This is a genomic window from Actinomadura terrae (assembly GCF_022751215.1).
In the GTDB taxonomy this organism is placed as follows: Bacteria; Actinomycetota; Actinomycetes; order Streptosporangiales; family Streptosporangiaceae; genus Spirillospora; species Spirillospora terrae.
On sequence record NZ_JAICDG010000004.1, the window covers coordinates 114,941 to 172,611 of the forward strand.

47 protein-coding genes, 1 pseudogene and 1 riboswitch (1 of these 49 cut by a window edge) are annotated in these 57,671 nt (G+C 69.2%); of the genes and pseudogenes, 20 read left to right on the forward strand and 28 right to left on the reverse strand.

Annotated elements, in window-relative coordinates; translation table 11 throughout:
* From K2F47_RS41790 to K2F47_RS25270, 15 genes and pseudogenes are all read right to left on the reverse strand, one after another.
* Positions 1 to 67 (reverse strand): annotated as a pseudogene (locus tag K2F47_RS41790) (IS3 family transposase); its annotated part reaches 51 nt to the left of the window's first position; the annotation flags it as partial.
* A 29-nt stretch (positions 68 to 96) separates the two neighbouring features.
* Positions 97 to 810, reverse strand: coding sequence for an aspartate/glutamate racemase family protein (locus tag K2F47_RS25195; protein WP_242907704.1), 714 nt, complete (start codon positions 808 to 810; stop codon positions 97 to 99).
* A 24-nt stretch (positions 811 to 834) separates the two neighbouring features.
* On the reverse strand, positions 835 to 2,328 hold the full coding sequence (locus tag K2F47_RS25200) for an L-lactate permease (protein WP_242907705.1): 1,494 nt from the start codon (positions 2,326 to 2,328) through the stop codon (positions 835 to 837).
* Positions 2,328 to 3,503 carry an iron-containing redox enzyme family protein gene (locus K2F47_RS25205; protein ID WP_242907706.1) on the reverse strand — a complete coding sequence of 392 codons (1,176 nt, stop codon included), beginning with the start codon at positions 3,501 to 3,503 and terminating at the stop codon, positions 2,328 to 2,330. Before K2F47_RS25205 ends, K2F47_RS25200 begins: the two co-directional genes overlap by 1 nt.
* Before the next feature lie 18 nt (positions 3,504 to 3,521).
* On the reverse strand, positions 3,522 to 4,496 hold the full coding sequence (gene sbnB / locus K2F47_RS25210; RefSeq protein ID WP_242907707.1) for a 2,3-diaminopropionate biosynthesis protein SbnB: 975 nt from the start codon (positions 4,494 to 4,496) through the stop codon (positions 3,522 to 3,524).
* A gap of 22 nt (positions 4,497 to 4,518) precedes the next feature.
* A complete protein-coding gene (sbnA, locus tag K2F47_RS25215) occupies positions 4,519 to 5,496 on the reverse strand; it encodes a 2,3-diaminopropionate biosynthesis protein SbnA (RefSeq protein ID WP_242907708.1) in 978 nt (325 codons plus the stop codon).
* Between the two features lie 1,307 nt (positions 5,497 to 6,803).
* Positions 6,804 to 7,781: a terpene synthase family protein gene (locus K2F47_RS25220; protein ID WP_308198454.1), complete on the reverse strand. Its 978-nt coding sequence runs from the start codon at positions 7,779 to 7,781 to the stop codon at positions 6,804 to 6,806.
* A 471-nt stretch (positions 7,782 to 8,252) separates the two neighbouring features.
* Positions 8,253 to 9,080, reverse strand: a complete 828-nt coding sequence (locus tag K2F47_RS25225) for a hypothetical protein (protein ID WP_242907710.1) — start codon at positions 9,078 to 9,080, stop codon at positions 8,253 to 8,255.
* Positions 9,073 to 9,588 carry an RNA polymerase sigma factor gene (locus tag K2F47_RS25230; protein WP_242907711.1) on the reverse strand — a complete coding sequence of 172 codons (516 nt, stop codon included), beginning with the start codon at positions 9,586 to 9,588 and terminating at the stop codon, positions 9,073 to 9,075. The genes K2F47_RS25225 and K2F47_RS25230 overlap by 8 nt, the downstream gene beginning before the upstream one ends.
* A gap of 545 nt (positions 9,589 to 10,133) precedes the next feature.
* Complete coding sequence (locus tag K2F47_RS25235) at positions 10,134 to 10,940, reverse strand: HisA/HisF-related TIM barrel protein (protein WP_242907712.1); 807 nt, start codon at positions 10,938 to 10,940, stop codon at positions 10,134 to 10,136.
* A 129-nt stretch (positions 10,941 to 11,069) separates the two neighbouring features.
* Entirely contained in the window at positions 11,070 to 14,198 is a 3,129-nt protein-coding gene (locus tag K2F47_RS40870) for an amino acid adenylation domain-containing protein (protein ID WP_272497494.1), read from the reverse strand.
* A 170-nt stretch (positions 14,199 to 14,368) separates the two neighbouring features.
* A complete protein-coding gene (locus K2F47_RS25255; protein ID WP_242907713.1) occupies positions 14,369 to 15,028 on the reverse strand; it encodes a hypothetical protein in 660 nt (219 codons plus the stop codon).
* 308 nt (positions 15,029 to 15,336) lie between these two features.
* Positions 15,337 to 16,314, reverse strand: a complete 978-nt coding sequence (locus K2F47_RS25260) for a zinc-dependent alcohol dehydrogenase family protein (RefSeq protein ID WP_308198456.1) — start codon at positions 16,312 to 16,314, stop codon at positions 15,337 to 15,339.
* Positions 16,315 to 16,837: 523 nt separating this feature from the next.
* Complete coding sequence (locus K2F47_RS25265; RefSeq protein WP_242907715.1) at positions 16,838 to 18,160, reverse strand: aminotransferase class V-fold PLP-dependent enzyme; 1,323 nt, start codon at positions 18,158 to 18,160, stop codon at positions 16,838 to 16,840.
* Positions 18,161 to 18,198: 38 nt separating this feature from the next.
* Complete coding sequence (locus K2F47_RS25270) at positions 18,199 to 18,954, reverse strand: AfsR/SARP family transcriptional regulator (RefSeq protein ID WP_242907716.1); 756 nt, start codon at positions 18,952 to 18,954, stop codon at positions 18,199 to 18,201.
* Between the two features lie 308 nt (positions 18,955 to 19,262).
* Between K2F47_RS25270 and K2F47_RS25275 the strand changes: the two genes are divergently transcribed.
* From K2F47_RS25275 to K2F47_RS25290, 4 genes are all read left to right on the forward strand, one after another.
* Positions 19,263 to 19,979, forward strand: a complete 717-nt coding sequence (locus K2F47_RS25275; protein WP_242907717.1) for a hypothetical protein — start codon at positions 19,263 to 19,265, stop codon at positions 19,977 to 19,979.
* On the forward strand, positions 19,976 to 21,256 hold the full coding sequence (locus tag K2F47_RS25280; protein WP_242907718.1) for an FAD-dependent oxidoreductase: 1,281 nt from the start codon (positions 19,976 to 19,978) through the stop codon (positions 21,254 to 21,256). Before K2F47_RS25275 ends, K2F47_RS25280 begins: the two co-directional genes overlap by 4 nt.
* Before the next feature lie 33 nt (positions 21,257 to 21,289).
* Positions 21,290 to 22,066 carry a HisA/HisF-related TIM barrel protein gene (locus K2F47_RS25285; RefSeq protein WP_242907719.1) on the forward strand — a complete coding sequence of 259 codons (777 nt, stop codon included), beginning with the start codon at positions 21,290 to 21,292 and terminating at the stop codon, positions 22,064 to 22,066.
* A gap of 151 nt (positions 22,067 to 22,217) precedes the next feature.
* A complete protein-coding gene (locus K2F47_RS25290) occupies positions 22,218 to 25,340 on the forward strand; it encodes a non-ribosomal peptide synthetase family protein (RefSeq protein ID WP_242907720.1) in 3,123 nt (1,040 codons plus the stop codon).
* A gap of 21 nt (positions 25,341 to 25,361) precedes the next feature.
* On the opposite strand, the gene K2F47_RS25295 is transcribed toward K2F47_RS25290, so the two are convergent.
* Entirely contained in the window at positions 25,362 to 26,048 is a 687-nt protein-coding gene (locus tag K2F47_RS25295; RefSeq protein WP_242907721.1) for a Rossmann-fold NAD(P)-binding domain-containing protein, read from the reverse strand.
* A 520-nt stretch (positions 26,049 to 26,568) separates the two neighbouring features.
* Here K2F47_RS25295 and K2F47_RS25300 point away from each other — a divergent pair.
* Complete coding sequence (locus tag K2F47_RS25300) at positions 26,569 to 29,613, forward strand: AAA domain-containing protein (RefSeq protein ID WP_242907722.1); 3,045 nt, start codon at positions 26,569 to 26,571, stop codon at positions 29,611 to 29,613.
* Between the two features lie 150 nt (positions 29,614 to 29,763).
* Here the strand turns inward: K2F47_RS25300 and K2F47_RS25305 are convergent, their stop codons facing one another.
* Entirely contained in the window at positions 29,764 to 30,540 is a 777-nt protein-coding gene (locus tag K2F47_RS25305) for an AraC family transcriptional regulator (RefSeq protein WP_242907723.1), read from the reverse strand.
* 173 nt (positions 30,541 to 30,713) lie between these two features.
* On the opposite strand from K2F47_RS25305, the gene K2F47_RS25310 reads away from it, so the two are divergent.
* Positions 30,714 to 31,640 (forward strand): NADP-dependent oxidoreductase, encoded by a 927-nt coding sequence (locus K2F47_RS25310; protein ID WP_242907724.1) that lies wholly within the window; start codon positions 30,714 to 30,716, stop codon positions 31,638 to 31,640.
* 41 nt (positions 31,641 to 31,681) lie between these two features.
* Here the strand turns inward: K2F47_RS25310 and K2F47_RS25315 are convergent, their stop codons facing one another.
* On the reverse strand, positions 31,682 to 32,206 hold the full coding sequence (locus K2F47_RS25315; protein WP_242907725.1) for a MarR family winged helix-turn-helix transcriptional regulator: 525 nt from the start codon (positions 32,204 to 32,206) through the stop codon (positions 31,682 to 31,684).
* A 64-nt stretch (positions 32,207 to 32,270) separates the two neighbouring features.
* Here K2F47_RS25315 and K2F47_RS25320 point away from each other — a divergent pair, with 64 nt between their 5' ends.
* Complete coding sequence (locus tag K2F47_RS25320; RefSeq protein ID WP_242907726.1) at positions 32,271 to 33,299, forward strand: alpha/beta hydrolase; 1,029 nt, start codon at positions 32,271 to 32,273, stop codon at positions 33,297 to 33,299.
* Here the strand turns inward: K2F47_RS25320 and K2F47_RS25325 are convergent.
* Positions 33,293 to 33,943 (reverse strand): MerR family transcriptional regulator, encoded by a 651-nt coding sequence (locus tag K2F47_RS25325; protein WP_242907727.1) that lies wholly within the window; start codon positions 33,941 to 33,943, stop codon positions 33,293 to 33,295. The two genes, K2F47_RS25320 and K2F47_RS25325, sit on opposite strands and share 7 nt — an antisense overlap.
* A 130-nt stretch (positions 33,944 to 34,073) precedes the next feature.
* Between K2F47_RS25325 and K2F47_RS25330 the strand changes: the two genes are divergently transcribed.
* Positions 34,074 to 35,381, forward strand: a complete 1,308-nt coding sequence (locus tag K2F47_RS25330) for a flavin-containing monooxygenase (protein WP_242907728.1) — start codon at positions 34,074 to 34,076, stop codon at positions 35,379 to 35,381.
* On the opposite strand, the gene K2F47_RS25335 is transcribed toward K2F47_RS25330, so the two are convergent.
* From K2F47_RS25335 to K2F47_RS25345, 3 genes are all read right to left on the reverse strand, one after another.
* Complete coding sequence (locus K2F47_RS25335; protein WP_242907729.1) at positions 35,341 to 35,829, reverse strand: pyridoxamine 5'-phosphate oxidase family protein; 489 nt, start codon at positions 35,827 to 35,829, stop codon at positions 35,341 to 35,343. The genes K2F47_RS25330 and K2F47_RS25335 overlap by 41 nt on opposite strands.
* A 179-nt stretch (positions 35,830 to 36,008) precedes the next feature.
* Positions 36,009 to 37,667, reverse strand: coding sequence for a carboxylesterase/lipase family protein (locus K2F47_RS25340; RefSeq protein ID WP_242907730.1), 1,659 nt, complete (start codon positions 37,665 to 37,667; stop codon positions 36,009 to 36,011).
* A gap of 203 nt (positions 37,668 to 37,870) precedes the next feature.
* Complete coding sequence (locus tag K2F47_RS25345) at positions 37,871 to 38,260, reverse strand: RidA family protein (RefSeq protein WP_242907731.1); 390 nt, start codon at positions 38,258 to 38,260, stop codon at positions 37,871 to 37,873.
* Between the two features lie 66 nt (positions 38,261 to 38,326).
* Here K2F47_RS25345 and K2F47_RS25350 point away from each other — a divergent pair, with 66 nt between their 5' ends.
* The 3 genes from K2F47_RS25350 (at position 38,327) to K2F47_RS25360 (ending at position 40,688) form a co-directional block, all read left to right on the forward strand.
* Complete coding sequence (locus K2F47_RS25350) at positions 38,327 to 38,932, forward strand: CGNR zinc finger domain-containing protein (protein WP_242907732.1); 606 nt, start codon at positions 38,327 to 38,329, stop codon at positions 38,930 to 38,932.
* Between the two features lie 62 nt (positions 38,933 to 38,994).
* On the forward strand, positions 38,995 to 39,351 hold the full coding sequence (locus tag K2F47_RS25355) for an ArsR/SmtB family transcription factor (protein ID WP_242907733.1): 357 nt from the start codon (positions 38,995 to 38,997) through the stop codon (positions 39,349 to 39,351).
* Complete coding sequence (locus K2F47_RS25360; RefSeq protein ID WP_242907734.1) at positions 39,348 to 40,688, forward strand: alpha/beta fold hydrolase; 1,341 nt, start codon at positions 39,348 to 39,350, stop codon at positions 40,686 to 40,688. The genes K2F47_RS25355 and K2F47_RS25360 overlap by 4 nt, the downstream gene beginning before the upstream one ends.
* 25 nt (positions 40,689 to 40,713) lie before the next feature.
* On the opposite strand, the gene K2F47_RS25365 is transcribed toward K2F47_RS25360, so the two are convergent.
* A complete protein-coding gene (locus K2F47_RS25365; protein ID WP_242907735.1) occupies positions 40,714 to 41,511 on the reverse strand; it encodes a helix-turn-helix domain-containing protein in 798 nt (265 codons plus the stop codon).
* Between the two features lie 413 nt (positions 41,512 to 41,924).
* On the opposite strand from K2F47_RS25365, the gene K2F47_RS25370 reads away from it, so the two are divergent.
* The 3 genes from K2F47_RS25370 to K2F47_RS25380 are packed head-to-tail and all read left to right on the forward strand — an operon-like array spanning position 41,925 to position 45,348.
* Positions 41,925 to 43,184, forward strand: coding sequence for a PP2C family protein-serine/threonine phosphatase (locus K2F47_RS25370; RefSeq protein WP_242907736.1), 1,260 nt, complete (start codon positions 41,925 to 41,927; stop codon positions 43,182 to 43,184).
* A complete protein-coding gene (locus tag K2F47_RS25375) occupies positions 43,181 to 44,905 on the forward strand; it encodes a sensor histidine kinase (RefSeq protein ID WP_242907737.1) in 1,725 nt (574 codons plus the stop codon). Before K2F47_RS25370 ends, K2F47_RS25375 begins: the two co-directional genes overlap by 4 nt.
* A complete protein-coding gene (locus tag K2F47_RS25380; protein WP_242907738.1) occupies positions 44,902 to 45,348 on the forward strand; it encodes a response regulator in 447 nt (148 codons plus the stop codon). Before K2F47_RS25375 ends, K2F47_RS25380 begins: the two co-directional genes overlap by 4 nt.
* Positions 45,349 to 45,387: 39 nt before the next feature.
* On the opposite strand, the gene K2F47_RS25385 is transcribed toward K2F47_RS25380, so the two are convergent.
* Entirely contained in the window at positions 45,388 to 45,729 is a 342-nt protein-coding gene (locus K2F47_RS25385) for an STAS domain-containing protein (RefSeq protein WP_242907739.1), read from the reverse strand.
* 325 nt (positions 45,730 to 46,054) lie between these two features.
* On the opposite strand from K2F47_RS25385, the gene K2F47_RS25390 reads away from it, so the two are divergent.
* Positions 46,055 to 46,840 carry an SRPBCC family protein gene (locus tag K2F47_RS25390; protein ID WP_242907740.1) on the forward strand — a complete coding sequence of 262 codons (786 nt, stop codon included), beginning with the start codon at positions 46,055 to 46,057 and terminating at the stop codon, positions 46,838 to 46,840.
* A gap of 79 nt (positions 46,841 to 46,919) precedes the next feature.
* The gene (locus K2F47_RS25395) at positions 46,920 to 47,954 is read left to right on the forward strand and encodes an SRPBCC family protein (protein ID WP_242907741.1); all 1,035 of its coding nucleotides are present in this window, start codon (positions 46,920 to 46,922) and stop codon (positions 47,952 to 47,954) included.
* A 131-nt stretch (positions 47,955 to 48,085) separates the two neighbouring features.
* Here K2F47_RS25395 and K2F47_RS25400 read toward each other — a convergent pair whose 3' ends face one another.
* From K2F47_RS25400 to K2F47_RS25410, 3 genes are read right to left on the reverse strand one after another with little or no spacing between them, the layout of a single operon-like run.
* A complete protein-coding gene (locus tag K2F47_RS25400; protein ID WP_242907742.1) occupies positions 48,086 to 48,541 on the reverse strand; it encodes a DUF8820 family protein in 456 nt (151 codons plus the stop codon).
* A gap of 10 nt (positions 48,542 to 48,551) precedes the next feature.
* Positions 48,552 to 49,670 carry a DUF6745 domain-containing protein gene (locus tag K2F47_RS25405; RefSeq protein WP_242907743.1) on the reverse strand — a complete coding sequence of 373 codons (1,119 nt, stop codon included), beginning with the start codon at positions 49,668 to 49,670 and terminating at the stop codon, positions 48,552 to 48,554.
* 27 nt (positions 49,671 to 49,697) lie between these two features.
* The gene (locus K2F47_RS25410) at positions 49,698 to 50,765 is read right to left on the reverse strand and encodes a hypothetical protein (RefSeq protein ID WP_242907744.1); all 1,068 of its coding nucleotides are present in this window, start codon (positions 50,763 to 50,765) and stop codon (positions 49,698 to 49,700) included.
* A gap of 298 nt (positions 50,766 to 51,063) precedes the next feature.
* Positions 51,064 to 51,286, forward strand: a riboswitch (cobalamin riboswitch).
* Between the two features lie 101 nt (positions 51,287 to 51,387).
* Here K2F47_RS25410 and K2F47_RS25415 point away from each other — a divergent pair.
* The 3 genes from K2F47_RS25415 (at position 51,388) to K2F47_RS25425 (ending at position 55,972) form a co-directional block, all read left to right on the forward strand.
* Positions 51,388 to 53,556, forward strand: coding sequence for a ribonucleoside-diphosphate reductase subunit alpha (locus K2F47_RS25415; RefSeq protein WP_242907745.1), 2,169 nt, complete (start codon positions 51,388 to 51,390; stop codon positions 53,554 to 53,556).
* Complete coding sequence (locus K2F47_RS25420; RefSeq protein WP_242907746.1) at positions 53,556 to 54,551, forward strand: ribonucleotide-diphosphate reductase subunit beta; 996 nt, start codon at positions 53,556 to 53,558, stop codon at positions 54,549 to 54,551. The genes K2F47_RS25415 and K2F47_RS25420 overlap by 1 nt, the downstream gene beginning before the upstream one ends.
* Before the next feature lie 161 nt (positions 54,552 to 54,712).
* Complete coding sequence (locus K2F47_RS25425; protein ID WP_242907747.1) at positions 54,713 to 55,972, forward strand: MFS transporter; 1,260 nt, start codon at positions 54,713 to 54,715, stop codon at positions 55,970 to 55,972.
* On the opposite strand, the gene K2F47_RS25430 is transcribed toward K2F47_RS25425, so the two are convergent.
* On the reverse strand, positions 55,969 to 57,009 hold the full coding sequence (locus K2F47_RS25430) for a helix-turn-helix transcriptional regulator (protein ID WP_242907748.1): 1,041 nt from the start codon (positions 57,007 to 57,009) through the stop codon (positions 55,969 to 55,971). The two genes, K2F47_RS25425 and K2F47_RS25430, sit on opposite strands and share 4 nt — an antisense overlap.
* Before the next feature lie 107 nt (positions 57,010 to 57,116).
* Here K2F47_RS25430 and K2F47_RS25435 point away from each other — a divergent pair, with 107 nt between their 5' ends.
* On the forward strand, positions 57,117 to 57,569 hold the full coding sequence (locus K2F47_RS25435) for a VOC family protein (RefSeq protein WP_242907749.1): 453 nt from the start codon (positions 57,117 to 57,119) through the stop codon (positions 57,567 to 57,569).
* Positions 57,570 to 57,671: the final 102 nt, after the last annotated feature.

Here is a 57,671-nt window from a genome sequence, read left to right on the forward strand (position 1 = left end):
CCAGATCGGTGGAGTGCGCGGTGATGTCGGCCAGCCACAGCTGGTTCGGTGCGCTGGCGGTAAAGTCCCCTCCACGTGTCACTAGGAGTGTCGGCGTCACGCCTGGCCGAGACTGAACCTGACGGCCTCTTCGACATGCAGGGCCGTCGTGTCATACAACGGCACGCCGGGAACCTGATCCTGGCCGACGAGCATTCCTATCTCGGTGCATGCCAGGACGATGCCCTGGGCCCCCTTGGCGACGAGGCCGTCAATGATGTCCAGGTACTTCTGTCGTGTGCTGTCGTTGAATATCCCTCGGTTGAACTCGTTCAAGATGCTCTCATGGACGTATTTCTGTTCGACGCCTTCCGGCAGCAGGACATCGATACCGCGGCCAGTAAGGGCGTCGACGAAGAATCCATGATTCATGGTGAAATGGGTACCGAGAAGCCCTATCCGCTGGTTTCCGTCGGTCACAATGGCGTCGCCGGTCACGTCGACGATACTGATCAGCGGTACATTGATACGCTCCGCTATCGGAGCAGCCACCACATGCTGTGTGACACAGGCGATCAGCATGCACTCGGCTCCGGCCCTTTCCAGACCTTGAGCGATCCCCCCGAGCCTGTCAGCGACCGAGTCCCAGTCTCCGTCAGCGTTCCACTGGACGATCTCGGCAAAGTCCACGCTGTTCAACAAGATCCGGGCTGAATGCAGACCGCCCAGTTCCTTTGCTATCCTTTCGTTGATCATCCGGTAGTAGACGGCCGAACTTGCCCACGACATTCCCCCCAGCATGCCGATGACACGGGGGAAGTTGTTCTTCATCGCTACTCCTTTCGAGCAGGCGCTTCATCGACTGAGCATCCCCAGCAAGAAACACAGTGGCGAGTAGATGAGCGCCGTCAGTCCGACCACCAGAATGGTCGCGCCGAAGACCTGCCGATCCATGTTGACGGGCGCGGATTGCCGCTGCCGGTCATGCTGCCCTTGGACGACGATCGGAGCACCGGCCGCGACGATCCCCACCGCCAGCGCTATCCTCGGGCCCGAGGCCATGGAGCCCATCGACCCCGTGACGTTGTTGAAACCGACCACCAGCGTCCGGTCAACGCCGAGCGCGTGCGCGGTCTGGCCCTGGTTGCCGGCGAACATCGCGTTCGCTCCCACATTGGAACCGGTCAGCAGGCCTCCCAAGGCGCCGATCAACGGCGCGACGAACAGATAGCCGAGGCCGAGGTGACTGGACGCCGTCGCCACCGTGGCGCTCATCCCGGAGACGGTCATGGTCGATCCCACGAGAAGGAAGCTCGCCGTGGCCATCGCCACAGGCAACCACTTCCTGGCCGCACCGATCAACGATCGACCAGTCAACTCGGCGTCGGGATGGTGTGACCGGACCAAGTATGGAGTCGCAAGGCAGGTGACAAAGAGCCAGATCGCCGGGCTTTCCACGTACCGGGCGGCGATACCGGGAAAGTCGTCGGGCAGGACCGTTTGCCGCACGGTTCTGCCTACGATGACAAGCCCGCACAGCAGCACATACGGGGTCATCGCCGCACGGAACGCCGGCGTAACCTGAATTCGGAACTTTTCGATCGCGCCCGCGAAAAAAAGGAACAGAACCGTACACACTGCCGCGCCGACGGCACCGGCGACCCGGGTGCCGAACACATAGTTGGCCGCCCAGATCGCCACCCAGAGCATCCCCGAAGCAGCGAGGATGTCCGGCAAAGCACGCTTCACCGCGGCGTGACCGCATGCCAGGATTACCGCTGCCGAACTGTAAACCAGGTACGTCGGCAGCGACAGCGCCGCGGACATCACGCCGAGTTCTTGGAATCCAACCCCGCCGATCTGAGCGCCTACCAAGGTTCCCGGAGAGAGAGCTCCCCAGGGAACGGCGACGAATCCCAGGAGACCACAGATCGCTGCGCGCAGCGGGGGCAAACCACCTGCTACCAGGATGGGAATCGCGATCACGGCTCCGATGCCGAACCCCGTCACGGACTCCGCGAAGGGGGTGACTCCGAGGACCACCAGAACCACCAGTCGCCTCTGGGACATGCCGAGACCAGCAAGCCAGCCCGCGACCGTGTCGTTGACTCCCCCCTGCGACAGCAGTGAATTCAGCCATAGCCCGCCCAGGATGATGAGCAGGACCTCCACCGTCACCGGGGCGGCACGCTCGATGGCGTCGCCATATGTACCCGCACCCGCATCGAAGACGACGCCGGCGATCAGCACGGTGACGCCCAGCACCACCGGCGCGGCGACGTGAGTCTTCAGCCTGAGGAGGAGGATGAGTGCGAGCAATGGTGGCAGCAGTGCTGCCGCGGCCTCCATCAATCTGCTCCCAGTGACCCGCGCGATGGACGCTCAGCAAGGCCAGTATCGGATCCACTCGATCCCAGATCGTGCGGATCCGCTGCCTGCTGAAAATACGTCAGCCACTTATCGTATTGTCGCCGGCCTGCCTCCGCCGCCATATGTGCCCCACGGACGATCCCGGCCACCTCGCGGGAGGAAAGCGTCGGCCGCTGGAATCTCAAGCCGTCCGACAGCTCCCGCGAATGTCGTGGGTCCACCGCTACATGGGCGGCAAAGTAGATCCGCACGTCCGGGTCCTCTACGCCGTACCGGTCCATCGCCCGTAGCAGGTGCCGGAAGTGCGGTTCGACCCAGCTTTCGAAGACCAGGAAGCACCCGTAGGCCATCTGTTTCCAGGCCGGGCGGCTCAGCAGCATCGCGTTCATATTCGATGTGATCTTGGCGAACCACGGGTTACGTGCGCGTTGCCGATCGAACCCGGCCCAGCCGCCGTCCGATGCCTCGATAAGGCGACGAAGCCAGAACGTATGGAAGTTCTCCAGCTTGCCCCGGCCGCACTCGTCCCAGAGGTTCGCCGCCACGACCGCCTTCTGGGCCCCCTGCATACCCACGACCAGCATGGCGACCTCGTCGTCGACGACCTCGTTGCGGATCGTCTCGCCGCGCAGGAACATGTCGAGCTGCCAGCGCGGCGCCTCGTCGGCGAGGTAGGCGAAGAGGGGGTGCCCGACTCCGGGGTTCGACTCGGCGAACTCGTCAAGATAGTCGGCCGCAGAACTCTGATCCGGAAAGTCGGGTAAATCCAGGTGACCCAGCCAATGGTTCAGCAGTTCCCGTTCGAGTTCGATCTTCGCCGTCAATAGATCGATTTCGATGTCGTCGTGGCTCTCCTGGGTCGCCGCCCCGTCGCGGTATTTGTACAGGTAGGCATAGATCTCTGCGAGACTTTCGTGAAGGAAGCGCTCGTGCGCCTCGGCACCTCGTAGCCGAGCGAGCATCGTGGCCCGCTCGGGGCGTGGGGTGTTCAGGTATTCGGCCAGTTGATCCGGTAGCCCGGAGAATGCCGGCACCGGAGGCCAGTAGTGCGAGTAGAGATTCACGACCACATCGTCGGACCAGTCCAGCCTGGAACCAAGGAGGCTCTTCGCCTGCTGGTCGGCACCCCGTTCAACATCATCTGTTGTGGCCATTGTCGTCCTCTCAATCGCTTACCAACGTCGGGTTTCACCGAAGAAGTCGGGAATGACTAGCGCCGCGCCTCGCCGCTGCGCCTCCTCCAGGACAAAGGAACCCACCGCGATGTCGAGGACGCCAAGGCCGAACGGAGAGAAGATGACAGGCCGTCGGTCCGCGGTGAACGTCACGCGGTCCTGAAGCACTGCCCCCAGGGTTCCGGTGATGAAGTCGCGACTGCCGGTGAGTTGCTCAGCGAGATGCGGCGAGGTCTGCGCCTTCAGACAGTGCTCGACGTCATCGACGATGTTGTCGGCCCGCAAGAGCACTTCCGGGGGAAGGTCGCGCAAAGAGATGTTGAGCAGCACCTGTCCCGGTCGCAGCTGCACATCTGCCGGCACGTACGGCTGCGGGGCCGTCGTCGCGAAAACGACAAGGTCCCGGGTGAGCGCCTCGCCCAGCGTTCCGAGCGTCTTGCGTGACACGCCCAGTCGTGCCTCCGCATGGCTCGTCAGCATCTCCGCGCTTGCCGGATCCTCGTCGTAGCAGGACACCTCCGACAGCTCGACTCCGGCGACCGGCAGGTGCTCCAAGATCGTCCGTGCGATCACCCCGCCACCGACAAACGCGCAACTCCGCACGCCGGGGCCAACGAGCCTCGCCGCCGCGACGGCGGCGGACGCAGCGGTGCGAGCCGCGCTGATGCCGGCGGCTTCCAGGCACCCGACCGGCCGGCCGGTCTCGTAGTCGTTGAGCAACAGAACCGCGGAGGCACGCGGCATGTTCATGGTCGTGTTGCGCGGAAAACTGGATATCCACTTGATTCCAATCCGGTCGACCTCACCAGCCAGGAAGGCCGGCAGGGCGATCACCCGCGAATCCGGCTTGTCCGGAAATCGCAGAAAGTAGCTGTCCGGATTGATCGTCTGTCCCCGCTCGTGGCGGAGATAGGTATCGGTCACCAGCCTCTGCACTTCCTGGCGGTTGTCCGCCAGGATCTCGTTGGCCACGACACCGGGAACCACACAGAATTCAGACATCGCTTCCCGCAAACTCAGTTTCTAATGCGGCCGGCGAAATATTCTCGGCCACCCAGCTGTCCGAATAGATGGAGTCCAGGTAATTGCCTCCCATGTCCGGCGAGACGACGACGACCCGGGACCCTGGGGACACGCTGCCGCCCACCCGGCAAGCGGCTGCGAGGACCGTTCCGGTGGAACCGCCGACGAGGACGCCGTACTGTCTCGCCATGTGTCGGCACATGGCGACCGTCTCCTCTTCGGAGACGATCACCTTCTCGAAGTCGCCGGAGTCCACGAATATCTCGGGGCGACGGCTCGCGCCAAGACCCGGAATGAGCCGCCTTTGGGGCGGGTGGCCGAACGTCACCGAGCCGGCCGCGTCCACGGCCACGAGGCGGGTGGGCATGCCGGTTCTCCGCCGATACTCGACACAACCCATCAGGGTGCCGGAGGTACCGACCCCCACCACCAGCACATCCACCTGACCGAGCTCGTGGTGGATGCCCGGAGCGGTGCGATCGCGGTGGGCCTGGGGATTTGCCGGGTTGGCATACTGGTTCAGCCAGACCAACTTGGGATCGTCCGCGAGTTCGCGCTCGATGAGACCGATACGACGATGCAGGAACCCGCCTGAGGCGTCGGGCTGCTCAATGACCAGCACCCGTACGCCGAGCGCCTTCATCGCACGTACCGCGGACCGGCTGGCGTTCGCGTCGGTGACAATGGTGAGTTCGTATCCTTTGGCCGCGCAGACCATGCCCAAGGCGATACCGAGATTTCCCGAGGACGATTCGATGACACGGCCACCGGCCTCGAGTAAACCGCGTTCTTCGGCGCTCGCCACCAGACTGACCGCCGCCTTGATTTTGATCGAGCCTGCCGGATTTAGTCCTTCCAGCTTGAGAAAGACGCGCGAATCGGGGATGAGCCGGTCAAGTTCAAGAAAGACATTGTCCCAGACGATGTCATACGCGTTTGCATAGATCATGAATTCTCCACAGCGTCAGCGCTTTCAGAATCCGATCCGGGCAAAGCTGGAAGCGCAACCCGACCCGCGGGCGGCGCCAATAGCCCAAAGGTGAATCTGTTATCCGCTGCGTCCCCCGCAGCTTTTCGACCCCCTGTGAAATGGCCTATCCGCGAGCAGATTATTCGACCGGTTGTTGGCCGTCAAGTGCCGTGGCTAAGTTAGTTGCACCAGCACCTGTGTTGACTCAATCGCTTAGGTTCGCCTTTAACCTGTTGACCTCGGTGTTCTCGTCACACCGCCTGCTTCGTTCTGTCTTGTTTTGCCCTCCGCTCCCGACGCTGGCCCCAGCCCCGCAGAAACTGTGCGAATGATCACGATTGCGCTTCGTGGTCGTTACGGGTGGGGTGAATGAGCCTGGTTGGTTGAAGTATCCGCTGGAAAGTAGTACGGCCCCAAACCACAGAGATCCTCCACTTGGCTGAGAGTTGCGAGGCGGCACGGCCATTTCGCCGACGACACCAGCCGGGCAAAGCGTCCGGACCAAAGATCGCTAGAGCTTCAGGGAGCAATGCATGATGCCGAATGCTCCAGGGTGCGGATGGTGTGCCGCGGCCCGAGGGCGGCCACATCGTCCCCCAGGCGACGCTGGCCTCGCCGCAGGCGGCGAAGATCGCCTTCGTCTCGGTCCTGCTCGCACGGCGGCGGTCCTAATGGTGTTGGGCTTCGCGGTCGGCGCCGCCCGGGATATCGCCCACCGTGCGGAGACGCCGACCGCGACCATGCAGGGCTTCATCGCGCACAGAACAAGGACGCCCTGCCCAGCATCCACAGGGCTTTCGAGTGCCTCACAGGGTGCGGGGTCCAACGGCGAGGGGACGGTCGAGTGCTTTGGGCCACTGGACGCTTGAACGCCCGCCCATGAGCCCGCCAGCCCAAGATCGTTTTCGGTGCCGACGGCTGTCCGCTGGTTCCTCAACCTTGAGGAAGTCCCAGAGTTCTCGTGAATTGAAGGTTCCGCGGACTTGAAATGAGGTCTTCAGGCTTCATGGGGTGAACGGATCCGTGGGTTCGTCGCGACTGGTGGGGACTTGGCCCTCGGCATTGGTGGCGAGGAGGATGCGGGAGTTCTCGGCCTAGCGGACGGCGGTTGTGGGTCGAGGCCGGTCCCGGTGTGCTCGCCCACCCGGGCCGGGACGCTGACGGCCACGTTCTTGCTGTCGGTATAGACGCACAGACCGCGTCCCACCCTGGCCGGTCAGAGCACCCCCGTCACCTTCCCCCTCACACCGTTAGGGCTTGAGTGCCCCGGCTCCTGCTGCCGGAGATCATCCTTGCTTCAAGACGGTTTGAGAAGGGATCGCCGGACGTGCGAGGTCCTGTTCCTGGGTGGCCGGTTTGGTGAGCTGGGCGGCGGAGGCGCCAAGGCCGGTGGGGCCGTGCGGGAGGCGGGTCTGCTGGGGCGGTCGCCGGAAGCGGCCGGTCTGGACGTGCCAGGCGTAGGAACCGGCGGTGGCGGTCTTGAGCGCCTGAAGGTACCCGGCGATCTGCCGGGCCAGCGGAGCTGGCAGTTCCTGGGCTTGCAGGGCGTGGGGCATCTCGGTGTCGGCGGTGTGCCGCAAGGTGTCGACGCGGGCGGTGAGCTGAGCGTTCAGCAAGTCGACCGCCTGCTGCCGATCGCACCTCAGAGCTTTGCGCAGTACCTCGACGCCATTGTTGTCCACGGTGCCCTCGGCGACCTCGCGGTCGTAGGAGACGATGTCGTTGTGGAGGCCGACGATGTCGGCGAAGGCGCGCAGAGCGCCCTGGAAGGGACGCAGGCGGTGAACCTGGTCGGGGATCTCGCCCAGGCCGTGCTCCATCAGCGTGCTGGTCATGGGCAGCCCGCCGAACTCCCGGCGGGCATGGACGTACTCGATCGGGTCCGCGATCCCCCCGCGCGCGGCCGACCCTGGTCGATCTTCCTGCTCGAGGTGGTCGAGTTCCCACAGCACACCGTGCAGGAAGCGGTCGATGTCGCTGCGGAACCGCAGCCGCCAGCCGGGCGTCATCGTCGGCGCGGTCTTGGGCCACAGCTCGGCGAACGCCCGCTCCACCGGATTCGCGGGCACCAGATGCGGTCGCGGCAGGGCATCGACGGGCAGGAACCGCAGCAGTCTTTCCACCTGGCGCCGGGCGGCCTCGTGGTCGTTGTGCTTCTGAACAACGGGAGGAACAGGTCGTCGACGAACCACAGGGCCACGTGCCAGTCGGTGACGAGGTTCAACTCGTCCGCTCCGGCGTCGGGGTGCGTCATCGCCGTCCACAACGGGAAGTCCGCCTTCTCAAATGTGCGCTCGCTCCACCGCTCCGGCCAGGCGGTGGTGTACTCGGGGGCGAGCAGTCCGACCTGGTGGGCCCACTGCTTGACGCGCCTGCGCGTTTGCTCCAGATGGGGGTTGGCGCGGGCGGTGAACGGCATGTGGAAAACAGGCTGCCGTACGGAGGTGTCCATACCGGTTTCCTGCTCGGCGATTACGATCGGTACACACGCCGAAGGCGTCGGCCAAGAAGAACGACAAGCTGAAAGGCAAGCAGCTCAGACTGCCCGCGTCCGGACGGGACGATCGTTTAGCAACGCTCTACAAGTAGTCCTCGGCCAAAGGCCGCCCTCGCACCATCCAGCCGCTGCCGCAAGCCGGCGACGGCTCCGTCGAACGGATGGACTGACCGGCCCCGCGAGGCGGTCCCGCCGTCAACGGATGCGGCGGCGGGCCCCGCTTCCCTGTGCCCATGGGTTACACGCTGGCCGACTCGCGGGGATCGCGTTCGGTGCCGTCGCGTACCCGGTACAGGCCAGGCTCGATCTGTTCGGAACGAGCCTCGATCCACTCCCGGACTTCGGGCGGCCAGCGGGTGGCCTCATCCCACACCACTCCGGTCAGCGCCTCGCCCCGGTCGAACTGCGTCAGGTTCACATCGGTCAAGTCGACGCCCGAGACATTGACCTCCATCCCTCCCAGGACCTCGTCGAGAACGGCCCAAGCGCGGTCGAGGGCGCGGGCGAGGACGCGGACGCGGACGCGGACGCGGACGAGGTCGTGGGCACGGTCGAGGGCGAGGTCGAGGTCGTGGGCACGGTCGAGAACGAGGGCAAGGGCGCGGTCGAGGGCGTCGGCGAGGACGAAGTCGTGGACGCGGTCGAGGGCACCGGCGAGGGCGAGGTCGCGGGCGAGGGCGCGAGCGAGAACGAGGGCGAGGTCGCGGTCGCGGGCACGGTCGCGGGCACGGTCGAGGGCGAGGTCGAGGGCGAGGTCGAGGTCTCGGACGCGGTCACGGTCGAGGTCGAGGGCGCGAGCAAGCGTCCAGGTCTGGATACGGTTCAGGAGTTGTTGTTTTGATCCCGTGGGTGGGGTCGGTGGATGGGCGGGGGCGGGTTGGGGCCGGGGGGTGTGAGGAAGGTCCAGCAGCGCGGTCAGGATCTGGCTCGGGTCGGTGTTGGCGCGCACGTGGTCGAGCAGGTCGGCGGCGCCGGAGGCGAGCAGGGCGTCCAGGGCCTGCTCTGCGAGTTTGTCGACGGGGTCGTCGATGGGGTTGTCGGGCCCGTGCGGAGGTGTGTCAGCCACTGGTGGTCCTCCTCTCTCGGCCGATGATGGAGGTGATGCAGGGATGTTGTTTGAGGTGCTTGCGGGCCTTGGCCCGCAGGTCCAGGACCTTGCGCTGCGGGATGCCCAGCGCGTCGGCGATGTCGGCGCCGGAGAAGCCGTCGAGGTCGAAGGCGATCACCGCGCGGCAGTCGGCGTCCAGAGATCGTAAGAGGGTGACCATGTCGTGGGCCTGGCCGGTCAACTCGGCGTGACCGGGGCCGGATGCGGGAGGATCGATGCCCTCGCCGAGCGGGACCTGCGAGCGGTTGCGATGCTGGGCGCGATGGTGGTTGAGCGCCACCGCCCGCGCCCATGCGGCCGGGTCGGCGACCTGATCCCAGCACTCCTCCAGCACCTTGCGCCACCCTTGCAGGGCCATCTGCTGGGCGGCGTCGCGGGCGTCCTCCAGGCTCGCGCCGGTGTACATCACGAACCGGACCAGGCGGGCGTACTCGGAGTCGAAGAAGTCCAGGAAGTCCTGCCGCATCGCCGCCATCCTGGCGCCGGGGCCGGCCGGAGCCGGTCGGCGGATCGGGTCGGGCTCTGGAGGGCCATGGCTACTCATCGCCGGCGGACCCGCCGCGGCCGCGGCGGGCCCTGAGCCGGGTGTCGGCCACCAGGATCACCGCGGCCAGCACCGGGGCCACCGCCCCCACCACCGCTACCAGATGCATCGCACACGCCCTCCCGTTCATGGCCCGCCTCGGCCGCCGGATACACCAAACCGTAGGGACGAACCGTCACCTGTAAGAGGGCAAAATCAAGATCGATGAGAAGGCCGGACCCAACTTTTTTCACCGCGTCCAGTTCCCGTCGCCTCGCGATCGTCAGCAACGCCCAAAGCGCAACCGGCGACCTCGCCGACCGCGGTCCTCCTCGCCCTGCGAGGCTTCGCGACAGCCGCGCGCTCAGGACAAGCCGAACTCACCGGAGCCGCCGCGCCGGCCTCGTCCGGTCACCCCCAGATGCCCGTCGCGGGACTCGCGAGGGTCGTCCGACGGGTCGCCGCTTCTCACCCGAAAGGAACCTGTGTTAGCGGGCACGGCTGCTCGTCCGGTGAAAATCGTCGTCGTTCGGTTCAATCGCCTGCCGGACGTAGGAATTCGCGTCGGCTACCGAGTAACTGCCGTCATGAAGCATCTTCTGCATCAGCACGTAGGCGGCGCCGCTTCGTAGTCCGTCACGCAGGTGCTCGAGAGTGCCGCATCCGCCCGATGCGATCACCGGTACGGAGACGGCATCGGCCATCGCGCGTACCAGTTCCAGGTCGTATCCTCGCCCGGTGCCCTCCTGGTCGAGGCTGTTGGGCAGGATGTGACTCGCCCCGAAATCGGCGAGCATCCGCGCCCAGGTGATCGCGTCCAACGGTGTCTCTGTCTCGTCTCCCTGGATCACGACGTTCCATCGTCCGTCGCCCACCCGCTGGACGTTCATGACCCCCACGACGCGTGACGAGCCGTATCGCTGCACGGCGGTGTGAAGCATGGAGGGCCTTTCCACCGAAGTCGTGCTGAGACCTACGGCGTCCGCGCCAAGTTCGAGGAGCGACTCCAGATGCGCGAGCGAGGGCACGAAGCCATCGGCGACCGTGATCCATACGGAAACATCGATCTCGTCGGCCCGGCGGATCACGTCAGCACTGGCCGCCCACTCGTCCCAGGAATCCTGGACGTCGAGAAAGACCCGTTGCGCTCCCTGCCGACCATAGTGCGAAATGATCTCGATCGGGTCCGTCGGGTCGGCGAGCCCCTGAATCCCGGATGGTTCGACCGTGCGCCCGTGGACGATATCGATCGTGGGAATTACCGGGGACGGTCGCCGGGCTTTGCTGGTTTCCACCTCATTCTCCTACCTGGTCGTCGAATCGGCGGCCTTTCTGGTGCGATCCCGTCAGGCCGCGTTATGCCAATCCTCACCTATCCATCCGCCTGACGGGAGGCTGACTTCTGGCTGATAGGTCGCTGATACTCAGTGATCTTCTTGAATCGGAGGACGCTGGTCGTCGAGGTGATCGATGCGGCGCGGCGGTTGCAGGAAGCCGGTGCGGCGGAGGAAGTGGAGCTGCCTGTCGAGCAGGTCGCCGTCCACCGGTGGAATCACCAGGCCGCTGCCACGCATTGCCCGGTCGAAGTTCTCCCGTCCCGGTACGGGGAGATGGGGAGCGAGATGGGCCTCGAAGACCGACATCCCGGTACGGGACGACTTTTCGGTGAACAACGGCAGGTAGTCGCCGATCGGCATATCGGGTGTCGCGGTGGCGCGCTTCCCGATGGCGGCCGTCCACTCGGTGTAGGGGACGGAGTCGACGGCGTACCCCAAGGCTCGCGCACGTTCCAGCAGGAGCGACAACGGCGCCGGAGCGGAATTCACCAGATGGTAGGTGTGTCCGTTGGGGGGCTCGGCGGTGACCAGTCGCACCAGTGCGGCGGCCGCGGTGTCGACGGGCACCAGATCCAGGCGCAGCGGCACCCGCGGCGCCAAGCCGTCCTCCAGCATGGTCTTGATCAGGGCGCACATCATGGTGGCGGTGTTCTGCACGCCTCGGTCGGTGGTTCCGGTGATCTCCGATGGACGGTAGACGCTGACGGGCAGGCCCCGCTCGGCGGCCCCGCGCAGCATGGCCTCGGCCACCCACTTGGTCTCGGCGTAGCCCTGGTCGAGCAGGTGCGGCTCACCGAGGGGGGCGTCCTCGGGCACGCGGTCGACGCCCTCGGCGCCGAGTCCGGCCGTCACGTCGATTGACGAGACGAAATGGAGTGCCTTGACGTCGCCCGTGACGGCCAGGCGGAGGAGCGTGCGGACACTGTCCACGTTGGCCTGGCGCAGCCGGGAGTAGGGATAGCGGAAGTTGACGTGGGCGCCGTTGTGGACGATGGTGTCGACCTCCCTGGCCAGTCGCGCGGTGGCGGCCTCGTCGAGTCCCAGCCCGGGTGCGCTCAGGTCGGCGGGCAACGCGGTGACCCGCTCGGTCAGCTCCCCCGGCGGCAGCCCGTAGCGGCGCAGTGCGGCGGCGATGCGCCGCAAGCCCTCCGCTGGGTCCTCGGCACGGACCGGACAGATCAGGCGAACGTCGGTGACGTCCAGGAACCGCCGGGTCAGGAACGCTCCGACGAAACCCGTGGCACCGGTGAGCAGGACGGAGCGGGGCGCGGAAACGGGAGGGGACGAGGCGGGGACGCGCAGGTCCGGGTCGAGCACGGCTTCGGCGTGGAGGTCCGGGGTCTCCGGAGGCAGGTCGGCTCGGCCGGATCGCAGATCGTCCAGGCGGGCGGCCAGGTCGTGCAGGACCGGGGTGTCCAGCACCAGGCGGACCAGGGACCGGTCGTTGGCCCGGTCGAGGCCGAGCGCGTCGCGCAGCGCCGGGACGAGCCGCACCACCTGGAGGGACTGGCCGCCCAGGGCGAAGAAGTCGTCCTCGCGGCGGACACCGTGTACCCCCAGGGCCCGCGCCCACAGTCGGGCCAGGACCAGCTCGGTGTCCCCGCGCGGAGAGCCGCTGGTCGCGCCTCCGCCGGGCGTCTCGCGGACGGCCAGTGCCTTCACCGCCTCCGCGTCGACCTTGCCGGTCCGCCCGAGCGGCAGGCGGGGAGTCACCGCGAGCCGGGCCGGGAGCATGAACCGGGGAAGCCGGTCCGCCAGGAAGGACCGCAGGACTCGCGCGAACCGGCGCCGCTCCTCCTCGTCGCGGGCGGGGTGCCGTGGCGCCGCCCACAACACCAGTGCCCTGTCCTCGGCGTCCGCTTCGTCCACCACCGCCTTGGCGTCGTGCACCTGGGGGTGGGCGGCCGCGACCGTCTCGACCTCGCCGAGTTCGACCCGGTACCCGCGGATCTTCACCTGCCGGTCCATGCGTCCGGTGAACTCCAGGACGCCGTCCGAGCGCCACAGCCCGCGGTCCCCGGTCCTGTACATGAGGGCGCCACGCCGGCGGAGAAAGGGGTCGGGCACGAAACGCTCCGCGGTGCGTTCCTGGTCGCCGAGATAGCCGAGGGCGACTCCGTCCCCGCCCACGTACAGTTCGCCCTCCTCCTCCGGTTCGCACGGGGAGCGGTCCTCGCGGAGCACATAGCAGGTGGAGTTCGCGATCGGCCGGCCGATCGGCACCGTCTGGGCGATCGGGGGCAGAGCGGTGATCAAGCGGGTGGTGGAGAAGGTGGCGTTCTCGCACGGTCCGTAGCCGCTCATCAGGTGGCCGGGCGGCCCGGCGTCCAGGATCGCGCGCATGCATTCCGGGTTGAGGGTGTCGCCGCCGGCGATGACGTACCGCAGGGGGGCGAACATGTCGGGGCAGGCGAATCCCATCCGGTGGAACAGCCCGGCGGTCAGCCACATGACGGTGGCGCCGCTCCGCCTGATCTCCTGGCGCAGTGCCGCCGGCGACAGCAGCGCCTCCGGTTCGGGCAGCACCAGGTGCGCGCCGGTGAGGTGGGCCCCGAAGATCTCGAAGCAGGACACGTCGAAGGCGGGGGCGGTGGTGGCGAGGAACACGTCGTCGGCGCGCAGGTCGACGTAGTCGGCCCCCGCCACCAGCCGCACCGTGCCGCGGTGCGGCACCGCGACCGCCTTGGGCGGACCGGTCGAGCCGGAGGTGAACATCACATAGGCCGGGTCGGTGGCCCTGACCGACGTCCTTCTCGTGGCGGGTGCCGGCGACGGCGTTTCGTCCATGAGGAGCACGGAGGGGCCCGTCAGCCGGTCCCGCCACCGGTCCAGGGTGGCGACGTGGCCGATACCGATCCTGTCGACCATCTCCTGGAGCCGGGCGTCGGGCTGGTCGGGATCCAGCGGGACATAGACGCCGCCGGCGTGGAGGACGGCCCAGAGCGCCACCACCGATGCCACCGACCGCTCCAGCAGGAGCCCGACCAGGTCACCGTCGCTCACGCCGTGGTCCCGGCGGAGTAGGTGGGCGAAGCCCGTGGCCCGGTCCGCCAGCTCGCGGTAGCTGAGCGTCGTGCCGCCCGCGGTGAGCGCCGGTGCGGCGGGGAAGCGGTCCACCTGACGGGCGAACAACTGCGGGAGCGTCGCGTGCCGCGGGTAGGGGCGCGCGGTGTCGTTCCAGCGTTTCACGTGCTCGGGTACAGAGCGGGGCATCATCGCTTCTCTCACGGTGAGGAGGCGGGGGCGCGGGCGGGGGCGCGTCGGCCCTGGCGGCCCGGCCGTCAGTCAGAGCAGGCCGCGGCGTCCTGGAAGATCGCGCCGTGCTCACCGGTCATAGAGCGCGAACGCCGCCACTCCAAGTTTGCCGCGTGGGCCATTTTCACTTTCTACCCGGTTTCCCCTCGCGGGGCGAGCACCGATTTCCAATAAAGGACGACGCACTCGTCCATGAGGCGGCCGACACTGAGAGCCCGGTCGGGGTCATCGCCCTTGTCCAGCCCTTCCTGGACGAATTCCAGGGTTTGCTCGCACAGGCCCTCGGGCGCTTCATCGGAGTAGTAGTCGATGATGTCGCCGGGGATGGCTTCCGGTGCGTCGCCGAAGGCTTCGGCCAGCCGGGCGGCGGTGTGGTAGTACCGGTGAAGGTCGGCGTAGATGGCCATGCCGAAGTCCGCCTGGCTGCCGTGCAACGAGGTCCAGCACAGCAGGCCCAGGTAGGCGGTGGACTCCTGGGTCCAGGGCGGGGTGAGCAGCGCGATGCTGCTCAGCCCTACCGAGGACTCCATCGCGGGCAGCTTGCGCTGCGCGCTGTAGGCCATGGCACTCAGCTGCTGAAATATCGCGTGGGGATAGCGCAGAGCGCCGATGGCATAGGCGGAGACCTCGGTGCCGGCCGCACTCGACTCCAATCTCACCAGATCGCGAAGTCTCTTCTCGGCGGCCCCGCCGGAGCGGATGTATTCGTACACGCAGTCCAGTCGCCGAGCGGACTCCCGGTTTCCGGTCAGGTCGTCGGCGAGGGCCCGCGCGTCAGTGCCGGTGGACATGGAACATCAGCGCCTTCGGATATTGTCTGCTGCCTGCTCGGGCAACTTTACCCCCGGACTTCGACATAAACCCGGCGCCCGACGCGACAGGAGTTCGCGTCAGGAGCTTGTCAGTGCGATGTCACTGAAATATCAAGGCCATAGGAAGCGGCGGGAGAGATGACAATGGTCGGCCACGGTGGGGAGGTCGCCGATGAAATGTCGGCGTGATCATCCGGTGCCTGGAAATCGGCGATGACCGGACCGCCGGGGAGTCGGAGCGTCGTCGGCGGCCGGGGGCCCAGGGCGGCGCTCGGCGCGGCCGCGTTTCAGGACACCAGCAGCACCTTGCCCGTCCGGCCCGGCCGCGCCGCCTGCTGGACGGCGTCCCGCACGTCCGACAGGGGGAACCGCGCCGCCACGTCCGTCGCGACGGCACCGGACCGGACCGCGGCGATGACCTCGTCACCGAGTTCGGCCCGCTGCGCGGCGGTGAGTTTCCGCAGGTGCTCGGGAAGCCAGAAGCCGCTCACCTGGACGGATCGGAACACCAGGTCCTCGACCGGTACGACAGCGGGGTCCTCGGCCAGCATGCCGTAGCAGATCAGCCGACCGCCATCGGACAGGCAGCGGGCGAGGCGCGTGGTGGCCGCGCCTCCCACCGCGTCGAGAGCGACCGCGGCGCCGCTCCCGGGAAGCCGTTCGGCGCTCTCCGGCACCGCCGCCGGTGAGTCGTCGATGACCACGGCTCCCAACGACTCCAGCAACGCGGTGTGGCGCCGGTCGCGGACGAGGGCCAGGCACCGGACGCCCTCCCGGGCGGCGAGGCTGATCACCCCCCGGCCGACCGCCGACGCGGCCGCGTTGAGCGCCAGCCACTGACCGGGCCGCAACCGCGCCAGCCGGAGCAGCAGGAGTGCGGTCGCGGGGTTGATCATCAATTGGCACGCGGTCTCGTCCGAGATGTCGTCCGGCACGACGGTCAGGCCGCCGGGCTCGGTGACGACCTGGTCCTGCCAGGTACCGAAGGCGTCCACCGCCACCCGCGTCCCCGGGGGCGGGCCGCCGCCCTCGCCCGCCGTCTCCACGACTCCGACCGCCTCGAAGCCCACCGGTGAGGGCAGGGCGGGCCGGCGGCCATAGCGGCCCCGGACGAAGAGCAGGTCCGAGGGGTTCACCGGCCGGGCCGTGATCCGGACACGGACCTGGCCGGGTGCGGGATCAGGAACGGGGGCATCGACACACGCCAACACCTCACCCGGGTCACCGACGCGGTCGAATCGCACCATCCGCATGGTCCGCTCCATCCCTCACTGTTGTCCGGCCGTCAGCTCGCCCAAGGACCTGTACCCCTGGTCGCGCCGGGGCACCTGGACCGAACGACACAGGACGAGGCGCCCACCGTCGCGTCAGAACAACAGCGGCGGCATGTCAGCCTGTCGTCTCAACCTCGGGCAAGCCACCAGGCCGATGCTCGGCGGGCGGTAAGGGTGCGGCACTGCCATCGTGGCGCCGTGCCTGCGAAAGGCGAATCGACGAGAAAGGCTGCCCGGCGTAACCGCCAGCAGGAGATATCGAATCTAGAGGTCGTGATCGGACAGGTGCAGACCGTCCTGCACCAGCAACGGGCGCTTCTGAAAGAACTGCGTTCGTTGCCGGCCGGCGTCATCGAACCATGTCGAATATCTAAATCCTCGAACGTTGACCAGGACTACGCGAGGGACTCATTTCGGCACCGGCGTCCGAATCACCGGAGTGATGGCCGCCAGCCCTTTGAAGGTCCAGGTCAGGTGCCGGAGGGACTGCCTACAGCACACCGGCGAGCCGGTATCACGACGAATCGTGGGCGGACCGGCTCGTCGAATGGCGGCCTGCCGCCATGTCGTGCAGCGCCGCGACCAGCGCGGCGACCTCCTCCTCGACGGTGTAGATGCCGTACGAAGCACGTACCAGCTCGGGCGCCCGGAACCTTTCGCAGAGTGGGCTCGCACTCATGTCGCCGGTACGCACGGCGATGCCGGCTCGGTCCAGATTCGCCCCGACGTCCGCCGCCGGGCGACCGCGCATGGTGAAGCTGACGACGGGGCCGCGCAGTTCGGCCGTACGGGGGCCGATGACCCGGATGCCGGGGACGTCCCGCAGCTCGCGGAGGGTGAACTCGGTGAGCCGGGACTCGTGCGCCATCAGCGCGTCACGGTCGAGGCGCTGAAGGTAGCGGCACGCGGCGGCGAGCGCGAGCGCCTGGGCGACCATCGGCGTGCCCGCCTCGAAGCGCGCCGGAGGCGGCGCGTACGTGGTCGTCCGCGGTGTGACGGCGTCCTCCATGTGCGCCCCGCCGAGGTACGGCGGAAGGTCCGCCAGCAGCCCACGCCGGCCCCAAAGGGCGCCGATGCCCGTCGGCCCGTACATCTTGTGGCCGCTGAACACGGCGAGGTCGACGTCGAGGGACGGCAGGTGGACGGGCATGTGGGCGATCGACTGGCAGGCGTCCAGGACCGTCAGCGCGCCCACGGCCCGGGCCCTCGCCACCAGCGGGGCCGGGGAGGTGATGGTGCCGCACACGTTCGACTCGTGGCACAGCGCGACGATCCTCGTCCTGGGGGTGATCGCCTCGTCGAGACCGGTCAGGTCCAAACGGCCATGGTCGGACGCCCGGACACTGACGGGGATGCGGCGCAGCACCGCGCCCGTCCGCTCCGCGAGCATCTGCCACGGGATGATGTTGGCGTGGTGCTCCAGCTCGGTGATCACGATCTCGTCGTCCGGGCCCGTCACCCGGCCGGCGTCCTGGACGACCCGGGCCACGAGGTTGAGCGCCTCGGTCGCGCTCTTGGTGAAGACGATCTCATCCGGCGCGGCGCCGACGAATTCCGCCACGGCGCGGCGGCTGTCCCGCAGGATCTCCGTTGCCTCCCGAGCGAGCCGATGGCCGCCCGCATGCGCGTTCGCGTTATGGAACACGTTGAAATCATGCTCGGCATCGAGTACCAGCGACGGCTTGTGCGTGGTCGCCGCGTTGTCGAGGTAGATGAGCGGGCGCCGGTCGATGAGCGGAAAGTCACGGCGAATTGCCCAGGGGCCGGGCCGGTCTTCGACCGTGCCGTCGGAGAACACGTCATGGACGCGGCATCTACACTTTTCTGCGGTCGTCATAATCATCTCCGAAGTCACGGATCGGCCGGGCTCGGCGGTCACTTGTCATTCGCCCTCTCCAGAATCGAATGCATACGCCGATCGAGCGCCAGCGATGGTGGAAGGCCGAGTTCATGGGCCATTCGCCGACGTAGTTCCTGATATATTTCGAGCGCCTCCTCGGGGTGGCCGGCGCGGTCGAGGGCGACCATGAGCTGACCGTAGAGGCGTTCATGCAGCGGATTGCGGGAGATCAGGTCCTCGATCACGGGAATGATCTCTTCCGGGCGGTACCCCTCGTTCAGGTTGACCTCGATGACCCGGGTCGCGACCAGGGTCCTCATACGGTCGAGGCGGGCCGCCTCGGCGTCGCGAATCGGCCCGGAAGGAACGTCCTGCAACGCGGGGCCGCGCCACAGGCCGAGCGCCTCCCGGTAGAGGGCGAGCGCCGGCGACGCGGTCCCCGAGCCGTGCCGGCGGGCTTCATTGCACAGTTCCTGGAACCGCGCGGCGTCGACGCGGTCCGGGGGGACGTCGAGCTGGTAGCCGGGATCCCGGGTGAGAAGCGAGGAGTGCGGGCCGACCCGGTCGTGCAGCATCCGGCGCAGCCGCGAGACATGCGCCTGTACAGCGTTCTCCGCGCCTTTCGGCGGCTCCTCGGGCCACAGTTCATCGCCGATTTCGGCGATGGAGACGATCTGCCCATGCCGGATCAGCAAAGTGGCGAGTAGTTGCCGCTGCTTGCGACCGGGAACCCGCTCCGCCCTTCCAGGTCCCTGAATTTCCAGCGGTCCGAGGTAGGCGAACGAGATCATCGGGTGTGCTCCAACGGATGGATCGGGCTTCGGATGCTAGCCGAAGAAAAGAAGATCCTCCCAGTGGCATACCCGATTCGAGGCCCGGGAACCACTCATTGATTCACTCGGTTCACAATGGCAACTCTCGCAATACTGGAATGTCAGGTCCATGTCAGCTCGACGTCAGAGGTTTGTCGGTACACCGGGAAGGACGAGGTGGGACCGCAGGGGGAGGGCCCGGAACACGCCCAAGGGTCCGCACCGCGCCCGGTGCGGCGACGCCGCCCCATTGGACGAATTCGAAATCCTTAGATGGGAGTAGGAAAATGGCTGCGAATGCTCGTGATCTCGTCGGCATCCTGGGAGACCTCCGTTCGAGGAGCCCTGTACGCAACGCGCTTCTGGAGGGCCTGCGCGGCGGCGAGGTGACGACCGAGCAGCTCCGCCGCCTCGTGGCGGTGGAGTACCGGTGCCACCAGGGCGAGCTGGTCGCCTACGGAACCTTGATGTCGCGGTTCCCGCACGCCCCGGCGGGCGGATTCCTCATCGAGCTGTCCGGGCTCGTGTACAAGGCGCACCCCAAGCTGAGAGCCACGGCCCGCGCGCTCGGAGTCGGTGACCAGGACCTCGGCCATTGGCCGCCGGGGACCGACGCCGCCGCGTTCAACGGCTTCATCTCCTATCTCGCTCTGCACGGCACCCAGGCCGACGTGGCATTGGCCATGCACACCGACATGGTCGTCTACTTCGGCGCCTGCGCGGAGCTCGCCGACGGGCTGCGCGCGGGCACGATGGACGTGCCGGAAGAATTCTTCGCCTACTACGAGGGCGGACCCCCCGAAGAACTCCGCGACCAAGCGCTGGAGACCGTCCAGGACGGCCTGGACCGGGGAGACGACCCGGACGCGGCGGTCCGCAACGCGCGGCTGCTGGAAGAGCACATCGGGCTCTTCTGGAAGGCCGCGGCCGACGCCGCAAACGGTGCGCCGACCGACGCCGCGGACGGTGCCCCGACCGACGCCGCGAAGCCGGTGACGCCATGAGGATCGGTGTCGTGGGCGCCGGTATCGCGGGCCTGACCGCCGCGTGGCTCCTGGACGAGGAACACGATGTGACGATCTTCGAGGCGCGGTCGCGCATCGGAGGGAACGCCCGATCCACGACCGTCCGCCTGAAGGACGCGACGGTCTCCCTGGACATCGGCGCGCAGGATTTCACCTCCGCAGACTTCCCCCACCACGCGCGCCTGCTCGAACTGCTGGGCCTGGCCCCGTCCGCCCTCGTGGACGTGCCGATGTCGCTGACGGTCTCGTCCCGCGATGGGGCCCGTCCCGTCCTGGTCACGAACCACACTCCAGCGGCTGACCGCGGCCGTTCACCCGTGCTGGGAGACGCCCACGAAGCGCTGAACGTGTTCCTCGCCCAAGCGGCGCGGTGGGAGGCCGACGACGTCTCCTGGGAAGAGCCGCTGGCCGACCTGGTCGAACCGCTCGGCGTAGCCGCCGGCCTGAAGGAGGATCTGCTCTACGCCTGGCCCGCCGCGCTGTTCGGGTGCGGCATCGAGCGGGCACGCGAGTTGTCGGCGCGGGCCGCCGTCTTCTTCCTGCTCCGCGGCCCCGCCCCGGCGCCTGGAGCCGCACCGGTCTGGCAGAACCTCCGCGGGGGGCTGGAGAGCCTCGCGTGGGCCCTCGCGACGGACCTCTCACCCCGGACGAGGATTCGCACCGGCGCGCCCGTGCGGGCGATCCGCCGGTCGGACGGGCCTATCGAAGTGCTCGAAGCCTCCGGCCGGCGGACCGAGGTGGACCACGTGGTCTTCGGCGCGCCGGCCGAAGCGGTGGCGACCATGCTCGCGGAGTCGCCCGGGACGGGGCGGCTCCGTGAGCTGCTCGCCGCCTTCACCTATACCGACGCCGTGTTCGGCCTCCACCTCGATCCCGCGTACCTGCCGTCCGACCGGAGGTTCTGGTCGACCACCAACCTGGAGGTCCGCGCCGGGCGCAGCCACATGACCTCCTGGTACGGGCCGACGTACGGCGTCGACATCTTCAAGAGCGATCTCACCGGCCGGGAGGAACCCGAACGCCTGCTCGCCCGCGCGGAGTTCCGGCACCCGTTCCCGTCCCCCGAGGCGATGCGCGCCCAGTGCCACTTGGCGCGGTTGCAGGGCGATGGCGGGCTTCACTTCGCCGGCAACTACGTCAACGGTGTGGACGGCCAGGAGTCGAGCATCGTCACCGCGCTACGGGCGGCAGACCCGCTCGTCTCCGGCGGCGGCCGGTTCGGCGCGCTCCATTCGGCCACCTCGACGTCGGCGTAGTGCTCTGGCTCGTCAATACGCCCTGGAGGGTACATGCCCAACCCCGTAACCGTCCGGTCGGGTTCCCCGATCATCCCCTGCCTGGAAGTGCGCCATGGCCGGATGACCGAGCCGTCGGGCATGCCCGGGCTCGCGGATCCGCGCGATCCCGTGGAGATCGCCCGGTCCTACCGGCAGGCGGGCATAGAGAAGCTCATCGTCGACATCGTGGACCCCTGGGAGTGGTTCCAAGAGTTCGCACCGCTCGTCGGACGCCTCGCCGATGCCGTGCCCGCGCTCTGGGTCGTGGTCGCCGACGGCTACGTCCCCTCCCTCTCGTCGGCCGACGCGCTGTTCGGCGCGGGAGCCGTCGCGATCGGGCTGAGCACTACGACCGTGCGCAACCCGGACACGATGCGGGAGGTGGCCGCGCGGCACGGTCCCGAGCGCGTCCTCGGCATCATGAACGTCCGCCGCGTCGGCGACGACCGGTGGAACGTGTTCGTCGAGGGCGGCGGCAGGAAGACCGGCCTCGACGCCGTCACCTGGGCCGGCGTGCTGACGGAGGACCTGGGAGCCGGCCTGGTCCACCCGAACAGCCTCGACGGTGAGAAGGCGGGAACGGGATACGACCTTCCGCTCTGCCGCGCCGTCGCCGATATCACCGATGTCCCCGTTGTCATCGGGGGCGGCTGCGCGACGCGCGAGCATCTCTACGAGGGATTGGTGCACGGGCGTGCGACCTACACCGTCGTGAACAAGGCCACGCACAGCGGCGCCATGGCGGTGGGCGCGGCGCATGACTACCTCCGTCGTCGAGGGCTCATGTGAGGGGCGTACTCGATCTGACCGGTCTCCTCGGCCCACTTTGAAGCTCCGCACCGCTGAATCGGCGGTCGGGGCGGACTCGCTCCGCACCAATCGAAATGCCCAAGAGCCGCCTCTCGGGCGGCTGAACTCTGCCAGCAAGGAGAGCCAAAGAATGCGTTCTAGAGAATCAAAGGACGAGGCCCGGCATCACCCATCCGTTCCAGAGGACATTCGCCGCTGGAACGAGACGTCATCGCCCTACCCGAGCGACCGGCTCGTCCACGAGCTGTTCGCCGAAGTGGCCCGCCGATCGCCCGACCGGACGGCCGTCACCGGCAGGCCCGGTGGGGAGCTGACCTACGGCGAACTCCTCCAGCGTGTGGAACGGCTGGCGGGAACGCTCGGCGACCGGGGCATCGGCCCCGGCGACGTGGTGGCCGTCGCCCTGGAGCGCTCGGTCGAGGGCTGCGTGGCGATGTTGGGGATCATGACGTCGGGAGCCGCCTATCTGCCGCTGGACCTGTACTCGCCGGCGTCCCGGCAGCAGGAGATCATCGAGGACGCGGCATGCCCGCTGGTGGTCACCTCCGCGGACGGCGCGGAGGCGGTGCCGGACGGCGTCGAGCGGCTCGACATCGGCGGGCTCCCGGAGGACGCCCCCGCCCCGTCCCGGTCCGACCTGTCACCGGACGACCCCGCCTACGTGATCTACACGTCCGGCTCGACGGGGACGCCCAAGGGCGTGGTGGTACCGCACCGCGGAGTCGTGCGCCTGGTTCGGGACAACGACCCCGTCGGCTACCGCGAGGACGACGTCGTGTGCGCGACCTGCAATCTCTCGTTCGACATCTCGGCGATGGAGACCTTCGGCGCGCTCCTGAACGGGGCACGCCTCGTCGTTCCCGGCCAGGAGGTACTGCTCTCGCAGGACTCCCTGGAGGCGCTCCTCCACGAGGAGGACGTGACGATGATGTGGCTGGGCGCCGCGCTGTTCCACCAGTTCACGTCCATACGTCCGGAGATGTTCGGCTCGTTGCGATGCCTGCTGGCCGGCGGCGACGCGCTCAATCCGAACGCGGTCCGCGCGGTGCTGGAGCACGGCCGGCCCGGCCGCCTCGTCGACGGCTACGGGCCGTCGGAGAACACCGGCCTCTCCACCGTCCACGTCGTCGACGAACTACCCGCCGAGGCCGAGTCGGTGCCGATCGGCTGCCCGATCTCGAACTCCACGGCCTACGTGGTGCGTTCGGACGGCTCCCTCGCCGACATCGGCGAGCGGGGTGAACTGTGGGTCGGGGGCGACGGGGTGGCGCTCGGCTACCTCAACCGTCCCGAGTTGACGGCCGAGCGCTTCGTGCCAGATCCGTTCGTCTCCGGCGACGACCGCCGGATCTTCAAGACCGGTGATATCGCGCGCTGGCGTCGAGACGGCGTCCTGGAGTTCTTCGGCCGGCGTGACCGGCAGGTCAAGCTCCGCGGGTTCCGCGTCGAGCTGCGCGAGATCGAGGTCGCCCTGTCCGGCCATCCCCAGGTCGACGAGGCGGTGGTGGACGTGGACAGCGACCGGGGTGACGACGGCCTGCTGCTCGGCTGGGTCACGTCCAAGGGCGGCGCCTCCGAGCGCGACCTGCCGATGCGGCTGCGTACGTACCTGCGGGACCGGCTGCCCGTGTTCATGGTTCCCCAGGAGATCCGGATCGTCGCGTCCATGCCGATGAACTCCGCCGGCAAGGTCGACCGCGACGCCCTCTGGTCGGCTCAGGACACGGGCGCGTCCGCGCTTCCCGAGGAGCGGCGTCCGAAAGGGCGGGTCGAGGAGGCCGTGGCCGAGGTCTGGCGGGAGATGCTCGGCCTGTCCCAGGTGAGCCGCGACGACGAGTTCTTCGAGCTCGGCGGCCAGTCCCTGCACGCCACCCAGACCGTCGCCGCGCTCAGCGAGCGCCTGGAGATCGACGCGGCGCGGGGAAGCGGCATCATCCGCGCGCTGCTGGAGAACCCCAGCGTGGCCTCGTTCGCGGCGGCGACCGAACGCATCGTTGACGAGGGCGGCGCGGCCCCTGACGAGGACGGAGTCGACTTCCAAGCGGAGGCGACGCTCGACCCCGCCCTGCGGTTCGACGCACCGCCGGCCCCGGCCGATCCGTGCGAGCCCGTGCGCGTCCTGCTCACCGGCGCGACCGGCTTCCTCGGCGTCTTCCTGCTCGACCGGCTGGTGGCGGCGGGAGTCCAGGAGATCTGGTGTCTGACGCGTGCGCAGGACGAGGCGCACGCGCGGCGCCGCATCGCCGGCAGGATGCGGCGGTACGGCCTCGACTACGAGAAGGTGCGCGACCGCGTCGTGCCGATCACCGGCGATCTGTCGAAGCCCGGACTCGGCATGGAGCCCGCCGACCGTGACCGGGTCGCGCGGTCCGTCGACACGATCCTGCACTCCGGATCGCTGATCAACTTCGCCTACCCCTACGGCGTCCTTCGGGACAACAATGTCGGCGGTACCGCGGGACTGCTGGAACTGGCGGGGACGCACCGGACCAAGCCCTTCCACTACGTGTCGACGATCACGGTGATCGCCGGATTCGGGACGGCCGGGGTCCGCTTCGTCGCGGAGGACCGGCCGCTGGAATACGCCGAACGCATCTCGCTCGGATATCCGGAGACCAAATGGGTCGCCGAGAACCTCGTCCAGCAGGCGGCCGAACGGGGGCTGCCGATGTCCATCTACCGCCCGTACGAGATCACCGGGACCCGCGACCGGGGAATCTGGAACACCGACACGCTGATGTGCGCGTGGTTCCGCACCATCGCCGAGACGGGCATGGCGCCCGACGTCGAACTCCCACTGGACTTCGTCCCGGTGGACTACACCGCCGAGGCCATCACGCACATCCTCACGCACGAGCGTCCCACCGGCGATGTGTTCCACCTGGCCAACCCCCACGACGCCAGACTGGGGCTGCTCGTCGAGCGGCTCCGGCACATGGGCTACCCCGTCGAAACCGTCCCGTACGAGAAATGGGCCGAGGAGATCACGGCATTGACGAAGCGGCGGCCGGACCATCCGATGACGCCGTTCATGCCGATGTTCAACGAGAAGGCCGCCGACGCCTCCATTTCGGTGAAGGAGATGTACTTCGCCGGAACGTTCCCCGAGTTCGGCCGCGCCAACACCGACCGTGCGACGGCAGACGCCCATCTGGACCTCCCTCCCGTCGACGCCAAGATGATCGACCTGTACCTCCGCTACTTCATCGACTCCGGATTCCTCGCCCCGCCCCCCGAAGAGCCGGCGCCATAAGGCCGTCATCGACCCGTTCGCTCATCGAGAAAGGCGGTGGAAGATTCCGGATCTACGCGGTGGCCGGGACGCCGTACGCCGTGAGCCGGCAGTCTCCGCCGCGGTCCTCCTTCGCGAAACGTGCGGCAGGCCAGCGTCGTGGCGGACTGGAATGCGGTGATCGCATGCTTGCTCATGGGCACGCCGACGAGTAGCAGGCGGGGGTTCACCTCGGTCTGGACCGCGTTGACGAAGGGCCGCTGCTCGACGGGAGCGCGGTGGATCGCGGATGCTTCTTCCGACTCCTCGCATCACGAAGTACACCCGGGTCTCGGTCGGGTTGTGGCTGCGCCGCAAGATCTGGCGGCCGCCCGGGACCATGTAGGTGTCGCGGATGTCGCCGTCGGCGGCGATGCGCGGGACGAACCAGTAGGCCATGTGGATGCCGACGCGCCAGTACGGGTCGGCGCCCTCCGGGAGTAGTGCCCGCCGCAGGCGTGACCCTTGTCCGTTCGCGCCGATCAGCAGGTCCTGCCGGAGGTGTTGGCCGTGATCGTCGCCCTCGGCCTCCCCCGGGAGTCGACGAAGGGCCACGCCCGCCTCGTCCACCAGTCGGCTGCGCACGGCGTCCAGCAGACCCATGCGTGCGACCGCCTCGATGCCCTGCCCGCGCAGGTCGGCCTGGGCGCCCGAGGCTCGCAGCGCCGGAAAGCGCTCGACGACCGTCACCCGGTGGCCACCGCGGGCGAGCCGGAAGGCCAGGGCCTGCCCGGCGATGCCGTCAGCACGAGGCGGCCGGCCGGGCGTCTCGGCGTCGAGCAGCCGTCGCTCTACTACCACTTCCGGACATGGCGATGCTGGCCGCCGGCCGGTTCACGGTCGGCTGCGTGCTGGAGGAGCAGGCGGATGCCATTGCCTGGGACGGCGAAGACCTGCCGCCCGACGTTCCGGACATCGATCAGGAGTCGGCGTTCGAATCCGGGCTGGCCCTCATCCTCAGCGGCCTGGAACAGCGCGTCGAGGGCGCCGACGACGCGGCCCGACCTATTCGACTCAAGAGCGACTCAAAGTCAAGGGGCGTCGGCAAGGAGTCCCGCTTCTGCCACACTGCAAACCATTCGACACCGAGCAAAGTCCTATGTATGGGACGTTCCGCAGGAAGCAGCGACAGCGCGGCGGCCCCCGCGTGCGCGCCCCCGCTGAGGTGCGGTCGCGCTCGTCAGGTTCCACGGCGTTCGGAAAGGAATCGATGGCGGAGAAGCAGACCGGGCCGTACCCTGTCGCCCATTTGCATCGTGCGGTCCAGTTGGAGATCGCGGCGATCCTGCACGACGACCTGGCGAATGCAGAGAAAGTGTCGCTGCATGACGGTCGACTCGTCCGGCAGTCGGGCTCCGAGCGGGAGTATCTGTTCTCCTGCAAGGCGTGGAAGGAAGCCTTCGGCAGTAAGGATCTGCTGATCCGGACGTCGCGGTCGCGCGGCCCGTGGGAGCGCGCCGAGGCGACCCGGTCACCGGACGGAAAGATCCGGGTGACCACGGAGGCGGACCTGGGTGCCCAGCCGGTGAGCGCGCAGCTGGTCGAGGACGACAGCGCGGGCCTGGTGGCGCTGGCCGAGCGGCTGGAGCAGACGGGCACCGGCGCACCGGCGATCAACCTCACCGCCGCGGGGTGGCTGGTCGGCCAAGGCAAGCCGAAGATCGGCCGCTGCGCCGAGCCGGAGCGGTTCGTCCCGGGGTACCGGAACCGCAGGCTGAACACCCGGCAGCGGCAGGCCGTGGAACGGGCGCTCGACAGCGAGTTGACCTTCGTCTGGGGGCCCCCGGGCACCGGGAAGACCGACGTGGTCGCGAGCATCGTGGAGGGCTGCTACCGGCAGGGCCTGCGCGTGCTCTTCCTGGCGCCCACGCACGTCGCGGTCGACCAGGCCCTGCTGCGGATGTGCGACCTCCTGGCCCGGGAACCCGGATTCGAGTCGGGGCTGGTGCAGCGCGCCGGGGATATCGCCGTCGCGTCCCTGGCCGCGAAGTACGGGGAGTGGATCGACCGCGACCGCATCGCCGACCGGCTGGGCGACGAGCTGGACGCCGAGATCGCGCGGGTCACGACCGAGCTCGCCGGGGTGCGCGAAGGCATCGCCCGCCACGAGGAGGCGGAGCGGGCCATGACCGAGCGCCAAGAGCTCGGGCGGCGGCTGGTGGCCGTCCACCAGGCCGTCCTCGACACGGGGGCGGCGGTCGACGCCGCTGCCGCGCAGATCGCGCGGGTCCGGGAGCAGATGGCCCGCATCGGGACTCCGTCCGGGATGTTCGCTCAACGCAAGCAGGCGCGGCTGGACGCGCTCGACGGCGAGCTGTACCACCATCGCCTCGCCTTGGAGGCGGGTCAGCAGCGGCTCGGCGCCGCGCAGGCGGACCATCGGCGTTGCGAATCCGAGCTGGCCGCCGTCGAATCGGCCCTGCCGAGCGTCCTGGCGCGGGTGCAGGGGCTGGCCCCGGTCGCGCGGCTGCGGGAGGCCGCCGACCAATTGCAGAAGCGCCTCGACGACCTGCGGAAGGACCGCCAGAAGCTCACGGACACCGTGCGGAGCCGCTGCCGCGTGCTGGGCACGACGGTGTCCAAGGCGGTGCAGACCCGCCGGCTGCTGGACGAGATCGATGTGGTGGTCATCGACGAGGCCGGGATGGTGAACCTGCCGTCCGCCTGGTACGCGGCGGGCCTGGCCCGCAAGCGGGTCGTGCTGGCGGGCGACTTCCGGCAGTTGCCCGCCGTCACACGCGGTTCGAACAACCGCAAGGCACCGGCCCAGGAGAAGGAGCACTCGCTGCTGTGGATGGACCGGGACGCGTTCCACGCCGCGGGGCTCGTCGATCCGCAGGGCGGCGCCCGCGTCGGCGACCCCAGGATGGTCGCGCTCAACGAGCAGTACCGCATGCGCCGGGCGATCTGCGCGGTGGTGAACGAAGTCGCCTATCCGGACGCGCCGCTGCTGACCGGACGGGAGGACGGGACGCGGCTGCCGCCCTCACCACTGATCGACAGCCCCCTGGTTCTCGTCGACACCTCCAGCCGGGTCCCGGACCGGGGCAGGAGGAACGCCCACACCACCAACGCCGTCCATGAAGCCGTGATCCACGAGCTGGTCCGGGGCTTGCAGTACGACACCGTTCTGCCCGCCCGCAAGCACACCGCGCACGCCGAAGGGGAAGGAGCGGCCGACCGCCTCGCCGTCATCTGCCCTTACCGGAGCCAGAAGAAGGCGCTGAACACGAGCCTGGCCCACCGCTTCGGCGAGACCTACGACGGTGTGGTGGACACCGTCCACAGGTTTCAGGGCAGCCAGCGCCCGCTCGTGGTGATCGACACCGTCGCGGGAGCCGGTGACCGGCTCGGCTACTTCTACGAGGGCATCGGGCTCTCCTCGGCCACCTGCCGGTTGCTGAACGTCGCGCTGAGCCGCGCGCAGGACCATCTCGTCCTGGTCGCCAACACCGAGTTCATGCACCGCGGGCTCAGCCGCACGAGCGAGGCCGCCCGCATGCTCGGGTACTTCGAGAAGCACGCCCAGCGGCTTCCGGTCGAGGAACTCGTCCCGGTGCGCAGCGCCGCCGACCTGAGCGACCTGGCGCCCGAAGAACTGGCGCGTCCCGCGTTCTTCCCCGCCGACGAGGTCTCCCGCGCCGTCGAATGGGACATCGCGCACGCCCGCCAAAGCATCGACATCTACTGTGCCTTTCTGGCCGCGACCCCGGTGCGCTTTTGGCTCCAGCGTCTCGCACCGCGGATCGCCGCCGGCACACGTGTCACCGTTTACACCCGGCAGCACGAAGCCGGCACGAAGGACGCCGACCTCGTCGCGACAATGCGGGCGGCGGGCTGCCGGGTCGAGGCCCGCGAGCGCATGCACGAGAAAGTGCTGATCGTCGACGACACCGTCCTCTGGCACGGCTCCCTGAACCTTTTGGCTCACGGCGGGTCGACCGATCTGATGATGCGGATCACCGACGCGACGTCCTGCGAACGGGTACGGCGCATCGTCGACCGCGCCCGCATGGACCGGCCCGCCCGCCGGTGGGCCCCGGCACCCCGTCGAGCCGCGAAGGCATCGGCGGCGGACGGGATCTCCCCCGGCGACGTGGTCGACGGCCGCCTCTACCTGGACGTTCCATACGATGAGAAGGACGAGGCCAAACGTCTGGTCCAGGCGAAATGGGACCCTCGGCACCGGCTCTGGCACGTCGCGGCGAGCGTGCCGAGAACGCGCCTGAGCCGCTGGCTTCCCGAAGGCACGTGACCCGCGCAGGTCGGCGTCGTACATGAGCACGGTGGAGAGCTTCACGACCTCTCACCTGGACATAGGTCAGCCAGCGGTCAGCGGCGACGAAGGCCTCGGCCGTGCCACCGCCGCTCCGCCCGGAATTACGGGAAGGCCGCCACGCCGGCGCTAGTCGTGAGAGGCGCGTGCCGTGGAGCGGTAACGACCGGGGGTCTGGCCGACGAGTTCGGTGAAGGCCTCGATAAAGCTGCTCGGATTCGCCCAGCCCAGTCGCATCGCCGTGGCGGTGACCGAGGCGCCTTCGCAGAGTTCGAGCAGTGCCCGTTGAATGCGCAGCATTGTGCGCCACTGGTGAAAGCTCATCGACAGTTCGCGGCTGAACAGGCGGCTGAGCGTTCGTTCGCTCGAACCGGTTCTGTGTCCCAGCTCCGCCAGCGTCGCCGAGCAGGCGGGATCGGCGTGCAGCAGGTCGGTAACGGCCTTGAGACGAGGGTCGCCCGGCTCCGGAAGGCGCAGTGATTCCTGCGGGGCCCGGGCGAGCTCCGCGATGACGACGTCGAGCAGAAGGCGGGCGCGGGGGCTGTCGGACGGGTCGTCCTCGCCGAGCATCGCCAGATACGCCTCGCGCAGCAGCGCACTGGCCGCGAACACCGAGGGCTCCGTCGGCAGTTGACCGACCAATGCCGCCGGAACGCGGAGCAGCCGGACGTCGGTCGCGCCGTACGAGCGACCGCTGTGCACGCACAGGGGCGGCACCCAGGTAATACGGTTCGCCGGCGCCACCCACGTCCCGGCCTGGGTCGTCGTGACCAGTGCACCGGAGGCGGCGTACCTGAGCTGGCCGAAGTCATGGAAGTGCGCGGCGATGTCCTCGCCGTGGGCCAGGGGCTCGCAGACCGCCGAGTCGCCGGTCAAGAACACCGGCTCGCGCATGAGTTCGGTCATCGGCACTCACCCTAGCCCGCGTTCACAAGTCTCTGTCACGCCGGTCGCTCATCGAAAGGTTGGCGGGTTATCGGAATATGCTGGCGCGACACCGGTGGCACGCATGCGCAGCGGCGTTCATTGTTGAGATTGGTCGGATCAGATGAATTGCCGCGCCTAAAACCAGGAGAGTCATGCGAGTCATCACCCAGCACACTTTCGGGGGACCGGAGGTCCTCACCATCGTGGACGCGCCCGAGCCCCGCCCCCGTCCGACCGAGGTACTCGTCAGGGTCAAGGCGATCGGGCTGAACCCGCTGGAACCGCGCCTGCGCGCCGGCGAGTTCCCGCTGCTCGGCCAGCCGCCGTTCACGCTCGGCTGGGACATCAGCGGCGTGGTCGAAGAGGCGCAGACGTGGCGGTTCAGGCCCGGGGACGAGGTGTTCGGAATGCCGCTGTTTCCCCGGGCGGCCAACGCGTACGCCGAAATGGTGGCAGCGCCGGCATTGCACCTGGCGCGCAAGCCCGCGTCGCTTTCGCATGCCGAGGCGGCGGCGTTGCCGGTCGTCGGGCTGACGGCGTGGCAGGGCCTCGTCGACCTGGGCGGGATCTCCCGGGGCGACCGCGTCCTGGTCCACGGCGGCGGGGGCGGGGTGGGCCACGTCGCGATCCAGATCGCGAAGTCGCTCGGCGCGCACGTGATCACAACCGCCGGCGCTGGCAAGCGGGAGTTCGTCGAGGGGCTCGGCGCCGACGAGGTGATCGACTACGCCGAGGTCGACTTCGCCGAGGTCGCCGGCGACGTCGACGTGGTGCTCGACACGCTCGGCGGCGACACCGCCGCGCGCTCGCTCGAAGTGCTCCGCCCAGGCGGTCACCTCGTGACGGCGGTCGCCGACGAGGACGCGGAGCTGGCCGCCAGGTTCGAGGCGGCGGGCAGGCGCTTCAGCGGCATCGGGGTCGACCCCGATCCGATCGCCCTGCGACGCCTCGTCGACCTCGTCGAACGCGGCGAGCTCCGCGTTCATGTGCAGGAGGCCTTCCCGTTCGAGCGCATCGCCGACGCGCACCGGCTGATCGAGGCCGGTCACCTGCGGGGCAAGGTCGTCCTCACCCTCTGATCCGGCGGCCCCCGGCGATTAAGGGGTCCCTCGTCGACAGGTCAGGGGCGCTCGACCGGGGGCATCAGGGGCGGTCCGTCGGTCTCGGCGGCCATGACGACCTTACGGAGCAGCCCGGCGAGCTGTTCGCGCTCGCCGCCGGTCAACGGGGCGAGCAGCGCGTGCTCGGCGGCGGCCTGGTCGCCGATGGCGCCCTCCCATGCGGCGTGGCCCTCGTCGGTGAGCGCGACCAGGAGGCGCCGCCGGTCGGACGGGTCGTGCACGCGGGCGAGGTGCCCCGACTCCTCCAGCCGGTCGAGTCTGCTGGTCAGGGTGGCGGGGTGGGTGTTCAGCGCCTGGGCGAGCCAGGTGGGCGTCGCGCGGTAGGGCGGCCCGGTCGAGCGGAGCCGCCAGAGGATGTCGTACTCCCAGCCCTTGAGGCGGCGTGCGCCGAGTGCGGCTTCGCGACGGCGTCGCAGGAGCGCCACCAGGGTCTGCATCCGGGTTATCGCGCCTTCGACGTCGGGGTCGAGGTCCGCCAGCTCCCGGGACCAGTGGGCGATGTGCCGGTCGATCGAGTCCTCCACCCCACGGAACATACTATGCTCTCCGATAATATGTTTTCGTAATAACTGAGAGCGAGGGACGCTCGTGCCCCTGTGGCCCCCCACGTTCGCCGGACGGATCGACGAACGCACCATCGACAGCCGGCTCCTGCGCGGCAACCCGCTGGGCGACCCGCACCGCAGGCCGCTGTGGGTGTACACGCCGCCCGGCTACGACGACGAGCCCGAGCGCCGCTATCCCAGCGTCTACATGCTGCTCGGGTTCACCGGCACGCTCCCGGTCTGGAGCAACCAGCCCAGTGCCTTCCGGACGTCGGTACCGGTCGCCACCGACGCGCTGTTCGCCCGCGGCGAGGCGCCGCCCATGATCCTCGTGTTCGTGGACGCCTGGACGACCTACGGCGGCAGCCAGTACGTCGACTCCCCCGGCACCGGCCGCTACCACTCCTACCTGTGCGAGGAGGTCGTCCCGTGGGTCGACGCCCACTACCGGACGCTCGCCGACCGCGACCACCGGGCGATCGCCGGCAAGTCCAGTGGAGGGCTCGGCGCCATGGTCACCTCAATGCTGCGCCCCGACCTGTTCGGCGGGTTCGCCACACACTCGGGCGACGCCCTGTCCGAGGCCCAGTACATCCCCCACTTCCTGCGGGCCGCACGCGACCTGCGCGCCTACGGCGGCGACATCTTCTCCTGGTGGCAGGACTTCCGCTCCCGCATCGCCTTCACCAAGGAGGAGGACCCGCGGCTGCTGGAGATCCTGGCGGTGTCGGCCTGCTTCTCACCCGACGCCGACGGCACACCGCTGCTGCCGTTCGACCCCGTCACGGGGGCGCTGCGCCCTGATGTCTGGGAGCGCTGGCTGCGCTGGGACCCCGTCCGGATGGCGCCCGCGCACGCCGAGGCGCTGCGGTCCATGCGTGCGATCTGGATCGACGCCGGAACGCGCGACGAATGGTTCCTCGACCTCGGCGCGCTGGCCTTCCGCGAAGCGGTGGAAAGGGCGGGCGTGCCCGAGAAGACCGTCAGGTTCGAGCTGTTCGATGCGGGCCACGTCGCCATCGAATACCGCCACCCTCAGGCCCTCGCCTGGCTGGCCCACCGCCTTCAATGAGCTCGATCAGCTGAGCGGGCGCGGTAGGCGCGTTGCCGGCACGCGCGAGAGCAGTACTTTCGGGGACGGCCCCGGGACGCCCGTGTCACTGGCTTCGCGCAAGCGGCACAGCGCCCTAGATTTTCGTCACGCGACGAATGGTCGGCCAGGTTTTCGTCACGGGGCGGCGCCTCGCCGCGCGGTTGCTCGCCTTGATGGGCCGTTCGGGCGGCGGTGACGAGATCGGTTTCGGCGATGCGACCCCTCGGGGTGCGTGCGAGGAGTTCGCCTTCCAGATATGCGCACTGCGCCATGTCATCGTCTTCGCAGTTCAGCAGATGACGAAGGTAGCTTCTGGCGGCCTCCAACCGTGCGATCTGCTGGCTCAACTGGTCGATCTGTTCGCCGACCGTGCGTTGCCAGGCGTCCCGCGTGCTCTTGCCGGACGTGACGACGGCGGCCTGGTCCAGCGGCATCTTCCCGACCATGCAGCACAGGTACGCGATGCCCATGCGGCGCAGGTCGGCGTCCCGGTAGACCCGCTTGCCGCCGTCGCGGGCAGGCGGGTTGAGCACGCCCAGGCGCTCCCACCATCGCACCGCTGAGGGGGCGATGTCGTACAGCGCCGCCGCCTCGCCGATAAGGACCACCCGATCGTCAGCCACGGCACCAGTTGACATCAAGACGACTTCATTACACAAGATCAAGGTTAGCAGCCTAAGTAGCCACTTCGACGGTGGCGGGCGACCTTCTCGCGTGGACCTGTGCGGTCTGCGCCCCAGCGATGGAAAGGGCTTGATCCAGTTGGAAGTCGAGTACGTGGAGACCGTTATCGTCGGCGCCGGCCAGCAGGGGTGCGGGGTGGCCGCGGCCCTGCAAGACCTGGGCCATGAATCGGTGGTCGTGGAACGGCGGGAGATAGGCCAGGCCTGGGCGCACGAGCGCTGGGACAGCCTGCGCGTGGGCAGCGGCAACCGATCGGTCCAGTTCCCCGGCTGGGAGTATGACGGCGACGATCCCGACGGCCACATGCTGGGCCCCGAATTGGCCCGGCATCTGCGCCGCTATGTCGAAAAGCGGAAGCTCCGAGTTCGGCAGCACACGCCCGTCCTCAAGGTCGAGTGCCCGCAGGAGACCTCCGCCTACGATGACGTGCGGTTCAGAACCCACCTGCCCACCGGCATTGTGGAGTCGCGCAACCTGGTCGCCGCTGTGGGCGGTTACGCCCGTCCCCGAGTGCCGAGCCTGGCGTCTCAGGTGGACCCCGCCGTCAACCAGGTCCATTCGAGCGACTACCGCAATCCAGGCTCCCTGGCGGAAGGGGCCGTCCTTGTCGTCGGCACGGGAATCAGCGGTCAGCAGATCGCGGACGAACTCCTGGAGGCCGGTCGGGAGGTCTTTCTGTCGGTCGGCCGCCACAGTGCGTGGCCGCACCACTATCGCGGCCGGAGCATCCACGAGTGGATGCGCGTCTTCGCGCTGTACGAGGACTTCGTCCGGCAGCCCGCCGCCGACGGGAGCGGGCGACCGGTTCTCCCCGGCCTCCCGGTGACCGCCTCCCAGGACTGGAACACAGGTCTCAACCTCGGCACGCTGGCCGGAAAGGGGGTGGTCCTCGTCGGTTCCACGCGCGCGGCACAGCACGACGTACTGCTGCTGGAGGACAACGTCGTCGCGATCGCCGCGGAAGCCGACCGCTCATTCCGGCGGGTGACCGACAAGATCGACACTGGTATCCGGAAACGGGGCTTCGCGGTGCCGGAGCAGGACCCCGCGGGCATCGGCATGGAGCACATCTCCGACTTCGGAAGCAAGCTCCACCTGGGGGAACGCGACATTACGACGATCATCTGGTGCACCGGTTTCGGGCCGGACTACCAAATCCTGCCCGACCACGTGCTCGACGACGATGGAGCACCGATCCAGGACAAGGGCATCTTCGGGGCGGTTCCCGGGCTTTACTACGCCGGGCTCCCGGACGGGGACTCACTCGCCCCGGTAGCGATTTCCGCCAATATCGAAAACGGCCGGGTCATCGCGCACAACGTGCACTTCGACCACGTCAGTCGACCGGGCCGTCCAGCCACCGGCCATCGCGCATGACCGTGCGCCCCGCGAATTCATGAAAGCCGTTCCAGACCTGGATGCGCTTGGGGAGCAGGCGCAGGTAGACGAACATGCCCTCCGGGGAGGTACGGGGGTCTGTGGAAACCTGGGCGTAGCGCTCGGCGATGCCGGCGTCGATGTCGGGGACGTCCACGAGCGAGGCACTGCTGTCGATCATCACGACGTCGGCGGTGTCGCCGAGAGCGACCCGCGCATGCGGGTGCCCCTTGATGTTGGAAACCGTGCGGCTCTTGGCAAAGGTCGCGGTGTACAGGGCCGAGCCGTTCCACACAAAGGCCACCGGGATCAGATGTGCGCCATGACCATCGCCGCCGGTGGCCAGCCACATCTGGAAACCGGTTTCGAGCCGCTTTCGAGCATGGGCCTGCCGCTCGGCCAGGCTGCGCGGAGCCTGGGTCGAGGCGACTTCTTTGTCACCGTTCACGGCGGTTCCCCTTCGCTCGGCCGCATTTCCGAACCGTCCAGCGCACACTCATGATCTTGAACGGCCGGGCCCACGGTAGCACGGCTGAGGTGGGCATCTCGGCCGATGTCCCACGGCCGACGGCGGTCGATCCGCCGTCGGCCGTGGGGAACATCGAGCGTGTTACGCGACCGTTCTGGTCAAAGGGACTTCCAGAAGGCGTACTTGTGCTCCTTCGCGAAGTCGATCCGCCGGATGCCCCCCTCGCCGGGCGCGAGCACCTGCGTGGTGTTCGCTCCCTCTCGCCAAGTCGGCGCGCCCGTGCCGTTCGGGTCACCCGTGCGGGCGAACCTCGTCCAGTAGCCAGTCATCTGGTCGGCCAGGTGCCGCTGGGCGGCGCTCAGCCGGCTCCCGTCGAAGTAGTCGGTCTCGAACTGGTATTGCAGTTCGGCGGCATGGAACGTGCCGGTCGGGAAGCCGGGGGTCTCCACATTCGCGACCCACGGCGACTTGCTGTCGGCGAATTCGTAGGCGTAGGTGGGCACCCGCCTCGCGACGGAATGGCCGAAGTCCGTTACCGAACGGGCGAACGTGGCGTCGGTGGCCAGGGCGGACCATGCCTCGCTCGGCGAACCGTAGTTCCGGAGGGGGTACCGGGCCGGCACCTTCGGTGCCTTCTCCGCGCCGACATAGGCGCGCACGCGGGCGGCGTATTCCGCCTCGTTCGCCAGCGGGGGAACGCCCATGAGCTGCTGCGCGGCCTCGAACGTGCGGTATTCGTCGCGCGTCATGCCGTACATGACCGGGACCTTCGCGAACTTCCCCGCGCGCAGCGCCTCCTTCGGCGAGTACGGGAGCACGCCCCCGCCGCCGTACACCGGCGCGAAGCCGTACTCCGACTCCTTCAGCAGCTTCGAGGTCGGCAGCGCGCGCAGGCACGCGGCGGCCGTGGCGGGGGTGGGGCAGCCGAGCTTGGCGGCCACCGTCCGGCCCTGGCGCTCGGCCTTGCTCCGCGAACGCGGCAGCCAACCGCCGGACGGTTCGAGCGACCCGTCCCAGTCGGGCCAGTTCTCGACCGTGCACGGACCGCTCTGGACGATCGCCCGCTGGAAGAGGCCCGCGGCGCCCGGCGCGACGAGCTGCGAACACGTGCTCACCCCGCCGGCAGACTCACCGAACACGGTGATGTTGCGGGCGTCGCCGCCGAACGCGGCCGCGTTGCCGCGCACCCACCTGAGGGCGGCCTGCTGGTCCTCCAGGCCAAAGTTGCCCGAACGCTTTTGGGCCGGGCCGCCGTCCAGCGCCGGGTGGTCGAGGAAGCCGAAGATCCCGAGCCGGTAGTTCACGGTCACGACGATCACGTCGCCGCGCACGGCCATTTCTGCCGGACGGTACATGGCGCCGGAGCCATTCCGGAATCCGCTGCCGTGGATCCAGACCATCACCGGCAGCCGCTTGCCTTTCGCGGACCGCCGCGGCGTGGTCACGTTCAGGTAGAGGCAGTCTTCGCTGTCACTTGCCTTCTCGCCCATAAAGCCCGCGTTCTGGGCGCACGCGTTGCCGGGCTTCGTCGCGTCCCGCGGTGACGCCCAAGGCTGCGCCGGTCGCGGCGAACCCCACCGGACGGGCGGCGCCGCGTACGGGACACCGAGGAACTCCCGGTGGTCCGCGCCGACGGTGCCGCGCACCGGGCCCTTGTCGGTGACCACCAGCGAACCGTCCCCGGCCACCGGAGCGGCTGACGGTCCGGCCGCCGCCGCGATCCCGCCGAGCCCCGTCCCCGCGAGCCCGATCGCCGCGACGCCACCGATCGCGGCCAGCGGCCTTCCCCACGCGCGCCGCTTCCGACCAGTGTCCATGACGGCTCCCATCTCGTTGAATCGACTCCCCTTACGGTCGCGGGATCGATGCACGAGCACAGGAGCGTTTCCTCTAAGCCTGCGGTAGACCTAGCTCTACCCTTGCTCCGCGTTCTTCGGCGGTGGGTCAGCTCACGAGCACCTCGTCCTCTACCGGGAGCAGAAGCCGTCATAGTCGTGCCAGGTCGCGACGGGGCGGGACGTCAGACGGCGGCGACGGCGTCGATCTCGACCAGGAAGCCCGGGCCCAGGCCCGCGACGACGTGGACGGTGATGGCCGGCGGCGGGTCCTCCCGGTTCCACACCTGCTGGAAGGCGGCCACCCCCTCGTCGAAGGAGTGGCCGTCCACCACGGCGATGCGCCAGTGCACGATGTCGGCGAGGCTCGCGCCCTCGCTCCGCAGGACGGTCTGAAGGTTGCGGAGCGCCTGGAGGGACTGCTCCCCGACCGTGGGGCCGACGACCTTGCCCTCGGCGTCGACGCCGTTCTGCCCGCCGATGTAGATGGTCTTGGCAGGCTGCTCGACCACGACGGCCTGGCTGAAGGCCGGGCTGCGGTGCAGCCCCTCGGGGTTGATGTGCCGGACGCCCATAACGATCTCCTCCGATGATGACACCGGTTATAACGGTGTCGCTGTGACACCAGTTATACTAGTTACATGCGAGCGGGGACAACCGGACGGGTCCTGCACGACCCCAAGGGCGGGTCGTTCCGATTCGATGCCGGCGCGGTCTGCCTTGACTTCGCCCACACCGGCGGAGAGGGCGACTACGCGGTTTTCGAGACCCTTCACAAGCCCGGCGACCTCGCCGAATGGCTGGCGCAGCCGCCCTTGGAGGCGGCCGTGACCGTCCCCGTGACGTCCCGCGAACTGACCGCGGCCAAGACCTTGCGGCAGGCGATCTGGGAAGCCGCGCACGCCCGCGCCGCGCAGCGTCCCCTGCCCGAACGAGCGGTGGCCGTCATCAACCGGGCCGCCGGAGCGGCGCCGCTCGTCCCCGAACTGGTCGTCGACGGCACCGCCGCGACATGGGCGTCTCCCGTGCGGGCCACGCAGGCGCTGTCGGCACTGGCGCGCGAGATGGTCGACCTGCTGGCCGGACCCCTGGCCGGACGCATCCGCGTATGCGCCGGCGACAACTGCCCGCTGGTGTTCGTCGACACCTCCCGCCCCGGCGCCCGGCGCTGGTGCTCGATGGAACGCTGCGGCAACCGCCACAAGCTCCGCGCCCTACGCGCCCGGCGAACCGCCGACCCGCTCTGACCAGCAGTGATCCACAGTTACATGCACTTGCGTGTATATACACTTCGATGTATGTTCGGAGTGTGGTCAACAGTGTGCAACAGCGGTTGACGGTGATCTCGGAGCCGAACCGGTTCCGGATCGTCGAGTTGCTCAAGGACGGCCCGCTGCCGGTGGGCGGAATCGTCGACGCGCTGGGCCTGGCCCAGCCGCAGGTGTCCCGGCATCTGCGGCTGCTGGCCGAGGCGGGCGTGGTCGAGGTGACCAAACGGGCGCAGCAGCGGATCTACCGGCTGAACACCGAGTCGATGCGCGAGCTGGGCGACTGGGCGCGGGGATTCGCCGTCCTGTGGTCGGAACGGATGGACCGTCTCGGTTCCTTCCTCGACGACGGCGACCGTGGATCCGACGGAACGAACCAGGAAGGAGCGCGAGGATGACGGACGGCATCGTGATCGACGAGGCGAGCAACACCCTGCGCATCCGGCGCACCTACGGTGCCGGCGTCGACCGTGTCTGGTGGGCCTGGACCGACGCCGAGGCGATCAGCCGCTGGTGGGGTCCGGAGGGCTGGGCCGCGACCGTGTACGAGATGGACGTGCGCCCCGGCGGACGCTGGCGGTTCCAGATCGCGCCGGTGGACCGCTCCACCGACCCGGTCCGCAACATCGCCAGCTACCGGGCGGTCGTCGCCCACGCCGAACTGCACTACGACGCCGCCTTCGCGGACCAGGCGTGGCAACCCGACGAGACGGGGACCTTCCCGACCGCGGTCACCTTCACCCCGGCCGGCACCGGCTGCACCGTCGAGGTCGCGGCGAGCTTTCCCGACGGCCAGGCGCTGCGGCGGGCCGTCGAACTCCAGATGGCCGAGGGATACGCCGAGGCTCTCGGCCGGCTCGCCAACCTGCTGGACGCCACCGACGACGATCACGCCGACACATCAGCAACCCAAGGAGCAACGATCATTTCCGGTCTTTCCACCGTCGCCTCAGCCGACGGCACGACGATCGCCTACGAGAAGACCGGTTCGGGTCCCGCGATCATCGTGATCAGCAATGTCGCCGAGGACCACACCGGGGTCGCCGGCCTCGCCACGGCGCTGTCGGAGCACTTCACCGTGATCACCTTCGACCGCCGGGGACGCGGCGCCAGCGGTGACCCGCAGCCCTACGACCCGGCGCGCGAGATCGACGACATCGCCGCGCTGATCGATGTCGCGGGCGGCTCCGCGGTTCTGGCCAGCGGCTCCGGTGCCTGCGGGCTCGCCCTCGATGCCGCCACCGCACTGGGCGGCAGGGTGACCGGGCTCTACCTGTACGAGCCGCCGTTCATCGTCGACGACTCCCGGGCTCCGGCGCCCGCCGACTACGTCCAGCACCAGCAGGCCCTGGTCGCGGCGGGCCGGCGCAGCGAGGCCGTCGAGTACTTCATGACCGAGATGGTCGGTGTCCCCGCCGAGTTCATCCCGGCGATGAAGCAGGACCCGTCCTGGGACGTGATGGCCAAGTACGCCCACACCTACGCCTACGACGGCCAGATCCTGCGCGGCCTCCAGGACGGCACGCCGCTGCCCACCGACCGGTGGTCGATCGACGCGCCGATCGCGGTGGCCGTCGGCGGCAACGGCGAGGCCTTCATCCGCGCGGGCGCCCACGCACTGGCCGCGATCCTGCCGGACGTCACCGTCCTGACCCTGCCCGACCACGACCACTCCGCGTTCTGGATGGCACCCGAAGCGGTCGCCCAGCACATACGCGGTTTCCTGCTCAGCTGACAAGTGCCGTCGACCCGCAAAGCGATCAGCCGTCGGATTCGGACTTGTCCGCGTCCTCGTTCTTCGGGACGGGCAGGATGCCTCGCAGCAGGTCTGCGGCGATCGCGGCGCGCTGCTCCGAATCTAGGTTCTTGATGCTGCTCAGGAGGCGTTCAGCGGCCAGGTAGCGCGAGAATTCGAGAGGCTGGTCGAAATAGGAGCGCAGGTGCGTCGCTGCGGTTTCCTGAGAACGGACGAAGGTCCGACCGATGTAGGCCGCGAAGGCCGCCGCGGTCGCCCCCAGCGCGCCCGTAACGGCGGCGGCCGCGGTGCTCTTGGCGTTGAAGGCCAGGACGGCGAACCCGACCAGCAGGATAAACCCTAGGGTCATGGCGACCTGAGCGTTGCGGAAGGATCGGCGAGCCTGTCCGGTGGCGATCTGGTGATAGTAGTCGAGACGTTTATGGGTGACGCTCCACAGCGTCGGCAACGTCAGCTCCTGCGCGGCGGCCAGTTCACTCTCGGCCTCGGACAGATCGCGACGGGCCGCCGCCGTAGCGCCTGCCGTTCCAGACGGCAGCGAGCTGGCCTGCTGGAGGCGGACACGATCCAGCGCATATAGCCATGCGTCCATGCCCTCGTCCGAAACGCCAAGAGCACGCAACAGGACTAGGAGTCTTTGCGCGGATGGTACCGACAAACCGCGCAGGATGCTATGAACCGTTGTCCGGGAAAAGTTTGCCCTTTCCGCTAACTCGCGGATAGTGATCCCTTGGCGCGCTTGGAGCGCCCTCAGGCCGTCGCTCAGCTCGCTCAGAGTGTTGATATTGGCCGGATCAGTCATCGGCTCTCCTCGATACGCTCGATAGGTTAGGGCAAGAGGCGCCGCTGCGCAGGAAGTTCTTGCATCACCTGCCCTCCCCCTGTAGGCGTGGAGGGAATCTCCCAACGAATCAACGCACCCGAATAGGTCGGTTCTTCGTCGGGTGGGCGAGGCCCCACCGACGCGGTATCCGTCACAGAACGCGGTCGGCTCAGGCTCTCCCGGCCCGGCTCGTCCGTGACGCGGTCGCGGGCGGGCGTCACCGCCTGCGGACGCCCGCTCCCGGCCTGGGTCGGGGGTGGGCGGACGCGGTGGTCGCCCGGCCTCGGCCGGGGCCGCGCCGTCTATTCGCCTCGAACAGCGGCTAATATCTGCGCTGCGTTGATTGATCGCCGATGCGACCCCGCGTCCTGGACCAGGGTTGGGAGAGAACTGTGGCCGGTCATCTGGAGGCCGTCTCCCCCGAGACGGTGTCATCGACGGCCGAGCGGGTCGCGGCGGACGCTGACGCGTTCTCCGAGGTCCCGCATGGCCTCGAAAGTCTGTCCGTGCTGCTGGTGGAGGACGACCCGGCCGATGCGATCCTGGTCGAGGACACCCTCGCCGACACCGGCATGCGCGTCGCGCTGCGGTGGGTCCGGTCGCTGCCGGAGGCGCATGAGCCGCTGACGGCCTCCCCGGCCCCCGACTGCGTGCTGCTCGACTTGAACCTGGGCGAGGCGCAGGGCCTGGCGGTGCTGCGGCGGGTCCTGGAGTGGGCACCGGACGCGACGGTGGTGGTCCTGACCGGGCTGGCCGAATCGCAGGCCGGGATGGCCGCGGTCGCCGCCGGGGCGCAGGACTACCTGTTCAAGGGGCAACTGGAGCCGGACGGCCTCGGACGGACGATCCGCTACGCCGTGCAGCGTCGTCAGGTGCAGCAGGCGGTCGCGGCGCTCCAGGTCGAGCAGATGCGGGCGCAGGAGAACGCCCGGTTGGAACGGGGGCTGCTGCCGACTCCGCGGGTGGCCGACCCGAGGCTGCGAGTGGTGGCCCGCTACCGGCCGGGACGGGCGCAGGCGCTGCTGGGCGGCGACTTCTACGACGTGATGGAGACCGACGACGGACGGGTGCACGCGGTGATCGGCGACGTGGCCGGGCACGACCCGGCGTCGGCGGCGCTCGGGGTCAGCCTGCGGGTCGGCTGGCGCTCGTTCGTCCTGGCCGGGATCCGCGGGGTCCGGCTGGTCGAGCTGCTGGAGGATCTGCTGGTCGCCGAGCGCGACGGCACGGAGACGTTCGTCACGCTCACGACGGTGACGGCGCTCCCCGGCGAGCCCACGGCGCGGATCGTGCGTGCCGGGCATCCGGGATTCCTGGTCCACGGCGGCGGGTCGGTGCAGTTGGTCGAGCCGCCGGGCGGGCTCGGGGTCGGCATGATCCCGGGGATGGGCGCCTGGCAGGAGCACGAGATCTCCCTGCCGGACGGCGCGTCCCTGGTGCTGTTCACCGACGGCCTGTTCGAGGGGCAGATCGACGGCGACGGGCAACGCCTGGACCTGTCGGGGCTCGCCCAGCTCGCGCACCGGCATCGCGACCGCTCCCCCGTGCGGTTCGTCGACGCGCTCATCGCCGACGTCGAGGCGGCGTCGGCTCCGCATGGCGGCCTCGACGACGATGTCGCCGTCATCCACCTGGGATGGACCCCGGCATGAACGCTCCGAACGACACCGGCTCCGACGACCGGGACGACCTCGTCTCCGGCGCTCGGGCCGCCGCTCTCCCCACGAAGGGCCGGCGGGGGCTGACCGTCCGGTCGTGGTTCATGCTGGCCGCGCTGATCGTCGGCGTGCTCACCGTGACCGCCGCGCTGGTGGTGCACTCCCAGCTCGATCGGACCGCCAGGGCCTCCGACCGGCTGGTGGACCGCATCGCCCCCGCCCAGATCGAGGCGGCCCGGGCGCAGATGGCCATGCTGAACCAGGAGACCGGCGTCCGCGGCTACGCCCTGTCCGGCGACCGGCAGTACCTGCGGCCCTACACCGACGGGCTGGCCACCGAGCGCCAGTCCACCGACCGGTTGCGCCGGCTGCTGGCGGACGAGCCGCGGCTGATCGCCGATGTGGAGGCCACGCGACGCGCGATCGAGATCTGGCGCCGCGACTACGGCTCCGTCGTGGTCGGGCAGGTCGCCGAGCGCGGACCCGGGAAGGACGCGTCCGCCACCGCCTCGCGCAGCAAACCGGCGTTCGACGCCGTCCGCGCCACGTGGGCCGTCCAGAACGGGCATCTGAGCGAGGCCCGCGCCGAGGGGCACGCCGAGTTGCGGCACACCCGCACCGTGCGGAACTGGACCATGGCGGGGCTGTTCGCGGTGCTGCTGCTCACCGCGGCGCTGCTGGCGGGGCTGCTGCACTACACGGTGGGACGGCCGCTGCGGATGCTGCGCGCCGCGTCCCGCCGGGTCGCCGACGGCGACTTCTCCCACGAGATCGACGCGCACGGGCCCGCCGACGTCCGCGACGTCGCCGACGTGGTGGAGGCGATGCGGCGGCGCATCACGCTCGCGCTGGACGAGTCCACCGAGCGGGAGCGGCTGCTGCGAATCCGGACCGAGGCGCTGGACGCCCAGACGGTGGAACTCCGACGCTCCAACGCCGAACTGGAGCAGTTCGCCTACGTCGCCAGCCACGACCTCCAGGAACCGCTGCGCAAGGTCGCCTCGTTCTCCCAGATGCTGGAGCGCCGCTACGCCGACCAGCTGGACGACCGCGCCCGCCAGTACATCGGGTTCGCCGTCGACGGCGCCAAACGCATGCAGGTGCTGATCAACGACCTGCTGACGTTCTCCCGGGTCGGCCGCCTGAACCAGCAGCGGCAGGAGATCGCGCTGCGCGCGCCGCTGGAGCGCGCCCTGGACAACCTCGACGACATCGTCACCGAGGCCGACGCCCGGGTCGAGGTGCCGGACGACCTGCCGACGCTCACCGCGGACCCGATGCTGCTGGCGATGCTGTGGCAGAACCTCATCGGCAACGCGATCAAGTTCCGGGACCCCGAGCGCGCGCCGGTCGTCACGATCGGCTGCGTCCGGCAGGACGACCTGTGGCATCTGACGGTCACCGACAACGGCATCGGCATCGACGCCGACTACGCCGAGAAGATCTTCGTGATCTTCCAGCGGCTGCACAGCCGCGAGGCCTACAGCGGGACGGGCATCGGCCTCGCGCTCTGCAAGAAGATCGTCGAGTACCACGGCGGCCGGATCTGGCTCGATCCCGACCACGGCGACGGGGCCCGCTTCCACTTCACCCTCGCCGCCGACCCGGACCCGGAGGCCCCCGACGAGCCCGCCGTCACCGACAGCGTGCCCGCCGCCGGTACGGTGAACGACGGTCCGTCAACCACCCCCGACCCGCAAGGAGCGACCCGATGAGCGATGCCGCCGTCCAGCCGATCACCGTCCTGCTCGTCGAGGACGACCCAGGCGACGAGCTGCTGACCCGCGAGGCGTTCGAGCACAACAAGGTCGGCAACACCCTGCACGTCGCCCGCGACGGCGACGAGGCCCTGGACTTCCTCCACCGGCGCGGCGCGCACGCCGACGCGCCGCGTCCCGACCTGATCCTGCTGGACCTCAACCTGCCCAAGCGCGACGGCCGGGAGATCCTGGAGGAGGTCAAGTCCCATGACGACCTCTCCGCCATACCGGTGGTCGTGCTCACCACGTCGGCGGCGGAGGAGGACATCCTGCGCAGCTACGCCCTGCACGCCAACGCCTACGTCACCAAGCCCGTCGACTTCGACCAGTTCATCAACGCGGTCCGGCAGATCGACGACTTCTTCGTGACGGTCGTCCGCCTCCCCCACCGCCGCTAAGCCCGAGGACTCCGGCGGAGGCCGGACGTCACCCGCGGCTCAGCTCGGGAGAGCCGACGAGACCTCGAAGACCCGCTTCAGCCCGGTCGTCTCCAGCACCTGGGCGAACCGCGCGCGCGGCCGCAGCAGCACCAGCCTGCCTCCCTCGGCGCGGATCCGCTTGAGCGCGCGGATCAGCGAGTTCAGGCCGGACGAGTCGCAGAACACCATGTCGCCGAGGTCCACCGCCACCCGCATCGGGTCGGCCTGCCTGATCGCGGCGGCGAGATGGGCGTCCAGGAGGTCGGTGACGGTGAGGTCCACCTCACCGGCCACCGTGACCACCGTCCAGTCGCCCTGCTTGAGAACCTCGAACCTGGCGCCGGCTGGACGACGAACCACCTGTGCCCCCGTGAACATCGCAGACCCTCTTCCTCCATCCCGGGTGTCCTTGCCGCCCCTGCGGAGAATAAAAGAAACCCAGGCGGATTCTTTACCTTTCGGGCAGTCGCGGCCCCGCCGTGTCGCCTCCTCCGCCGCGCTCGGCGGGCTGGGCGAGGGGGTGCCGGATAGCGCCACTCTCCTGTAGCTAGGCGGTTACAACGCGCTGACCATGATGGACGCGCGGTGCCACCGAGGTCCCCGGCCCGGCCTGCGGCCTGTTTTGTCCCTCTTTACGCGGGTAACTCGGCGCCCAACTCCAGGAAGAGGGCGAGGTGACGAGGACATGAACTTCCGGACCGGGCTCGCCGCCGGCGTGGCGACGGCGGGCGGTGTCCTGGCCGCGGTCGCCGCGCGCCGGGCCGGGCGCCGGCTCGCCGCCCGCTACGAGGCGAGGCTGGGACGTGCGGTCCGGCGGCTGGCCGTGCGGGCCGGGCACGGCGGGCCGCTCGCCAAGGCCGCGCTGGCCGGGGCGCGGGCGCTCGCGGCGGGCAGGTCGCCGGGGCGGGCGCTGCTGAGCTTCGGCTGGACGGCGCTGAAGGAGACGCTCAAGCGGATCTTCAGCGGCGGGGGGCGCGGCGGCCCGGTCGACATCGTCGAGCAGATCGACGTCGGCGCGCCGTGCCGGCTGGTCTACGACCAGTGGACCCGCTTCGAGGACTTCCCGTCCTTCATGAAGAAGGTCGTGAGCGTCGCCCAGACGTCCGAGGAGAAGCTGAGCTGGAAGGCGCGGATCTTCTGGTCGAACCGGACCTGGCAGTCGACGATCGTCGAGCAGGTCCCCGACCGGCACATCGTGTGGCGGTCCGCGGCGCCGAAGGGCCGGGTGGACGGGACCGTCAGCTTCCACGAGCTGGCGCCGGACCTGACCCGCGTCCTGCTCGTCCTGGAGTACCACCCGCGGGGGGTGTTCGAGCGGACCGGCAACCTGTGGCGCGCGCAGGGGCGCCGCGTCCGGTTGGAGCTCAAGCACTTCCGCCGCCATGTCATGGTCCGCGCGCTGACCGCCCCGGGCGAGGTCGAGGGGTGGCGCGGCGAGATTCGTGACGGCGAGGTCGTCCGGACGACCTGAGCGGCCCGCAGTGAGAAAGAACCCCGAAATCCTATTCGTGCGGAGGAGCATCATGAAACGCGGAACCAAGGTGGGCCCCGTGCCCATCGGTCAGATCGCGAAACGGCTGCCGGTCGGCCGGAAGGCCCCGTCCGGTCTCGGACGGATCACGCAGAACCTGCCGAGCGGCATCCCCGGTGGCAAGAAGATCGGGGCCACCGGCGGCGTCCTGCTCGGCGCCGGTGCCGCCGTCGCGGCGAGCCGCGCGATCGGCCGCCGCAACGGCGGGGGCGAGGAGCAGGAGGGGACCAAGGCCAAGAGCGGGGGCAAGGCCGCCGGTACCGCCAAGGACACCGGCAAGGGCGCCGCGAAGGCCGCCAAGGACACCGCGAAGCAGGCCGCCGGAAAGCCCGCCGAGAAGGCCAAGGGCGTGTTCGGACGGCTGAAGGACACCGTCGGCGGCGCCCTGAAGAAGGGCGGCGGGGGCGGCAAGAAGGTGAAGGTCACCAACATCGTCGAGCACACCGACGTGGGTGCGCCGCGCCGCCTCGTCTACGACCAGTTCACGCAGTTCCAGGAATTCCCGTCCTTCATGAAGAAGGTCCTCAGCGTCGATCAGGCGGACGAGGAGAAGCTGAACTGGCAGGTGAAGATCTTCTGGTCCAAGCGGACGTGGGAGTCCACGATCATCGAGCAGGTCCCGGACGAGCACATCGTCTGGCGCTCGAAGGGCTCGAAGGGCCACGTGGACGGGACGATCAGCTTCCACGAGCTGGCACCGAACCTGACCCGCGTCCTGGTGGCGCTCGAATACCACCCGCAGGGCCTGTTCGAGCGGACCGGCAACCTCTGGCGGGCGCAGGGCCGTCGCGTCCGGCTGGAGCTCAAGCACTTCCGCCGCCACGTGATGACGCAGTCGCTGCCCCGTGCGGACGAGATCGAGGGCTGGCGCGGCGAGATCCGCGACAGCGAGGTCGTCAAGACGCATGAGGACGCGCTGAAGGAGGAGGAGAGCTCCGGCGACGACTCGAAGGCCAAGTCCGGCTCCAACTCCAGGAACAGCCGCAGGAGCAGCTCGAGGAGCCGCACCACCAAGGACAGCAAGGAGCCGGAGTACGAGGAGGCGTCCCGGTAGCCGACGCGGGCCCGCGGGCGGCCGGCAGATCATCCGGGCCCGAGCCCGGTGATCCTGCCGCCGCCGCCCACCCGCCTGCCCGCCGGAACGCGATCCCTCCAGTCTCCGATGAGCTGGCCTCGTTGGTGGATCTAGTCGTCCACCAGGCTGAAGGATGTGCTTGCCGCCGGGGTGCTGGTGAAGGCGACCTTGGCCTGGCGTTTGCGGTTGATGACGTACTCGCCCGGGCCGATGCCGTTGGCTCCGTGCTCGTCGGTGTGGATCAGGAGGGCCGTCTGGCCTTCGGGGACCCGCAGGTATCCGACGGCGAGGTCGTCGCCTGAGCCGTCCACCCGCAGCCAGGACACCTTCGGGCTGTCGAAGCCGGGGTGGAGCCAGTGGGTGTTGCCGGTTCCCTCACCGCGGACGACCTGCACCCCCTCCGCCGGGACGGTCCGCCAGTCCTTGGAGCGGGGGGCGCCGGTGGGGAGTACCAGCAGGTCTCCCTGGGCCTGCGGGCCGGTCAGGACCGGGACCTCGGCGTCGGCGGTGAGGTGGCCGGGGACGGTGACGCCTATCAGGCTCAGCGCGGTCGCGTAGGTGTGCATCGGGCTCTCCTCAGGTTCGTCGTTCCAGCCGGCGGTAGACGTCCACGGGGCAGCCGTACTGCCAGGCGGCGGCTTCGACCGGATCGTCCAGGTGGCCGGGGACCGGTTCGGCGTAGTCGCGGAGGGCGCCGGATCGGTCGGGGCTGCCGTTGCGCATCACCAGCAGTCGCGCGTCGGCGTCGGGGATGTCGTACAGGCGCAGGACGGCACCGGGATTGCCGGGGTCTTCCGTTTCGGCCAGCGGTTCGAGTTCGGCTCGGGAGATGAAGGTGTCCCAGCCCATGCGTTCGATGGCCAGGCGCCGCAGCTCACTGTTCGTCGTGCGATTGATCTGCTGGATGCTCCACTGGCCGTCGAACAGTTCCTTCGGAACCAGGATGCCGTGCAGGAAGTAGTGTTCTTCGCCGTTCGGCCAGCGCAGCGCGGGGACGTCCGCCGCGTGCAGGCGGGTGTTGCCGCCGGGCAGCGCTTCGGTGTGCATGACCGACGGCGGCTCCACCACGATCGCCAGGCCGCGGAACGTCGCGCAGGCGAACGCCCGCCCCGGAGCGCCGAAGTGGAGGCAGCCGCGTAAATCCGCGACATCGCCGCCCGGCAAGGGGGACGAAGAACTCTGGAACACCGGGAGCAGCGAAGCCAACAGGCCTCTCCCCGGTTGCAGTCCACGCAGCCTCACCCGGTCGTCGCGCAGCTGGAACAGGTCGAAATCGTCATCTTCTTCGAGTGCCACAAAGGCGGAGAAAAGACAGCCGCAAAGGGCGAGGACGGAGCATATGGCCAGGCCTTTCGACACGTTCAGCTCGGCGATGCTCTCTCCGACCAGCCCCGCGGCCGTGTCACTCGTGCGACTGATGAGGTAGACGCTCGCCGCGAGGGAGAAGAGGACCAGGTAGATGCAGAGCGCCGAGAGCGACAGTGCCATCGCGGACCGGCACCGGGCCCGGATACGGCCGCCGAGGGGCAGTCTCGCGGACCGGATGCTCCGGTACCGGTAACCGCGGAAGTGCTCCGGGGACTCGACCCAGACCACGTTGCCGTGCCAGCGTTTGCGGGACGCCCGGTAGGCGTCGCGGAGACCGGCGACGATCTCGGCGCGGTCCCGGTCGGTCAGCGGCTCGGCCGATACCATGGCGCCCCCTCGACCCTCATGATGAGGTCAGTACAGCCGTTCAACAAGTGGACGGGTCGGACCGTGGTCCTTCAGGCCGGTGTAGCCGATCGACCAGATCGTGCGTGAGCCCGGCGCCCGCACCAGGTCGCACACCCAGGCCCGTTCGTCCTCGGCCAGCGCCGAACCCTTCAAGATCGTGATCCTGCCGTTCCGGAAGTGCAGGTAACCGGTGTTGCCGCGTGACTCCCCGCCGCCGACCCAGACGCCGCCCCGGCCGTCGTCCAGCACCGACTGGCCGTAACAGGGAAAGTCCTGCGGGAGCGGGAACTCCTCCCAGTCCCCTCCCGTCCAGCGCAGCAGGGTCGCGTGGTCGAAGTCGCGGCGCAGGCCCCAGGCCAGGCGGGACGAGACGGGGCAGATGTCGGTGAAGTACCTGTACGTCGTCGGGGTCGTGCGCGCCTCCTTCCACCGGCGGCCGTCCCAGTGGATCGTGAAGGGGCGGTAGGTCACCTCCGGATCGGGCGCCGACCCGGTCACCCAGATATCGCGGGACGTGCGTACGGCCACCCTCTCGGGGGTCGCTTTCTCCGGCATCGGAATCCGCAGCTCAACCCACTGGTCGCCCTCCCAGCGCATGACGGCGCTGCGGAGGTCCGGTTCCTCGCGGTCGGCCGCGACGGCGAGGACGGTCCCGTCCGGTGACGCCGACAGCTTGTTCGCGACGAACGAGCCGGGGAGGCGCACCGTGCGCCACGCGCTTCCGTCCCAGTGGGAGGTCATGGGCGACTCGTAGCTGATCACCCACAGTTCGCGGCGGACGGCGGCGACGCACAGGCCGCTGCCCCGGTCGTCGTCCGGCACGTCCACGCGCTTCCATTCCCGCCCGTCCCAATGCAGCAGGATCTGGCGCGGCTTGGCCAGCCTCCATCCGGACGCCCAGGCGCCCCGGTGCGTGGCGGCGCCCTGCACGAGGAATCCGTCGCCGAGTTCGGGGAGGGGCGAGCGGCGCCACCCGGGCGCGGAGGCGTCGGCAGGGGCGGCGGCGGCCCAGCCGAGCGGGAGGGCCGCGGCGCCGGCGGCGAGGACGGTGCGGCGGCTGATCGGAGGTGTCATCCGAACTCCTCGGACGGGTCGGGTGGTCGCTCCCAAAATCGCCGTGGAACGGTGGCGTCCTCAAGGGCCCCCTGCACGGTCGGCCACAACCGGAACCGCCGCGCGGCCGGACGCATCATCGGTGTGGTCGGCAAGGCCTGCTCACCGGCCCGGACGGCGGCCGCGATGAACGGCGCGTCCGGAACTCCGGTCTGGGCGGGCCCTTGCCGAACCGCGATCGGACGATGTAGGCGGAGCGACGGCGCCACGAAATCACATACAACATCTAGGCGCTGTACTCCCGTCAGCCACAAGATGTAGAGTCTGTCCCGGCGCTGGTCCACCGCCTCAGGCGAGGCGGTGGCGCAAGAGGGAACCCGGTGCGGCGTGTTCGCGCGCGCCAATTCCGGGACTGCCCCGCAGCGGTGATGGGGAACGAAAGCCGTCATGAGCACTGGGCCGCAGGGTCTGGGAAGCGACGGCCGGTAGGCGTGTGCGTGACGCCCCTGAGTCCGAAGACCTGCCGGCGTCCAGTCGTCCATCACGCCTTCGAGGGAGGGGCCGGGCGAGCAAGGCGCGGGCGCCGCGGTGCCCTCGTCCTGTTCTCCCCTGCCCGCGAGGGCGCTCACAGAGGGAGAGCAACGTGACCGTCACCGCACCCGACGTCCAGGATCGCGAGCTGGCCATCCGCCAGGCCGCGGACGAGATCGGCGCGGATCCGAGCCGGTCGCGGACGGCCGCCGCGCTGCTCGCGGAGCTGATCGGGGACGAGGTCGCGGCGCAGGGCGTCGAGTCGTTCTCCGGCTCGATCCGCCTCGCGCATGCCGAGGGCCTGCTGAACGACGCGACGGCGGCCTTCGTCGCGGCCCATGCCGACGAGCTGGACGCGCTCGTGGACGACACCGCGGACGGACGGTTCGAGTACTTCGGGCTGCGCACCGTCCACGACCGGTACCTGCTGCGGCACCCGCGCAGCCGGAAGCCGATCGAGCGCCCCCAGTACTTCCTGATGCGGGTCGCGTGCGGCCTCGCCGGCACGGTCGCCGAGGCCGGCGAGCTGTACGGGCTGATGTCGCGGCTGGAGTACCTGCCCTCGTCGCCGACGCTGTTCAACTCCGGTGCCCGCCGCGCCCAGCTGTCGTCCTGCTTCCTGCTCGACTCCCCCAAGGACGAGCTGGAGTCCATCTACGAGCGGTACGGGCAGGTCGCGCGCCTGTCGAAGTACGCGGGCGGCATCGGCATCTCCTGGACGCGCATCCGGTCCCGCGGCTCCCTGATCCGCGGCACCAACGGCCACTCCAACGGCATCGTCCCGTGGCTGCGCACGCTGGACGCGTCCGTCGCCGCCGTCAACCAGGGCGGCCGCCGCAAGGGCGCGGCCTGCGTGTACCTGGAGCCGTGGCACGCCGACGTCGAGGAGTTCCTCGAACTGCGCGACAACACCGGCGAGGACGCCCGCCGCACCCACAACCTCAACCTGGCCAACTGGATCCCGGACGAGTTCATGCGGCGCGTCGAGGCCGACGCCGAGTGGTCGCTGTTCGACCCCAAGGACGTCCCGGAGCTCGCCGACCTGTACGGCGCGGAGTTCGACGCGGCCTACCGCGCGGCCGAGGCCGCCGGGAAGCACACCCGCAGCCTCCCCGCGCGCCAGTTGTACGGGCGGATGATGCGCACGCTCGCGCAGACCGGCAACGGCTGGATGACCTTCAAGGACATCGCCAACCGCACCTGCAACCAGACGGCCGAGCCCGGCAACGTCGTCCACCTGTCGAACCTGTGCACCGAGATCCTCCAGGTGACCAGCGAGGCCGAGACCGCCGTCTGCAACCTCGGGTCGGTCAACCTGGCCCGGCACGTCACCCCCGACGGGTTCGACTTCGCGCGGCTGCGCGAGACCGTCAGGACGGCGGTGCGGTTCCTGGACCGCACCATCGACCGCGGCTACTACCCCACGCCCGAGGCCGCCGCGGCGAACCTGCGGTGGCGGCCGGTGGGGCTGGGCGTGATGGGTCTGGCCGACGTGTTCTTCACCCTGCGGCTGCCTTTCGACTCGGACGAGGCGCTGCGCCTTTCCACCGACATCGCCGAAGAGATCGCGCTGTGCGCCTACGCGACCTCGGCGGACCTCGCCGAGGAGGCGGGGGCTCACCCCTCCTATGCGCAGACCCGCGCCGCGCGCGGCGTCCTGCATCCCGACCATTTCACGGTGAGCGACCGCAAAAAGGTTGAGTGGGACGCCTTGCGCGCCCGCGTCGCCCGGACCGGTCTGCGCAATTCCCTGCTGACCGCGATCGCGCCCACCGCGACGATCGCGTCCATCTCCGGCTGCTACGAATGCGTCGAGCCGCAGGTCTCCAACGTCTTCAAACGCGAGACCCTCTCCGGCGAGTTCCTCCAGGTCAACCAGTATCTCGTCGCCGACCTCCAGGCCGCGGGGCTGTGGACGCGGGAGATCCGCGACGCGATCAAACGCGCCGACGGCTCGGTCCAGGGCGTTCCCGTCCTCGACGACGACCTGAAAAGGCTTTACCGGACGGCCTGGGAACTCCCGCAGAAGGCGCTGATCGACCTCGCGGCCGCCCGCACGCCGTTCATCGACCAGTCCCAATCCCTGAACCTGTTCATGGCTGCGCCCACGATCGGCAAGCTCTCGTCGATGTACGCCTATGCCTGGAAGGCCGGGCTGAAGACGACCTACTACCTGCGGTCGCGGCCCGCGACGCGCATCGCGCAAACGACCGTCACGACCATCGAAGCCGATGTCGCCTGCTCCCTTGAGAACCCCGAGATCTGCGAGGCGTGCCAGTAATGCTGCTCGACCCCGGCATGGACCTGACCCTGCGTCCCATGCGCTATCCCGACTTCTACGAGCGCTACCGCGCCGCGATCCGCAACACCTGGACGGTCGAGGAGGTCGACCTCGCCTCCGATCTGGCGGACCTGAAGAAGCTGACCGCCGACGAACTCCACCTCGTCAAACGGCTCGTCGCGTTCTTCGCCACCGGCGACTCCATCGTCGCCAACAACCTGGTGCTCAACCTCTACAAGCACGTGAACAGCCCCGAGGCACGGCTGTACTTGTCGCGGCAGCTCTATGAGGAGGCCGTCCACGTCCAGTTCTACCTGACGCTGCTGGACACCTATCTCCAGGACGACGACGAGCGCCGCCAGGCGTTCGCCGCGATCGAGCACATCCCCTCGATCCGCGCCAAGGGCCGGTTCTGCTTCACATGGATCGACTCGATCTCCTCGGTGGACCAGCTCACCACGAGGCAGCAGCGCCGCGGCTTCCTGCTCAACCTGATCTGCTTCGCCGCCTGCATCGAGGGTCTGTTCTTCTACGGTGCCTTCGCCTACGTGTACTGGCTGCGCTCCCGCGGGCTGCTCAACGGGCTGGCCTCCGGAACCAACTGGGTTTTTCGCGACGAGTCGATGCACATGGAATTCGCGTTCTCCGTCGTCGACACCGTCCGCGCCGAGGAGCCGGACCTGTTCGACGACAAGCTCACCGCGCAGGTCACCGAAATGCTTGAGGAGGCTGTGGCCGCCGAACTCGCGTTCGCCCACGACCTGTGCGGCGACGGCCTCCCCGGCATGTCCGCCGCCGACATGCGCGCCTACCTGGAGTATGCCGCCGACCAGCGCCTCGTCCGCCTCGGGATGCCGCGCCGCTACGGCTCGGCCAACCCGTTCGCCTTCATGGAACTGCAAGACGTCCAGGAGCTGTCCAACTTCTTCGAGCGCCGCGTCTCGGCCTACCAGGTCGCCGTGGAAGGGAGCGTCACCCTCGACGAGGACTTCTGACACGCACGACCGCTGCTACTTTTGAGGGCATGCTTCAACCTCGTGCCTAGACACCGGCCCGCCGCGTCCGCTGGGTTCTCTGCCCCGGACGCGGCCCCGGGTCCGTGCAGGCATCCGGCGACCCGTCCGACGTGGTGGTCGCCGCTTCGCGAGGTATTGCTGTGTCTTCGTCCATGGTGGCGCCCTCTTACCGCGCCGTTCTCCGCACGCCCTTCGCCTTCCGCACCTTCACCATGGCATTGGTCGGACGGCTCTCCTACGGAACCGTTTTCCTCTCACTCGTCCTGGCGCTGACCGACGCCACCGGCTCCTTCGCGATGGCGGGAGGCGCCATCGCCCTCTTCGGGCTCACCAGCTCCCTGCTGTCGCCGCTGCGCGCCCACCTGATCGACCGGCACGGCGTACGGAAAGCGCTTCCCCCTATGGCGGTCGCCTACGCGTTGGCCCTCGCCGTCATCGCCGCGCTCACCTGGCGGCCCGGAATTCCGGGTGTCGCACTCTGGTCGCTGGCGGGCGTCGCGGGCGCGCTCACTCCTCCTCTCGGCCCCATCATGCGGACCTTGTGGAGCGAACTGCTCGGCGACGACGAGGCGCTACTGCAACGGGCCTATTCGCTCGACACGGTGGCGGAGGAACTGCTCTACGTCACCGGGCCGCTGATCGCCGGGGTGCTGGCCGGCCTGGTCGCTCCCGCGCTGGGCATCGCGGTCAGCGCCGTCCTGGTCTTCGTTGGCGCGCTGGGGCTGGTGCTCTCACCGGCGGTGTGCTCGGGGCCGCCCTCGCCTGAGCCGTCCGATGCCGCCCCGGGTCTGGACGGCATGGCTAAGCGGGGCTCGTTGTTCGCGGACCTCGCGCGGCTGCGGCGGCCCGTCCTTGTCACGGCGGGGGTCGGCATGTGCCTCGGCGCGCTGAACCTGCTCGTCGTGGCCTTCGCGGAGGAGCATGGACGGCTCGCCGCGGTCGCCTGGGTCGAGGCCGCGCTCGCGACCGGAAGCGCGATCGGCGGCCTGCTCTACGGCACGGTGACCTGGCGGATCGGGCTGGAGCGCAGGCTGCTCCTGATGACCGTGGCCCTGGCCACCGCCTTGGCCACGGCCGGACTCGCGCCGAACCTGCCCGTGCTCGCGTTGCTGGTCGCGGTCACCGGGTTGTTCGTGTCGCCCGTCCTCACCGCGAGCTACGTCCTGGCCGACAAGGCCGCCACGTCCGGGGCCAGGACCCAGGCCGGAGCCTGGGTGAACACGGCCTTCAACACGGGCCATTCCGCCGGCTCCGCCTCGGTGGGCCTGCTCATCGGCAACCTCGCCCTCGCCGGATGCTTCGCCGTCAGCGCGGCCGCCCCGCTCCTGGGCGTCCTGGCCTCGCTGAACCCATCCAAAGGGCCTCCAACCACCGAGAATTCGGAGTCGGCGAACGGCTAGGTCCGGTACCGCGAGGGGTCTGCGATGGGAGTGGCGGCCGCGGCGGCCCGGCGGGCGAGGTCGGCGAACGCCGTGCGCAGCTCAGGGGGGTCGACGACGTCGATGGGCGCGTCGAAACGGGCGAGGGCGGCGGCCAGGCCGGGCCAGGACCACGCGCCGAGCCGGACCCGGCAGCGGTCCTCGCCGAGGGCGGTGACGATGCCGTCGTGCGCGAACGGGACCACCTCCCCGGCCGGCAGGTGCAAGATCACCTCGCCTTGGCACGGCCATCGATCGGCGCCCCCGTCGGAACCCTTGAACCTGGCCGCCAGGAATGCCGCCGGGTCGCCGCCGGGAAGCTCGCGGGGGACGAAGCGGGGCCCGTTCGGGGTGCGCGGGGTGATCCGGTCGGCGCGGTAGACGCGCCAGTCCTCGCGGGCGGGCTCCCAGCCGATCAGGTACCAGCGTCCCGAGCGTGCCAGCAGGTGGTGCGGCTGCACGCTGCGCGGCGCCGGGACGTCCCGGCCGCCGGTACGGGCCGGTGAGGTGCGGCCGGACGAGGCGTAGTCGAACCGCAGCTCCTCCCGCGCGTTGAGGGCGGCGGCGATGGCCAGCAGCACGGCGGTCCGCGCCGGACCGTCGCCCTCGCGCGCCGGGCGTCCGACGACCGTGGGTTCGAAGGCGTCCAGCCGGGCCCGCAGCCGGGCGGGCATGACCTGGCTGATCGTGGCGAGCGCCCGGGCGGCGTCCTCCTCGATGCCCGCGCCCAGCTGCGGGGCGCCGCGCAGCGCGATCGCCAGTGCGATCGCCTGGTCGTCGTCGAACAGCAGGGGCGGCAGCTGGGCCCCGGCATCGAGCCGGTAGCCGCCGTCGGGCCCCTTGATCGCGCGGACGGGATAGCCGAGCTCGCGGAGCCGGTCCACATCACGGCGCACGGTACGCGGGCTGACCTCCAACCGCTCGGCGAGCAGGTGCCCCGGCCAGTCGCGGCGGGCCTGCAAGAGGGACAGCAGCGACAACAGGCGACGCGAGGTCGACGGTGCGGAACTGGTCGGCATGATTCTGACCCTAGGCGCTGAAGAGGACGTTCTCTGTCCTCTACTGGTGTGACACTCCTCAGGAGTCACCGGAAACCGGTCCGGTGCCCGAGGCAAGGAGCGACCCCATGGCGTTCACCACGACCGCACACCTGAACTTCCACGGCCAGGCCCGCGAGGCGCTGGAGTTCTACCAGTCGGTCTTCGGCGGGAAGACCACCATCGCCACCTACGGCGACTTCGGCATGCCCGAGGACGTGCCGGGCAGCGGCGATGTCGTCTTCGGCCAGGTCATCGGCGACGGCGGCTTCCGGGTGATGGCCTACGACGTCCCCGGCCGGGCCGAGCCGGCGCCGGCCGGGACGACCACCCGTGAGAACGGGATGACGATCACCACGGAGAAGTTCTTCCTGTCCGTTCGCGGCGAGACGGTCGAGGAGGTCGGCGTCCTGTGGGAGGGCCTCTCGGCCGGTGCCCATGTCATCGAGGCCTACGGGCCCGCCCCGTGGGCCCCCGCGTTCGGCATGCTCACCGACCGCTTCGGCGTCACCTGGATTCTCGACGTCGCGCCCACCGGCTGACGCACTGCACGGGACGCCTTAGGCGGCCGGCTTTTCAAGGTCGGCCCGGACCCAACTGAGGCCCAGGCCGTCGGCCAAGTTCAACAGGAATCGCTCGTAGAA

Bases quoted from the DNA above. Each gene is read 5' to 3' on its own strand.
- K2F47_RS25290 (WP_242907720.1), top strand. From the start codon at position 22,218: ATGCGTTCTAGAGAATCAAAGGACGAGGCCCGGCATCACCCATCCGTT.
- K2F47_RS25280 (WP_242907718.1), top strand. From the start codon at position 19,976: ATGAGGATCGGTGTCGTGGGCGCCGGTATCGCGGGCCTGACCGCCGCG.
- K2F47_RS25365 (WP_242907735.1), bottom strand. From the start codon at position 41,511: ATGACTGATCCGGCCAATATCAACACTCTGAGCGAGCTGAGCGACGGC.
- K2F47_RS25405 (WP_242907743.1), bottom strand. From the start codon at position 49,670: ATGGTATCGGCCGAGCCGCTGACCGACCGGGACCGCGCCGAGATCGTC.
- K2F47_RS25390 (WP_242907740.1), top strand. From the start codon at position 46,055: ATGAACTTCCGGACCGGGCTCGCCGCCGGCGTGGCGACGGCGGGCGGT.
- K2F47_RS25360 (WP_242907734.1), top strand. From the start codon at position 39,348: ATGACGGACGGCATCGTGATCGACGAGGCGAGCAACACCCTGCGCATC.
- K2F47_RS25275 (WP_242907717.1), top strand. From the start codon at position 19,263: ATGGCTGCGAATGCTCGTGATCTCGTCGGCATCCTGGGAGACCTCCGT.
- K2F47_RS25260 (WP_308198456.1), bottom strand. From the start codon at position 16,314: ATGGAGCGGACCATGCGGATGGTGCGATTCGACCGCGTCGGTGACCCG.
- K2F47_RS25340 (WP_242907730.1), bottom strand. From the start codon at position 37,667: ATGGACACTGGTCGGAAGCGGCGCGCGTGGGGAAGGCCGCTGGCCGCG.
- K2F47_RS25270 (WP_242907716.1), bottom strand. From the start codon at position 18,954: ATGATCTCGTTCGCCTACCTCGGACCGCTGGAAATTCAGGGACCTGGA.
- K2F47_RS25265 (WP_242907715.1), bottom strand. From the start codon at position 18,160: ATGACGACCGCAGAAAAGTGTAGATGCCGCGTCCATGACGTGTTCTCC.
- K2F47_RS25230 (WP_242907711.1), bottom strand. From the start codon at position 9,588: ATGCGGCAGGACTTCCTGGACTTCTTCGACTCCGAGTACGCCCGCCTG.
- K2F47_RS25205 (WP_242907706.1), bottom strand. From the start codon at position 3,503: ATGGCCACAACAGATGATGTTGAACGGGGTGCCGACCAGCAGGCGAAG.
- K2F47_RS25200 (WP_242907705.1), bottom strand. From the start codon at position 2,328: ATGGAGGCCGCGGCAGCACTGCTGCCACCATTGCTCGCACTCATCCTC.
- K2F47_RS25420 (WP_242907746.1), top strand. From the start codon at position 53,556: ATGCTGCTCGACCCCGGCATGGACCTGACCCTGCGTCCCATGCGCTAT.
- K2F47_RS25300 (WP_242907722.1), top strand. From the start codon at position 26,569: ATGGCGGAGAAGCAGACCGGGCCGTACCCTGTCGCCCATTTGCATCGT.
- K2F47_RS25195 (WP_242907704.1), bottom strand. From the start codon at position 810: ATGAAGAACAACTTCCCCCGTGTCATCGGCATGCTGGGGGGAATGTCG.
- K2F47_RS25310 (WP_242907724.1), top strand. From the start codon at position 30,714: ATGCGAGTCATCACCCAGCACACTTTCGGGGGACCGGAGGTCCTCACC.
- K2F47_RS25410 (WP_242907744.1), bottom strand. From the start codon at position 50,765: ATGACACCTCCGATCAGCCGCCGCACCGTCCTCGCCGCCGGCGCCGCG.
- K2F47_RS25375 (WP_242907737.1), top strand. From the start codon at position 43,181: ATGAACGCTCCGAACGACACCGGCTCCGACGACCGGGACGACCTCGTC.
- K2F47_RS25350 (WP_242907732.1), top strand. From the start codon at position 38,327: ATGCGAGCGGGGACAACCGGACGGGTCCTGCACGACCCCAAGGGCGGG.
- sbnA (WP_242907708.1), bottom strand. From the start codon at position 5,496: ATGATCTATGCAAACGCGTATGACATCGTCTGGGACAATGTCTTTCTT.
- K2F47_RS25430 (WP_242907748.1), bottom strand. From the start codon at position 57,009: ATGCCGACCAGTTCCGCACCGTCGACCTCGCGTCGCCTGTTGTCGCTG.
- K2F47_RS25345 (WP_242907731.1), bottom strand. From the start codon at position 38,260: ATGGGCGTCCGGCACATCAACCCCGAGGGGCTGCACCGCAGCCCGGCC.
- K2F47_RS25435 (WP_242907749.1), top strand. From the start codon at position 57,117: ATGGCGTTCACCACGACCGCACACCTGAACTTCCACGGCCAGGCCCGC.
- K2F47_RS25400 (WP_242907742.1), bottom strand. From the start codon at position 48,541: ATGCACACCTACGCGACCGCGCTGAGCCTGATAGGCGTCACCGTCCCC.
- K2F47_RS25305 (WP_242907723.1), bottom strand. From the start codon at position 30,540: ATGACCGAACTCATGCGCGAGCCGGTGTTCTTGACCGGCGACTCGGCG.
- K2F47_RS25285 (WP_242907719.1), top strand. From the start codon at position 21,290: ATGCCCAACCCCGTAACCGTCCGGTCGGGTTCCCCGATCATCCCCTGC.
- K2F47_RS25380 (WP_242907738.1), top strand. From the start codon at position 44,902: ATGAGCGATGCCGCCGTCCAGCCGATCACCGTCCTGCTCGTCGAGGAC.
- K2F47_RS25255 (WP_242907713.1), bottom strand. From the start codon at position 15,028: ATGTCCACCGGCACTGACGCGCGGGCCCTCGCCGACGACCTGACCGGA.
- K2F47_RS40870 (WP_272497494.1), bottom strand. From the start codon at position 14,198: ATGATGCCCCGCTCTGTACCCGAGCACGTGAAACGCTGGAACGACACC.